The 56,415-nt window shown below is 67.7% G+C and carries 55 protein-coding genes, 1 tRNA gene and 4 pseudogenes; 29 read left to right on the top strand and 31 right to left on the bottom strand.

Annotated elements, in window-relative coordinates:
* Nucleotides 1-11: 11 nt before the first annotated feature.
* Nucleotides 12-158 (top strand): annotated as a pseudogene (locus ON19_RS42105) (transcriptional regulator); the annotation flags it as partial.
* Between the two features lie 216 nt (nt 159-374).
* On the opposite strand, the gene ON19_RS42100 reads toward ON19_RS42105, so the two are convergent.
* The 6 genes from ON19_RS42100 to ON19_RS22335 form a co-directional block, all read right to left on the bottom strand.
* Nucleotides 375-1,457, bottom strand: a complete 1,083-nt coding sequence (locus ON19_RS42100) for a hypothetical protein (protein ID WP_157229790.1) — start codon at nt 1,455-1,457, stop codon at nt 375-377.
* Between the two features lie 37 nt (nt 1,458-1,494).
* Nucleotides 1,495-1,974, bottom strand: coding sequence for a hypothetical protein (locus ON19_RS22355; RefSeq protein ID WP_043696180.1), 480 nt, complete (start codon nt 1,972-1,974; stop codon nt 1,495-1,497).
* Between the two features lie 134 nt (nt 1,975-2,108).
* Nucleotides 2,109-2,318 carry a hypothetical protein gene (locus ON19_RS22350; protein ID WP_157229789.1) on the bottom strand — a complete coding sequence of 70 codons (210 nt, stop codon included), beginning with the start codon at nt 2,316-2,318 and terminating at the stop codon, nt 2,109-2,111.
* A 258-nt stretch (nt 2,319-2,576) separates the two neighbouring features.
* Nucleotides 2,577-2,891, bottom strand: coding sequence for a hypothetical protein (locus tag ON19_RS22345; protein WP_043696174.1), 315 nt, complete (start codon nt 2,889-2,891; stop codon nt 2,577-2,579).
* Nucleotides 2,888-3,199 carry a hypothetical protein gene (locus ON19_RS22340; RefSeq protein ID WP_043696171.1) on the bottom strand — a complete coding sequence of 104 codons (312 nt, stop codon included), beginning with the start codon at nt 3,197-3,199 and terminating at the stop codon, nt 2,888-2,890. The genes ON19_RS22345 and ON19_RS22340 overlap by 4 nt, the downstream gene beginning before the upstream one ends.
* A gap of 19 nt (nt 3,200-3,218) precedes the next feature.
* Nucleotides 3,219-3,707: a hypothetical protein gene (locus tag ON19_RS22335; protein WP_043696168.1), complete on the bottom strand. Its 489-nt coding sequence runs from the start codon at nt 3,705-3,707 to the stop codon at nt 3,219-3,221.
* 263 nt (nt 3,708-3,970) lie between these two features.
* Here ON19_RS22335 and ON19_RS40580 point away from each other — a divergent pair, with 263 nt between their 5' ends.
* The 7 genes from ON19_RS40580 to ON19_RS22310 all read left to right on the top strand — a co-directional run bounded on the left by ON19_RS40580 (nt 3,971) and on the right by ON19_RS22310 (nt 10,906).
* A complete protein-coding gene (locus tag ON19_RS40580; protein ID WP_218006464.1) occupies nt 3,971-5,218 on the top strand; it encodes an NsdA family TPR-like regulatory protein in 1,248 nt (415 codons plus the stop codon).
* A 5-nt stretch (nt 5,219-5,223) separates the two neighbouring features.
* Nucleotides 5,224-5,694 (top strand): hypothetical protein, encoded by a 471-nt coding sequence (locus ON19_RS40575; protein WP_218006463.1) that lies wholly within the window; start codon nt 5,224-5,226, stop codon nt 5,692-5,694.
* Nucleotides 5,695-6,234: 540 nt separating this feature from the next.
* The gene (locus ON19_RS22330; protein ID WP_043696165.1) at nt 6,235-6,882 is read left to right on the top strand and encodes a hypothetical protein; all 648 of its coding nucleotides are present in this window, start codon (nt 6,235-6,237) and stop codon (nt 6,880-6,882) included.
* A gap of 103 nt (nt 6,883-6,985) precedes the next feature.
* Complete coding sequence (locus ON19_RS22325) at nt 6,986-8,164, top strand: hypothetical protein (RefSeq protein ID WP_157229788.1); 1,179 nt, start codon at nt 6,986-6,988, stop codon at nt 8,162-8,164.
* Entirely contained in the window at nt 8,154-9,695 is a 1,542-nt protein-coding gene (locus tag ON19_RS22320) for a type IV secretory system conjugative DNA transfer family protein (RefSeq protein ID WP_157229787.1), read from the top strand. The genes ON19_RS22325 and ON19_RS22320 overlap by 11 nt, the downstream gene beginning before the upstream one ends.
* Entirely contained in the window at nt 9,692-10,567 is an 876-nt protein-coding gene (locus ON19_RS22315) for a replication-relaxation family protein (RefSeq protein ID WP_051169175.1), read from the top strand. Before ON19_RS22320 ends, ON19_RS22315 begins: the two co-directional genes overlap by 4 nt.
* A 21-nt stretch (nt 10,568-10,588) precedes the next feature.
* Entirely contained in the window at nt 10,589-10,906 is a 318-nt protein-coding gene (locus ON19_RS22310; RefSeq protein ID WP_157229786.1) for a hypothetical protein, read from the top strand.
* 10 nt (nt 10,907-10,916) lie between these two features.
* Here ON19_RS22310 and ON19_RS22305 read toward each other — a convergent pair whose 3' ends face one another.
* Complete coding sequence (locus tag ON19_RS22305) at nt 10,917-12,647, bottom strand: recombinase family protein (protein ID WP_083899546.1); 1,731 nt, start codon at nt 12,645-12,647, stop codon at nt 10,917-10,919.
* Between the two features lie 44 nt (nt 12,648-12,691).
* On the opposite strand from ON19_RS22305, the gene ON19_RS22300 reads away from it, so the two are divergent.
* The gene (locus ON19_RS22300; RefSeq protein WP_051169173.1) at nt 12,692-13,444 is read left to right on the top strand and encodes a helix-turn-helix transcriptional regulator; all 753 of its coding nucleotides are present in this window, start codon (nt 12,692-12,694) and stop codon (nt 13,442-13,444) included.
* A 26-nt stretch (nt 13,445-13,470) separates the two neighbouring features.
* Here ON19_RS22300 and ON19_RS22295 read toward each other — a convergent pair whose 3' ends face one another.
* Nucleotides 13,471-14,379, bottom strand: a complete 909-nt coding sequence (locus tag ON19_RS22295) for an EamA family transporter (RefSeq protein ID WP_051169172.1) — start codon at nt 14,377-14,379, stop codon at nt 13,471-13,473.
* Between the two features lie 219 nt (nt 14,380-14,598).
* Between ON19_RS22295 and ON19_RS22290 the strand changes: the two genes are divergently transcribed.
* Together ON19_RS22290 and ON19_RS22285 are read left to right on the top strand one after the other, a co-directional pair.
* Nucleotides 14,599-14,997, top strand: coding sequence for a hypothetical protein (locus ON19_RS22290; RefSeq protein WP_043696155.1), 399 nt, complete (start codon nt 14,599-14,601; stop codon nt 14,995-14,997).
* Between the two features lie 76 nt (nt 14,998-15,073).
* The gene (locus tag ON19_RS22285) at nt 15,074-15,979 is read left to right on the top strand and encodes a universal stress protein (protein WP_051169171.1); all 906 of its coding nucleotides are present in this window, start codon (nt 15,074-15,076) and stop codon (nt 15,977-15,979) included.
* 3 nt (nt 15,980-15,982) lie between these two features.
* On the opposite strand, the gene ON19_RS22280 is transcribed toward ON19_RS22285, so the two are convergent.
* Complete coding sequence (locus ON19_RS22280) at nt 15,983-16,438, bottom strand: hypothetical protein (protein ID WP_043696418.1); 456 nt, start codon at nt 16,436-16,438, stop codon at nt 15,983-15,985.
* Nucleotides 16,439-16,591: 153 nt separating this feature from the next.
* Here ON19_RS22280 and ON19_RS22275 point away from each other — a divergent pair, with 153 nt between their 5' ends.
* A complete protein-coding gene (locus ON19_RS22275) occupies nt 16,592-17,554 on the top strand; it encodes a GlxA family transcriptional regulator (RefSeq protein ID WP_043696152.1) in 963 nt (320 codons plus the stop codon).
* A 108-nt stretch (nt 17,555-17,662) separates the two neighbouring features.
* Complete coding sequence (locus ON19_RS22270) at nt 17,663-18,325, top strand: dihydrofolate reductase family protein (protein ID WP_227954650.1); 663 nt, start codon at nt 17,663-17,665, stop codon at nt 18,323-18,325.
* Here the strand turns inward: ON19_RS22270 and ON19_RS22265 are convergent.
* Entirely contained in the window at nt 18,297-18,737 is a 441-nt protein-coding gene (locus ON19_RS22265) for a MarR family winged helix-turn-helix transcriptional regulator (RefSeq protein ID WP_051169170.1), read from the bottom strand. The two genes, ON19_RS22270 and ON19_RS22265, sit on opposite strands and share 29 nt — an antisense overlap.
* 83 nt (nt 18,738-18,820) lie before the next feature.
* Between ON19_RS22265 and ON19_RS22260 the strand changes: the two genes are divergently transcribed.
* Nucleotides 18,821-20,014 carry an MFS transporter gene (locus ON19_RS22260; protein ID WP_043696150.1) on the top strand — a complete coding sequence of 398 codons (1,194 nt, stop codon included), beginning with the start codon at nt 18,821-18,823 and terminating at the stop codon, nt 20,012-20,014.
* Here ON19_RS22260 and ON19_RS22255 read toward each other — a convergent pair.
* The 3 genes and pseudogenes from ON19_RS22255 to ON19_RS44720 all read right to left on the bottom strand — a co-directional run.
* Nucleotides 20,011-20,931 (bottom strand): hypothetical protein, encoded by a 921-nt coding sequence (locus ON19_RS22255; RefSeq protein WP_043696147.1) that lies wholly within the window; start codon nt 20,929-20,931, stop codon nt 20,011-20,013. The two genes, ON19_RS22260 and ON19_RS22255, sit on opposite strands and share 4 nt — an antisense overlap.
* 70 nt (nt 20,932-21,001) lie before the next feature.
* On the bottom strand, nt 21,002-21,178 hold the full coding sequence (locus ON19_RS42930) for a hypothetical protein (RefSeq protein WP_169334202.1): 177 nt from the start codon (nt 21,176-21,178) through the stop codon (nt 21,002-21,004).
* A gap of 31 nt (nt 21,179-21,209) precedes the next feature.
* Nucleotides 21,210-21,560, bottom strand: a pseudogene (locus ON19_RS44720) (ester cyclase); the annotation flags it as partial.
* Between the two features lie 93 nt (nt 21,561-21,653).
* Between ON19_RS44720 and ON19_RS22240 the strand changes: the two are divergent.
* Complete coding sequence (locus ON19_RS22240) at nt 21,654-22,445, top strand: DJ-1/PfpI family protein (protein WP_083899545.1); 792 nt, start codon at nt 21,654-21,656, stop codon at nt 22,443-22,445.
* On the opposite strand, the gene ON19_RS22235 is transcribed toward ON19_RS22240, so the two are convergent.
* From ON19_RS22235 to ON19_RS22225, 3 genes are all read right to left on the bottom strand, one after another.
* Nucleotides 22,426-22,956, bottom strand: a complete 531-nt coding sequence (locus ON19_RS22235; protein WP_255218403.1) for a thioredoxin family protein — start codon at nt 22,954-22,956, stop codon at nt 22,426-22,428. The genes ON19_RS22240 and ON19_RS22235 overlap by 20 nt on opposite strands.
* A 122-nt stretch (nt 22,957-23,078) precedes the next feature.
* A complete protein-coding gene (locus tag ON19_RS22230) occupies nt 23,079-24,017 on the bottom strand; it encodes a serine/threonine dehydratase (RefSeq protein WP_043696134.1) in 939 nt (312 codons plus the stop codon).
* A 30-nt stretch (nt 24,018-24,047) separates the two neighbouring features.
* The gene (locus ON19_RS22225) at nt 24,048-25,445 is read right to left on the bottom strand and encodes a bifunctional lysylphosphatidylglycerol flippase/synthetase MprF (protein ID WP_227954651.1); all 1,398 of its coding nucleotides are present in this window, start codon (nt 25,443-25,445) and stop codon (nt 24,048-24,050) included.
* Between the two features lie 511 nt (nt 25,446-25,956).
* On the opposite strand from ON19_RS22225, the gene ON19_RS22220 reads away from it, so the two are divergent.
* Both ON19_RS22220 and ON19_RS22215 read left to right on the top strand, forming a co-directional pair.
* Entirely contained in the window at nt 25,957-26,451 is a 495-nt protein-coding gene (locus ON19_RS22220) for a hypothetical protein (protein ID WP_157229784.1), read from the top strand.
* Between the two features lie 192 nt (nt 26,452-26,643).
* The gene (locus tag ON19_RS22215) at nt 26,644-27,438 is read left to right on the top strand and encodes a helix-turn-helix transcriptional regulator (RefSeq protein WP_043696129.1); all 795 of its coding nucleotides are present in this window, start codon (nt 26,644-26,646) and stop codon (nt 27,436-27,438) included.
* Here the strand turns inward: ON19_RS22215 and ON19_RS22210 are convergent.
* The 3 genes from ON19_RS22210 to ON19_RS22200 all read right to left on the bottom strand — a co-directional run bounded on the left by ON19_RS22210 (nt 27,366) and on the right by ON19_RS22200 (nt 29,646).
* On the bottom strand, nt 27,366-27,770 hold the full coding sequence (locus ON19_RS22210) for a VOC family protein (protein WP_043696126.1): 405 nt from the start codon (nt 27,768-27,770) through the stop codon (nt 27,366-27,368). The two genes, ON19_RS22215 and ON19_RS22210, sit on opposite strands and share 73 nt — an antisense overlap.
* 54 nt (nt 27,771-27,824) lie before the next feature.
* Nucleotides 27,825-28,238 (bottom strand): arsenate reductase ArsC, encoded by a 414-nt coding sequence (locus ON19_RS22205; RefSeq protein ID WP_043696123.1) that lies wholly within the window; start codon nt 28,236-28,238, stop codon nt 27,825-27,827.
* 496 nt (nt 28,239-28,734) lie between these two features.
* Nucleotides 28,735-29,646: an oxygenase MpaB family protein gene (locus ON19_RS22200; protein WP_051169169.1), complete on the bottom strand. Its 912-nt coding sequence runs from the start codon at nt 29,644-29,646 to the stop codon at nt 28,735-28,737.
* Nucleotides 29,647-29,755: 109 nt separating this feature from the next.
* Between ON19_RS22200 and ON19_RS22195 the strand changes: the two genes are divergently transcribed.
* A complete protein-coding gene (locus ON19_RS22195) occupies nt 29,756-30,502 on the top strand; it encodes an SIR2 family NAD-dependent protein deacylase (RefSeq protein WP_043696120.1) in 747 nt (248 codons plus the stop codon).
* A 28-nt stretch (nt 30,503-30,530) separates the two neighbouring features.
* On the opposite strand, the gene ON19_RS22190 is transcribed toward ON19_RS22195, so the two are convergent.
* Both ON19_RS22190 and ON19_RS22185 read right to left on the bottom strand, forming a co-directional pair.
* Nucleotides 30,531-31,829 (bottom strand): D-arabinono-1,4-lactone oxidase, encoded by a 1,299-nt coding sequence (locus ON19_RS22190; protein ID WP_043696117.1) that lies wholly within the window; start codon nt 31,827-31,829, stop codon nt 30,531-30,533.
* 53 nt (nt 31,830-31,882) lie between these two features.
* Nucleotides 31,883-32,563, bottom strand: coding sequence for a TetR/AcrR family transcriptional regulator (locus ON19_RS22185; RefSeq protein WP_043696114.1), 681 nt, complete (start codon nt 32,561-32,563; stop codon nt 31,883-31,885).
* 117 nt (nt 32,564-32,680) lie between these two features.
* On the opposite strand from ON19_RS22185, the gene ON19_RS22180 reads away from it, so the two are divergent.
* From ON19_RS22180 to ON19_RS22150, 7 genes and pseudogenes are all read left to right on the top strand, one after another.
* Nucleotides 32,681-34,180: an MFS transporter gene (locus ON19_RS22180; RefSeq protein WP_043696111.1), complete on the top strand. Its 1,500-nt coding sequence runs from the start codon at nt 32,681-32,683 to the stop codon at nt 34,178-34,180.
* 750 nt (nt 34,181-34,930) lie between these two features.
* Complete coding sequence (locus ON19_RS22175) at nt 34,931-35,293, top strand: DUF190 domain-containing protein (RefSeq protein WP_051169193.1); 363 nt, start codon at nt 34,931-34,933, stop codon at nt 35,291-35,293.
* Nucleotides 35,290-35,589 carry a hypothetical protein gene (locus tag ON19_RS22170; RefSeq protein ID WP_157229783.1) on the top strand — a complete coding sequence of 100 codons (300 nt, stop codon included), beginning with the start codon at nt 35,290-35,292 and terminating at the stop codon, nt 35,587-35,589. Before ON19_RS22175 ends, ON19_RS22170 begins: the two co-directional genes overlap by 4 nt.
* Before the next feature lie 47 nt (nt 35,590-35,636).
* Nucleotides 35,637-37,280, top strand: a complete 1,644-nt coding sequence (gene pgm / locus ON19_RS22165; protein WP_043696400.1) for a phosphoglucomutase (alpha-D-glucose-1,6-bisphosphate-dependent) — start codon at nt 35,637-35,639, stop codon at nt 37,278-37,280.
* Nucleotides 37,270-38,457: pseudogene (locus tag ON19_RS22160) on the top strand (MFS transporter); the annotation flags it as partial. The gene pgm and the pseudogene ON19_RS22160, both read left to right, overlap by 11 nt.
* Before the next feature lie 1,024 nt (nt 38,458-39,481).
* Nucleotides 39,482-40,219: a DsbA family protein gene (locus tag ON19_RS22155; protein WP_043696109.1), complete on the top strand. Its 738-nt coding sequence runs from the start codon at nt 39,482-39,484 to the stop codon at nt 40,217-40,219.
* A 654-nt stretch (nt 40,220-40,873) separates the two neighbouring features.
* A tRNA-Ala gene (locus tag ON19_RS22150) sits at nt 40,874-40,946 on the top strand.
* A gap of 392 nt (nt 40,947-41,338) precedes the next feature.
* On the opposite strand, the gene ON19_RS42090 is transcribed toward ON19_RS22150, so the two are convergent.
* From ON19_RS42090 to ON19_RS22130, 5 genes are all read right to left on the bottom strand, one after another.
* The gene (locus ON19_RS42090; RefSeq protein ID WP_157229782.1) at nt 41,339-41,743 is read right to left on the bottom strand and encodes a hypothetical protein; all 405 of its coding nucleotides are present in this window, start codon (nt 41,741-41,743) and stop codon (nt 41,339-41,341) included.
* 1,262 nt (nt 41,744-43,005) lie between these two features.
* On the bottom strand, nt 43,006-43,689 hold the full coding sequence (locus ON19_RS22145; RefSeq protein ID WP_043696106.1) for a type 1 glutamine amidotransferase domain-containing protein: 684 nt from the start codon (nt 43,687-43,689) through the stop codon (nt 43,006-43,008).
* 73 nt (nt 43,690-43,762) lie between these two features.
* A complete protein-coding gene (locus ON19_RS22140; RefSeq protein WP_043696103.1) occupies nt 43,763-45,349 on the bottom strand; it encodes a succinic semialdehyde dehydrogenase in 1,587 nt (528 codons plus the stop codon).
* Between the two features lie 11 nt (nt 45,350-45,360).
* Nucleotides 45,361-46,275, bottom strand: a complete 915-nt coding sequence (locus tag ON19_RS22135) for an acetoacetate decarboxylase family protein (protein ID WP_043696102.1) — start codon at nt 46,273-46,275, stop codon at nt 45,361-45,363.
* A gap of 94 nt (nt 46,276-46,369) precedes the next feature.
* Nucleotides 46,370-46,948 carry a TetR/AcrR family transcriptional regulator gene (locus tag ON19_RS22130; protein WP_043696099.1) on the bottom strand — a complete coding sequence of 193 codons (579 nt, stop codon included), beginning with the start codon at nt 46,946-46,948 and terminating at the stop codon, nt 46,370-46,372.
* Between the two features lie 61 nt (nt 46,949-47,009).
* Between ON19_RS22130 and ON19_RS22125 the strand changes: the two genes are divergently transcribed.
* On the top strand, nt 47,010-48,293 hold the full coding sequence (locus ON19_RS22125) for an oxidoreductase (protein ID WP_051169166.1): 1,284 nt from the start codon (nt 47,010-47,012) through the stop codon (nt 48,291-48,293).
* A 439-nt stretch (nt 48,294-48,732) separates the two neighbouring features.
* The gene (locus tag ON19_RS42085; RefSeq protein ID WP_157229781.1) at nt 48,733-49,173 is read left to right on the top strand and encodes a hypothetical protein; all 441 of its coding nucleotides are present in this window, start codon (nt 48,733-48,735) and stop codon (nt 49,171-49,173) included.
* Between the two features lie 594 nt (nt 49,174-49,767).
* Here ON19_RS42085 and ON19_RS22120 read toward each other — a convergent pair.
* The 3 genes from ON19_RS22120 to ON19_RS22110 all read right to left on the bottom strand — a co-directional run bounded on the left by ON19_RS22120 (nt 49,768) and on the right by ON19_RS22110 (nt 52,538).
* Entirely contained in the window at nt 49,768-50,085 is a 318-nt protein-coding gene (locus tag ON19_RS22120; protein WP_043696096.1) for a hypothetical protein, read from the bottom strand.
* A gap of 390 nt (nt 50,086-50,475) precedes the next feature.
* Complete coding sequence (locus ON19_RS22115; protein ID WP_043696094.1) at nt 50,476-51,732, bottom strand: PP2C family protein-serine/threonine phosphatase; 1,257 nt, start codon at nt 51,730-51,732, stop codon at nt 50,476-50,478.
* A complete protein-coding gene (locus ON19_RS22110) occupies nt 51,729-52,538 on the bottom strand; it encodes an alpha/beta fold hydrolase (RefSeq protein ID WP_043696091.1) in 810 nt (269 codons plus the stop codon). Before ON19_RS22110 ends, ON19_RS22115 begins: the two co-directional genes overlap by 4 nt.
* A gap of 192 nt (nt 52,539-52,730) precedes the next feature.
* Here ON19_RS22110 and ON19_RS43915 point away from each other — a divergent pair.
* Together ON19_RS43915 and ON19_RS22105 are read left to right on the top strand one after the other, a co-directional pair.
* Nucleotides 52,731-52,904, top strand: a pseudogene (locus tag ON19_RS43915) (MmyB family transcriptional regulator); the annotation flags it as partial.
* 198 nt (nt 52,905-53,102) lie between these two features.
* Nucleotides 53,103-53,918, top strand: a complete 816-nt coding sequence (locus ON19_RS22105; protein WP_043696088.1) for a DUF1206 domain-containing protein — start codon at nt 53,103-53,105, stop codon at nt 53,916-53,918.
* A gap of 10 nt (nt 53,919-53,928) precedes the next feature.
* Here ON19_RS22105 and ON19_RS22100 read toward each other — a convergent pair whose 3' ends face one another.
* Nucleotides 53,929-54,819 carry a class I SAM-dependent methyltransferase gene (locus tag ON19_RS22100; RefSeq protein WP_043696085.1) on the bottom strand — a complete coding sequence of 297 codons (891 nt, stop codon included), beginning with the start codon at nt 54,817-54,819 and terminating at the stop codon, nt 53,929-53,931.
* Between the two features lie 63 nt (nt 54,820-54,882).
* Nucleotides 54,883-56,247, bottom strand: coding sequence for a flavin monoamine oxidase family protein (locus ON19_RS22095; RefSeq protein WP_043696391.1), 1,365 nt, complete (start codon nt 56,245-56,247; stop codon nt 54,883-54,885).
* Between the last annotated feature and the right edge of the window lie 168 nt (nt 56,248-56,415).

Raw genomic sequence — 56,415 nt, 5'->3', positions numbered from 1 at the left:
AGGCTCGGACCATGAACTCCGACAATCGACTGGGCGCGTTTCTGCGTGCGCGCCGCGAGCTGGTCCGACCGGAGGATTTCGGGATGTCCGGTGGCGGTCAGCGGCGGGTCGCCGGACTGCGCCGGGAGGAGATCGCTTTGCTCGCGGGGGTCACATCTCGGTTACGCACTCCTTAAAGGCGCGCGCCTTGGGCCGATCCGGTTGGGGCTTGGAGGTCGGGCGGGATGCCTGGCGGACCGGCAGGGTTGGGTGGCAAGCCCCCGGAGGACGAGCGGACGCTAAGGGCTGGCACTGCTGCCGCACAACCCAGCGTGCGACCCGAACCATCCCCAACCAGCGGGCGACCGCACTGTGAGCCGATCGAGCGCGGATGGCTATTGTTCGCGGGATAGTCCGCGTGAGCGTTCCTGTCCTTGTCCGGTGCCGCCACGAACAACGCTCGGCGCAGAACCAGGCGGCTGTCTCACCGCTGCTAGTGGGTGCTGCGCCTGCCCAAGCCAGAGAACTTTTTCCACCTCCGACAGACGCCCTTTCTCGTCCAACTCCTTGAACGCCGCGTTCCGCGCCTTGTTCAGCTCCTGCAAGGAAGCCTCGCGTTCCTTCTCGGATGCCGCGCGTGCCTCGGCTGCGGCACGCTCCGCCCTGGCGGCGTCGGCGGCTTCTCGGGCCGTTTGTTCTCCAGCGTCGGCGGCTTCCCGTTGCGGGTACTGGCTGGGTGGCGGGAATTCCCGCGCGACCCGTTCGGCCGCCTCCCGTTCCACCCGCGCCCGCTCAGTTTCCGGCGTCTGGCGTGCTTGCCTGGCCCGCCCGGCCTCTTCTGCTCGGGCCTGCCGGTCGCGTTCGGCCTGCTGCGGAGCATCCGCCCGGCCACGCGCAGCGGCTTCCCGGAACTGCTGCACCTTCCGGAACTTTTCGGCACGCTCTTGTGCCCGCACAATCTCGCGTATCTTCGCCAGCCGTTCCCGCGCTCGGTCGGCTCGGTTCAGTTCGTACGGCCGGATCAGCTCCAATTGCTGAGATGCCAGCGATTGGCCGAGCTGCATTGCGCGGAGTGCGTCGGCGCGAGAAATTATCACGTGCTGAAATTTGTCACCGAAATCACGGGCCATGTCTCGCAGGTCTTCGCGGACTTTGTCCGGAATCGTTTCACCGGCCACTGTTTCCCATCGGGAATGAGTGATCTGGCCGGACTTGAGTCCGTCTCGTTCCTTGCGTAGTTGAGCGCGGGCATCTGCCTCGTTGATGCGACCCGATTTGCGTTCGACCCCTTGGACGCCTCGGCCCTGGGTTCGAGCCGAATCCAAGATTCGCGCGCCTCGATCAGTCACTATCCTGAACTGGCGAACCCAACCTTTTTCCGGGGTCTCTCCCCGCTCGTGCGCTCTGCCTAGTTCGAAGTACAAACCAAGTTCGTACCTGGACAAGCTCTTACGGATGGCGTCGTATTCATCGGGCACGGATGCCCACCCCCGTTACGCAAAGAAATTCAGGTCATTATGTGATAGTGCGCGATTTCCGTGTTTGGCGTACAGCCTCGGAAATGTTGTATTCGATCAATCTGGGGCCGTCGCTGTCGGCCAGGTCTTGCGCGATCGCGACCATGCTGCGGGTATCGTCACCCTGCACAGCTGGGCCGAAATCGGTATAAAGCGGCGGACCCCATTCGGGCCGGTTCGTCCATTGCAGGCCGCCACGCCGCACATAGCATTCGCCCAGGAATCGGATAAACCCGTCCGCAAGTTCGCGGTTTTCGGTAGCAATCAATCCGGGCTCGCCGAACAACCGTTTCGCCGCTTCCATGATCCGGGTCGAAAGTGGCGGCTTCCACCAGGCCGCATCATCCGCCATATCCGGAACCGTGGCCGCGAGAAATTCGCGCACCCCTGATTCCATGCGTTCGGGCGCAACCCAATCAAGGAATGCTTGGGTTTTGTCATCGAATTCGATATCGAAACCGATCTGTTCGTCGTCCACTGGCCGGGCCTTCCCCTCATGTTGGCTGTACGGGTATCGCGGGTTTGAGCAGTCAGTTTCGCGCCCGCACACGTCACCGGGCAAGCGGCGGCCGGGGTGGGTGTCGTAGTCGTCGGATGCCCGGACCGGAGTCATCATCGCTCTACATACAGCCGTTCCCCGGGCAACCTCGGTAAGTGGTCGGGTGCGTCACCGGCGACGGACACGCCGTCTGTGCGGTGCCGGACCCCTTCGTCCTGGACGAAGATCAAAGCGGCAGTGAGGCATGCGACGTAGTGCAGGTGGTAGCCGCGCATCCGCACGACCAGGTGCACATCCGGTTCATTCGGTAGCGGGGATGTCATCACATACCCCGCTTCGTGCTGGGAGTGTGCATAGGCGGACCTTCCGTGAAAGGGAGTCACACGGGTAGCGAATAACCTTGTCGCTCAGTGTGTTTGAGGCGGTGCGGGGGGAAGGCTGGCGGGGGGTTCGGTTGGGCACACCGATGTGCAGTCCCGTCCGCGCAGCCTTCGCCCTTTCGGGTGCCCCGGCACGTGCACGCTTCCCCTGTGGTGCAAAGGGGGCAGGGGAGGCGCGTCCGAGCGGGGCGGTCTGGGTGGTCAGGTGTTGTTGATGTGCTGGCCGATGATCGCGGGGATCAACAGGTCCAGGAAGGTGATGTCGTCGGCGGCGGGAATGTTGTCGATGATCGGATCGAGTACCGGTGCGGCATACAGGCGTCCGGTGTGCGGCCCGGCGGCGGTGCGGGCGCTGCTGATCAGTTCGAAGATGACCATCGCCATCACGCGAATACGGGTGGTGTCGGTCATCCCGTCCCGCACCGCGTCCGTAGTGGCGGTCACGAGGGTGCCGATGACGTCGGTCAGGACGTCGAGTTCGGCGGCGGAGCGTTCGGCGTCCTGGTCATCGGTCATCGCCCGGCCTGTGGCTGCCGTGGTGGTGGTGGCGGCGGGGCGGGCTTGGTGGCGAGGTCGGGATAGCGGGTGGTGTCGAACACGATGCGGATACCGATCCATGGGCATTTCTGGCCGCCGAGTGCGATGTCCATCGGGGAGTCGTGGTCGGTCATGCGGCCGTTGACGACTTTCACCATCTGCCCGAAGCAATTCATGGACGGGCACTTCACCGACAACACTTCGCCGGTCTGCTGGTCGAAGGTGAACAGGCCGCACTGTTCGACGGTGATCCAGGGGTCGCAGCCTGGGCCGCACCCGAATGGCATTGTGGCCGTGCTGCGGTGCTCAGGCATACGCCATCGCCCGTCGCTGTCGCGCGTGCTGGGCGGCGCATCCCCGGATCGCCTCGACCACAAGTCGCCCCGGCGGGCGGTAGGGGTCGCGGGGCGGATGTACCCACGCCCGGAACAAGCCGGGGCGCTGTCCAGGTCCGGGCAAGCTGATGCTGCCTCCGGCACCGAGGATGGACACGTTCAGCCGTGACAGCTCCGCATACAGCCGGACGTCGGTTGGCAGGTCGGGGCGTGTCAGGAACGTCCAACGCTGATAGCGCGGGTGGGTCAAGATCGGTCCCACACGGTGGTCGTGGCGGTGCATCCACGCTTTGACCTCCGCGCCGATGAAGGCGGGCATCATCAACCCGCACACCCGGCCCGCACGCAGCGTGATCCGCCCCAGATGCGGCGGGTGAACCTCGGCGGGCAGATCACACACTCGCCGGTAGAAGTGACACACCGACAACGGTGTGTGCCCAGGTTGTTTCGATGAATCCACGAACGGCTCCCCTGCTCGATGCGTTGGTGTGCACCCGACGCCGAGGCCGAACCGGCGGTCTGCGCATCATCGGGCAAACTGCCGTGCCGGGATGGGGGTACCGGCGACACCCGGCGTCGGGGCTGATGTCTACGGTGTCGTTTCTGGCCCGCTAGATCGACGGCGCATGAGGGGGAAGAACGTGGGAAAGTTGTGGGAACGTTAGCCCTGCACTTTGGTTGAGCTTATGCTCGGAAGAGGTCCAGCAGAGAGGCCAAAGTCCCGTGACCGGACGGAACGACCTATTGGTAGAGGCGCGGTTGCGGGTTGAATCGCCCGGATCGCCTGGCCGTTCGATGACTCGACAAGAACTCGCCGATGCAGTTAACGACCACGTTTTCCGGGCAACCAACAAGCAGGGTGCCGTGGACGAACGGCACGTCGGCAAGTGGGAGCGAGGCGAAACAACATGGCCGCGAGAGCACTACCGAGCGGCACTGCGAGCGGTTCTGAATGTCGCGACGGATGCCGAACTCGGGTTCAGCAGGCACCGAACTTCGTCGGGTGATGACGACGTGAACCGCAAACAGTTCCTCAAGACTGCGGTGGCGATGAGCACCGGTGCTGTCTTGGCTAATTCAGCACCAAGCGATAGCGAACTAGCCGAGGCTATCGCCGGTCCGACCACGCACTACCGACGCATGGAATCTTCGGTGCCCTCCGATCGTCTTCAACCCGCTGTCGAAGCCCATCTGAGCTTGGTTTCGGGCATCGTTCGTGACCGGCTGCGTACGTCCGCAGGATTCCGCGTCTTATCGGAAGTAGCCGGTCTGGCGGCGTGGCTTGCCGCCGACCGTGGGGATGACGCCGCAGCACGACGACGGTACAGGGAAGCCGTCAGCCATGCTGAGCGTACGCACCATCCGCTTCTGGTCTCCTACATGACCGCCAGCCTGGGGCACTATGCCGTAGAGAGCGGCGACGCCCGCGCAGGACTGGGATTACTGCGTACTGCCTCAGCCCAGCTGGGAACGGACGCGCCCGACAGTGCTCAAGCGTGGCTGACGTCGCTGCTGGCGGTAGCGCATGCGGCGACCGGAGACCGCAGAAGCGCGATGGACGCTTTGCGTCGCGCAGAACAGCTGGCGGGTCGTCAACGGGGCGAACCGCAATGGCCATGGGTGTTCGTGTTCGACGAGGCCAAGGCGGCCCGCTATCAAGCGAGCACGCTTGCGCGACTCGGCGACTTCCGCGCGGCACGTGCTGCATTCACGGCGGCCGAGCCGTCGTTGAACGCAGCCAAGCCGCGGGCGCTCGCGCAGGTGGAGCACGCGCATGTGTTGGCACGAGCTGGAGACATCGAGGCCGGATGCGCGATAGCTGCGCAAGCGCTGGCTGTGGGTCTGAGTCACCGAAGCGAACGAATCACCAGGCGAACTCGAGATTTCCGGGCTAGCCTCCCGGCCAAGACTTCGGAGGCGCGACGGCTGGATGATGCGCTGGCCACACTCTATGGACGGGATGAACTATGACAAGGGTGGCTATCACCGGCCATCGAGGACTCCCCCCAGACACGACGGCGCTCATCCATGCTGAGTTGCGGTCGAACGTCTCCGCTCGTGCGGATGGCGAACTGGTGGGTGTGAGCTGCATTGCAGATGGGCCAGACAGCTTGTTCGCAAGCGCCGTGCTCGACGTTGGCGGTTCATTGATCGTCGTGGTGCCAGCTCGGAAGTATCGTGAGAGTTTGCCGCACGAGCATCATGCGCTATATGACGAATTGACTTCTGCGGCAGCGGAAGTGATCGCGCTCGATCGCGATGAGTCCAACTCCGAAGCACACCAGGCCGGGAGCGTGCGAATGCTGGAGGAGGCCGACGAACTGATCGCGGTGTGGGACGGCTTGCCAGCGCGGGGGTACGGCGGTACGGCCGATGTAGTAGCTGTGGCACGAGAACGAGGGATGCCGGTCACAGTGGTGTGGCCCCCAGGTGCACAACGGGACTGAGCTGGTTGGCGACATGCTTCGAGCATGGAGCTAATGTTGGCTAGTACTGGCCGCGACCTTCCTTGTTGGCGCAGCGAAGGACGCCGGACATCGAAATGAAAAAGAGCCCCTGACCAGGGCTCTCTTCTTCTTTGCCCACCGCCCAATCACGTTGGCTACCGGCACGATCGATGCACGGAAAAATTGGGGGTTGACATGGGGGGTGAGTGGGGTAGCCTGGAATGTTCAGCTGTGACGGCTCAACGCATCGACCTCCCCAGAATGTTAGCGGACGGTATGCGATCAGTGTTGGCGCGTCAAGCTGGGGTCACCGGTTGACCGGCCCGACGTGCGATCCTCGAGGATTGTCGGGAGTCGAGTGTCCTGGTGGTGAGTGGTCAGGTTCTTACAGGTGCGTGATGCTCTGCGCGCGGGGCGTTTCGAGCGCCTGCCGGGAGCGCTGGCCGCTGATTCTCTTTTGTCCAACTGTCCCCCGGTAGGCGGCCCGTCGGCGTGCCGTGCTGCGGCGGATGGCTATCCACAGGATTCGGAGAGGTCGTCATGGACGACAACACGAACCCGGCCCCCGGCACCGACGACGCCAATCGGCGTCGCTTGCCGTTGCTTCGGCCGGAGTTGAACTGTGCCCACGGTTTTCAGGAGGATGTCATGTCGGTATCGCCGTACTACAACGCTCCCTTCGGTTCCGGCCACGACCGGGCCGGTTGGCTGCGCCGTGAGATTCCGGGGCTGGGTGCGCGGTGGCTGGATGTGGCCGAAGGGCGGCTGCACGAGCTTGGACAGATCGAGCAAGCCCCGGTGCCGCCGAATGTGGCCGGGTTGCTGGACCCGGATGGCCGGGCGTTGTTGCGGCTGGCGTTGTTGGCTCAGCTGACACCGGAGGATCTCGAGCCGGTGCCGGGTGGCTGTGAGATTCCGTGGTCGGGGTGCCCCGAGCACGGGGACACGCTCAGTCACCGGGGGATCGTGCCGGGCTGGTACTGCGACGCGCAAGGCCACGAACTCTACGGTCAAGACACCACCTTTCACCGGTTGCGGCACTGCCAGCAACCGGCGGTGGCCGTGCTCAGCTGCGACGGGTACGCGGTGGCGGTGTGTGCCGGGCACCTGCACAGCGAGCTAGAGCGTGGTTCCTGCGGCGGTGAGGTGTTCACCGTGACCGCGATCGATCGGGAGGACGCCGCCTGATCGTCGGGTGTGCCGGGCGGTGGGATTCCCACCGCCCGGCACACTCCCAGTCCCACGAATTCGAGAGGGCCTGAAGTTGATTGCGAAACTTCTCACTGGTCATTTGTTCGATCCGCGTGAGGTGTTCGGTGTGCTCGCGCGGGTGGTGATGGTGCGCTGGCAGCTGTTGATCGTGGGTGCGCTGGCTGTGGTACTCGTGTGCTGGGTGGCGCGGCGGTGGGTGCGGCGCTGGCGGGAGCGTGAGGCGGCCGGTGCGGTGTGGTTGCGGATCGAGACTCCCGCGACCGTGGCCGGGGATGCCGGCGTGTTCGCCCGCCGGGTGGCCGGCGTTCTGCACCGCACCCGGCGTTTCGGTGTGCGTGCCCGGCATATCGTGCTGGAAATCCACGCGGACGCTCAGGGCGCGCAGATCGGGGTGTGGGTGCCGCCCGGGGTGGATCGCGCGCAGATGGCGGCGGCGATCACGGGGGCTTGGCCGGGCGCGGTCGTCACCCCCACCGCCGCTCCAAGCCTGGCGTGTGATCGTCGGGTGGTGGCTGTGGAGGTCACCGCCCGTAACGGCGTCTGGGCTCCTTGGATCGAGCCCCGTGCCACCGGCCGCACCACACGGGCGGGGGCGGCGGACCCGCTCGGCGGTGTGCTGGAACGACTGTGCGCACGCGCCGAGGGACAGACGGGGTTCGTGCAACTGGTGCTGGGCACCTACTACCGCCGCACCGCGCCCCGGCTGGTGAGCAAGGCACTGGGTGCGGGACTGTCGGAACTGCTGGCCCTGGCGCGGTTCGCGATCTCCGGCACCCACACCACGCCTGCCCGCACCGGCCCGGCCCCCGCGTTGTCGCCGCTGGCCGCTGCACGGCAACAGGCGCAGCACGCCAAACAAGCGGCGGGACCGCACTTGACGGCGACGCTGCGAGTCGGGGTGAGCAGTGCGGAGCCGTTGCCGCACGGGCGGGCGCTGCTCGCTTCGATCGCGGGTGGATTCGACGCCATCGCCGATTGCGCCGAGAGCGGTGGTCTGGTCACCCACCGCACCCGCGACCGCGTGTATCGGGTGTCGGTGCGGCGGCCCGGCCGCGCGTTCGTCGCCACTGCGGCCGAGGTGGCCGCGTTGTGGCATCTGCCCGCCGACGCCGCTCGCTACGGGCTGCCGGTGGTGCGGGCGCGCTCGCGCACCGCCAGCCCCGGCCTGCGCCTGCCCGGCTGCACCACACCACCCGAACACCGCAAGCCATCGCTTCGATTGTCTCGGCATGACAAGGAGTTCCGACATGGCCACTGATTCCCCGCAAACCCCGGACCCTGTCTCGAACACCCCCGCCGGGTCCGGTCGGCGTCGGCTACAGGTGGCCGCGCCGGATTGGCCGGGCCGGGCGGCACCCAAACCCCTCGGTGTGGACCCGGCCGGGTTTCGGATCGGGGTATCGGTGGAAGCGGCCCGTCACCACATCCACGTACCCGGCATCACCGGCACGGGCAAGTCCACCTGGTTGGCCAACCTCGCCCTGACGGAAGCGGCGGCCGGGCGCGGGCTGGTGGTGCTGGATTGCCAAGGCGACCTTGCCGACAACGTCCTTGCCCGCCTGCCCTCCGACGCCGCCGGGCGGCTGGTGGTCCTGGACCCGGTCGAACGCGCCGCGCCCCCGGCGTGGAACGTGTTGGCCGCACCGTCCGGGGCCGTCGAGGATGCGGAGGGTCGCGAGCACGCGGCCCGGATGGTGATCGAGACGTTCCGGAAGGTGTACGCGCAGTGGTGGGGGCCGCGCATGGACGAAATGTTCGCCGCTGCCTGCCTCACCCTGGCGCGGCGGCCCGGGGCCACCCTCGCTGATGTGGTGCCGATTCTGACCGAGCCCGGCTACCACCGGCCGATCATCGACCGCTACGGCGAGCCGATCGGATTCGAGGGGTTCTGGGCCGGATTCACCGCCCAGTCCCCGGCGCAACGCCAGCAATCGTGTGGTGCGGTGATCTCCCGCTTGCGGGAGGTGCTGTCGCACCGGTTCGCGGCCGACCTGTTCGCCGCGCCCGCCGCCACTTTCGACCTGACCGAAATCCTGGACGGCGGAATTCTCATCGCGCGGTTGCCGAAAGGGGAAATCGGTGAGGGCGGTGTGCAACTGGTGGGGTCGCTGCTGTTGTCGGGGCTGTGGCAGGCCACCACCGGGCGGGCAAAGATTCCGCCGGGGGAACGCGCCGATGCCACGATCATCGTGGACGAATGCCACAATTTCCTGCATCTGCCGATAGGTATCGATCAAGCGTTGGCTGAAGCCCGCGGCTACCGAGTATCGTTCGTTTTAGCCCACCAGAATCTCGGCCAATTACCGCCCGAGATTAGGGGTGCGGTCGACGCCAACGCCCGCAACAAAATAGTGTTCGCCGTGTCACCGGACGACGCCCGCAAACTCGCCCCGCACTTCGAACCGATATTCGATGACACTGATTTGCGTCATCGTGACGGATACGCCGCGTCCGTGCGTATCATCGACCAGGGTGTCATGGTGGAACCATTCAGCGTCGCCACCGAGGCGCTGCCCCCGCCGGTTGTCGGCCGCGCCGAACAGTTGCGAACAGCCGCACGAGCCAATGCCGGACTGTCTCGCCAGCGCCGCGACGCCACGGGCCGCCGCCGCAAACTGACCACCGGGAAACTCGGCACCGGGTTGGCGGATTCGGGTGCGGGGCATGGTTTTTCACTACCCCACTCACCCGCCCATTCGGTACCCCGTTCACCCGCCCAGCTAGAGCGGGCGAGTGACCGGGGTACCCCCGGCGGCGCATCGTCGCAGGCCGCAGGGGGTGCGCTGTGACCGCGCGGCAACCCCGACAGGCTTCTATAGCCTCCCGCCAGGGTCCTTCCATCGCGGACGCGATCACCGCCCAGCGGCAACTCACCCCCCGCGACCTCGCCTTGCTCGGGCTGCTGGCCGCCCATCGCGCTCTCACCGCCCAGCAGATCACCCGCCTGTTGTTCACCGACGCCAACACCGCCCGCAAGCGCCTTGTCCTGCTCACCGGCCGGGGTGTGCTTGCCCGGTTCCGTGCCTGTGTCCGGCCGGGCTCGCAGGAATACCGCTACACCCTCGGCCCGCTCGGCGCGATGATCCACGCCGCCGCCACGGACGCACCCATTCCTACCCCGCGCACCGTGCACGAGAAAACGCTGAAACTGTCCCGCAACCCGCAACTCGACCATTTATTGGGCATCAACGAATTCTTCACCGCCCTGTGCCATCACGCCCGCACCGATCCCGGATGCGAGCTTGTGGAATGGTGGGACGAACGCGAAGCCACCAAAGCATGTGCGGAAATAGCGCACCCGGACGGTTACGGCGTATGGTCCGAACACGGCCGTACCGTGAGATTCTTTCTCGAATACGACACCGGCACCGAAGACTTATCCCGCCTGATCGAAAAATTGCAGGGATACCGCGATCTGCGATCCGGCGATATAACAATTCCCGTCCTGTTCGTGCTGCCCGGACCGAAACGGCAAAACAATTTCCACCGGCTCCTCACGCAACAACCCGCCACCCTCACCGGGCTCACCGTCGCCACCGCCACCCTCGCCGACATCGCCGCCGAACACCCCGCCGCGCCCGTCTGGTGGCTGGCCGGGCACACCACCCGCCACCGCCTCGCCGCCCTGCCCGCCCCGCCCCCGGCCACCCTCGCCGCCTGACACGCCACCAGGGAGACCCCCATGCCCGCCGACCCCCACAGCATCCCGAACCTTGCCGACGCCCGTGCGCGCCGTGCCCGCCGCCACCGCGCCCCCGAATCCGAGCAAGTGACCGTCGATGCCGACGTGGTCGAATTCCGCCGCACGAGCGCACCCAGCGCCGGGCGTATGTGGGTGGGGCCGACCAGTGAGCAGACCCGCCGCCTGGTCGCCGAGAGCCGAATCCGGCAAGGGCTCCCACCCAGCATCGACAACCCGGCCGTGATCGAATCTTTGGCGTTGTTCCTGCGCAACGCGCTGGACACCCTCGACCGGGACGACCGACGCAACGCCGCATGATGTGATGCGGCTACAACTGTCGCCACACGATCTGCACCGAGGAGGTGTCGAACCGCCACACCTTGCCGTTCTGGTCTTCCCACTTCGCGGCGTAGATCTTCGCCGGTTCGACGATGACCTTCTCGACCAGCCGCGCGGTCGCCTCGTGCCGCCACCGCGAACCCTTCGTATCCCACGCCTTACGCAACTCCCCCGGCGTGGACCCGATATCGGCCAGTACCGCCAACGCTTGCGCACTGCGAAGCGAATCTTGTTCGGCGCGAAGAGTTTTCAATGCCTGTTTCAAACTCGCTATGGTGCGCTCGATCACCCGCAAGTCGTCCTCGTCCCGCGCACCGGTCAACACCTCGGCGCGCCGGTCGGTTTCGGCGTCCAGATTCCCCGCCGTGGTCTCGATGCGCTGTTGCAACTGCGCGATACGCCCGGCATTGTCGTTACCCCGATCCAGCCGCCCCAGGATTTCCGGGTCCTCATACGCCGCGATCACTGCCTGTGCCACGTACATCTCCAACGCGCCCGCGTCCCGGAACACCCGCCCGCACCCACACGCCACCCGTGCGGAATCCTTCGCCCGGCACCCATACCGGCGTTGGGTGATCGTGCCGTTCTTACGTTTGCGCTCGAGCAGCGAACCCACCAACCAGCTACCGCAACCCTGCCCGGCCCGCTCGCTGCCCTCGGGCCACTTTCCGCCGCACTCGGCCAGCCCGGTCAGCCAATACTCACCATTACGCGCACGCGGGCGATCGGGATTCTTCGCCCGGCTGTGCGCCTTGATCGCCGCCCGCATCGCGTCATGCTCGGCGCGAGTGAACACAGCAGGCCACTGCCCGCGATGCCGCGTGCCCGTGCGCTCATGCACCCGAATACCGCTGCCCTCGGGGTTGTCCAAGCATTCGCACCGCTGCCCGTTCGCGTCGGTGTGCTCGCCCAAGTCGTAGGCCACATACGCCTCCAACAGCAGCAGATGCGAGAGCTTGCCCACCCGCCACGACCCGCCCTCGGACGTCGTAATGCCCCGCGCGTTCCAGTCGGTGACGATCGTTGTCTGGCTTTCGCCGTTGATGATCCGGTCGCGCCCTTCACGCAAAACCGCCACCTCGTCTTCCCGCAACGCATAACGGTCCAGGATGTCATCACCGGTAATCGGATGCGTGCCAACAACTTTCCCGTACCCGAACCGCCGCGAACCGCCCTGCATCACCCCTTTTGCGGCTTCCTCGCTCATCCGGTCCAAAAGATTCTCGGTGTTGGTTTCCCGGTACTCGGCCGCTTCGGCGACCTTCACCATGAAATTCTTGCGACCCGCCCCCGTGGTCAGGTCGTACTCGGTGTCCTTCACGAACACATACCGCACACCGTCATCACGCCCCAGCTTCATCAACTCGTTGCCCAGGTCGTAATCACGAGTCAACCGCGCCACATCACGCGCAAGGACCATTTTCGACGGACCAGCGGTCACCAACCGCAGTGCCTCCCGCAACCCCGGCCGCTCGGCATCCGCACCCGACAGATCGTTATCACACAAGATCCGCGCCAGCGCCAACCCCTTACGGGCCGCGTACGCGACCTCGTTCTTCGCCTGAAGCTGCACCCCCTCCGCGCGGTCCTTCTCGTCGCGGGAGATGCGGACATAGCCGTACACCCATTCCGAAGGGTCTACATCGGCCACCCCAGCGGCCAAGGCAGCGTTGATCTCTGCAAGCCAAGCGGGTTCCTTGCTGGTCATCGTTCGCGTCATGACACCAGCCTAGGTAAGGAGTGTATAGGTGACATCTCGCCGGGGTGAGCGCCGACTATTACGTGCGCCTGGAACAGGGGCGTGACCGGCATCCCTCCGAACAGGTCATCGCCGCGCTGGCGCGAGTGTTCGCACTGGACGAGGAGGGCACGGCGCATCTTCGGGAGCTGGCGCGGCCCACGGTCAAGCGATCGCGGGCGCCGCGACGGCCCGAACGGGCGGCGCCGGGGCTGGTACGGCTGATGAACGCGTGGCCGAACACGCCCGCGCTGGTGCTCGGCAGATACCTGGACGTTCTGGCGGCGAATTCGCTGGCGGCTGCGGTCAACTCGTGCTCGGTTCCGGGCGTCAATCAGGTGCGGATGGTCTTCCTAGACCCCGAGGCGCGCGAGCTCTACGCCGACTGGCCGACCATCGCGGCCGACACCGTCGCGAGCCTGCGGGCGACCGCGGGCGCCGACCTGGACGATCCGCGCTTGACCGAATTGGTCGGGGAGCTGTCGCTGAAGAGCGAGGAGTTCCGGCAGTTGTGGGCACGCCACGACGTGCGAGCGAAGACCGGGGGAGTCAAACATTTCCGTAACCCCATGGTCGGCGATCTGGCGCTGTCCTACGAGACGTTCAGCGTCAACGGCGCGCCGGGCCAGATACTGATCGCCTACCACCCGGAACCGGGGTCACCCTCCGAGCGCTCGCTCGCCCTGCTCGGCAGCTTGATCGCGGAGGACCCCGAGACGGCGCGTGAGGAACACCGCGACGCCGGGCAGCCGGGCGAGTCCCGGCAGCAGGCACGCTGAGGACGAGTCCGCGCCCGGCCGCCGGTTCAATCCTTCGCTTCGGTCCGCGTCGCCCCCGCCGACGCCGCGACCACGCACGCCACGCCCGCCCACTGCCCGAGGTTCATGACCTGGCCGAGGACGACCAAGCCCGCGATCGCCGCGACTGCGGGCTCCAGGCTCATCAGCACGCCGAAGACGCGAGGCGGGATCCGTCGCAGCGCTTCCAGTTCCACCGAATACGGCAGGACCGACGACAGCATCGCCACCGCGAATCCGGTGGCGAGCACGGCGGGCTGCCACAGCGCGGCGCCCGCGTCGACGATGCCGATCGGCAGCGTGATCAGCCCGCCGAAGGCCATGGCGAGCGCCAGCCCGCCGCCGCCACTGGTCTGCTCGCCGAGCGCGGCGCTCAGCAGGATGTAACCCGCCCAGCACGCCGCCGCGGCCAGCGCGAACAGCACGCCGGCCCAGTCCACGTCGCCGTCGGCTCGGGTCAGCAGCAGCACCCCGGCTCCGGCGAGCACCGCCCACAGCGGGTCGATCCAGCGCCGCGATCCGGCGAGCGCGACGGTCAGCGGTCCCAGGAATTCGATGGTCACCGCCATGCCGAGCGGAATCCGGTCGATCGCCTCGTAGAACGAGAGGTTCATCAGGGCGAGCACCGCGCCGTACCCGAGCACGACCGGTAGCGCACCCCGCGCCACCCGCAGCGACGAGCGCCAGATCACCAGCAGGACGATGCCGGCGAAGACCAGCCGCAGCATGACCGCCCCGGCCGCGCCGGTCGTCGAGAAGAGTTGTTTCGCCACCGCCGCGCCCACCTGCACGCTGACGATCCCCGCCAGCACCAGTGCCGTCGGCGGTACGCCGCCGAGCCCCTGGGCGGCGACCGAACGCCAGGCCGACACCGCCCTCGCTCCGCGCACCCTCCGCTCGAAGTCGATCGCCACCACGCCGTACCTCCGTCGTTCTCGCCGAACACCTCCGGACACACAACCATCCAGCGCCGACACGACCCGATCAGGCGGCACCGGATGTGCCGATGCGATCGAGTTTCGGCGGTTCGCGCCCCGCCGAGGCCGTGCGGGAGTGAGGATCTAGTTTGTCGCGCCGGTGCGCGTGGCCGGCGCCCGTTCGACGAAGAGCGAATCACGACCGACAGGACCACCCGAATGCGCAGACGAGTTGGTGCGATAACGGCGGCGATCGGAGCCATCGTGGCGGTCACGATGGCCGACCCGCCGTCGGCCGGAGCCACGGTGACCCAGGTCGGGATGTATCCCGGCGTCAATTTCGGATTGGCGACGAACTACGGGACGGGCTGTCTCTACACCGCGCGGGCCACCGTGACCGACGTGGTCACGCCGGTCGTGTTCTACGACAACGGGATTCCGTTCGGTGTGGTCCGGCCTTCCGGCGGTGTCGCACTGATCGACTGGGTGCCCGCCACGGCGGGACCGCACACGATCAGTGCGGTGCAGGAGCCGGACCCGCCCTACGTGGCGAGTATCGACCTCCGGGTCGGTGAAGGCGTCCATCTGGGCTATGCGTGCGCCGTTCTCGGCGGTTGAGGCCGACATCGTCGGTCCGCGGCGCCGGTAGCTTCGGGTGCCGAGCTCGATTCTTTCGTCCGGAAAGGAAGTGAGCATGCGAAGCAACGGACCGATCGTCGTCGGTGTGGACGGGTCCGCCGGTTCCGCGGCGGCGGTCGCGTGGGGAGCGCAGGCCGCCGCGCAGCACCGGGCGCCGCTGCGTCTGGTGCACGTTCTCGACCCGGCCGCCGATTACGGGCCCGGCGTGACCGAGCCGCTCACCAGCACCGACTACGCGCGACTGGAGGGGCACGGCCGCTGGGTGCTGGACACCGCGCGCGAGGAGGCGCTCATCGCGGTCCGCGCTTTGCACGACATCGAGGTCCGCGCCGAGCTGGTGCACGAGCCGGTCGGCCCTGCGCTGCTGGACCGCACCGGCCCGGCGCGGATGATGGTCGTCGGCACCCGGGAACGCGGCACCGTGCGGCGTGCTCTGCTGGGGTCGGTCAGTGCGGCGCTGGCGCGGCGGGCGCGCTGCCCGGTGGTCGTGGTCCGGGAGGGGGCGCCGCTCACCGAGGAGGCCAGGAAGCAACTGGTCATCGTCGGTGTGGACGGCACCGAGGTCAGCGAACCCGCCATCGAAGCGGCGCTGATCGAGGCCTCGGCGCGGAGTGTGCCCCTGCTTGCGCTGCACGGGTGGACCGGCGTCGAGGTGCCTTCGGCGAGCGCCGAACACGAGGCCGACGCCGAGAAGCAGATCGTGCTCGCGGAAAGCCTTGCCGGATGGCAAGAGCGTTTCCCCGAGGTGGAGATCCGGCGCGAGATCGTGACCGACCGGCCCGAGCGCTGTCTGCTCGAACGCTCCGAGCAGGCCCAATTGCTCGTGGTCGGCAGCCGGGGCCGCGGCGGCTTCGCAGGCATGTTGTTCGGCTCGACCAGCCAGGCGCTGCTGCTGTCGGTGGCCTGCCCGATCATGATCGTCCACGGCCGCACGATGGCGGTCCGCACCCTGCCCGACTGAGTCTCACGCTCCGGTCGTGGAGCCCGGCCGGACGATCATCAGGACGGTGACCACCGCCCACAGCAGGTTGAACACCCCGGCGTCCATGGCGAGGCGGCGGATCAGCGTGGGAGTAGCCCCGGTGATGTCGGCCAGGACCTTCTGCTGACCCGGCAGCACGAGCATCGCGAGCACGCCCGCGGCGGCGGCGGTCAGCCCGATCGACACCACCAGCCAGGTGTCACCGAGTACGCCGAGGCTGAGCGCGGTGAGCAGACCGAAGGCCGGAACGACGAGGCCGAGCAGGGCGTAGACCCGGCAGATGCGATGCAACGTACCGAGGACGGCGGGGCTGTGCCCGGTCCCGGGGTCGGCGAGGGCGCGGCGGGTGGTGGCGGGAAACATGCTGGCCGCCACCGTTACGGGGCCTACGGCGATGATCGCGGCGAGCACGTGGACCGAGAGCAGGAACTTCGTCACGGCGGTCGACACTAGCCAGGATGACGTGCCGGAGGAATTGGCGAAAGTGCCACATACCGATCAATTCTCGCCAAATATGGTGAACTGCGAAAATTCCGCAAAATCCAGGTGATCAGCGTTGGCCGGAATCGAACGGCCTACTACGCTATTGCCATGCACACCGTGGTCGTACTCGCCCTGGACCACGTGATCGCGTTCGATCTGGCCACGCCGGTGGAGGTATTCGGCCGCACGCGGCTGCCCGACGGCAGGCCGGCATACCGCGTGCTGGTCTGCGCGTGCGCGCCCACGGTCGACGCGGGCGTGTTCACGCTGCTGGCGCCGCGCGGGCTCGAGGCGCTGGCCGAGGCGGACACGATCGTCGTGCCGGGCTGCGCCGACCCGGGCCTGCCGGTGCCGGACGAAGTGATCGACGCCCTGCGCCGGGCGGCGGCCGCGGGCACCCGCATCGCGTCGATCTGCTCCGGCGCCTTCATCCTGGCCGCGACCGGATTGCTGGACGGCCATCGTGCCACCACGCACTGGCTCGCCGCCGCGGCGCTCGCGGCCGACCACCCGTCCATCGACGTGGACCCCGACGTGCTGTACGTGGACAACGGCTCGCTGCTCACCTCGGCGGGCGCGGCGGCGGGAATCGACATGTGCCTGCACATGATCCGCAAGGACTACGGCTCGGCGGTCGCGGCCGACGCGGCCAGGAAATCGGTTGTCCCGCTGGAGCGGGAAGGAGGACAGGCGCAGTTCATCGTGCACGACCAGCCGCCGACGCCGCGCGGCTCGGCGCTGGAGCCGGTGCTGCGGTGGATCCAGGACAACTGCGCGCGGGATCTGTCCCTCGACGACATCGCCGCCCACGCCGGGATGAGCACCCGCACGCTCAACCGCCGCTTTCGTGAGCACACCGGAACCACGCCGTTGCAGTGGTTGCTGCGCGCGCGTATCCGGCAGGCCCAGCATCTGCTCGAAGCCACCAGCCATCCCGTCGACCGGATCGCGGGCCAGGTCGGGTTCGGTTCGCCGACCGCGTTCCGCGATCGCTTCAAACGGGTGGTCGGAACGAGTCCGCACAGCTATCGGGCGGCCTTCCACGGTTCGGGTGTGCACCGAGCCGGATAGCGACGCCTTCGGGCGGAGCCGAATCGCGCACGCCCACCGATGAGTTCTCGCGCGCCGCCCCGTCGGATCAAGCGACAGCAACCGCCACATGATCCAGGAGCAACGCACATGAGGAAAATCACCGCAGGTCTGTTCGTCGCCCTCGACGGCGTCATCGAGGACCCGCAGGACTGGCACTTCCCGTACTTCGACGACGCCATGGGCGCGGCGGTCGATGCCCAGCTCGGCGCCGCCGACACCCTGCTGCTGGGCCGCAAGACCTATGACAGCTTCGCGGGTGCGTGGCCGGAGCGCGAAGCGGCGGGCGATGCGGACGCGGCGTTCGCGAAGAAATTGGGCGACGCGCGCAAGATCGTGGTGACGCGCCAGGATCTCGACTTCACCTGGCGCAATTCCGAAGTGCTGCGCGGCGACCTGCTCGAAGCGGTGACGGCGCTGAAGAAGGAACCGGGCGGGGACATCGGCATGAGCGGCTCGGTCTCGGTCGTCCGTCAGCTGCAGGCCGCCGGGCTGTTGGACGAGCTGCACCTGCTGGTGCACCCGATCGCGGTCGGCAAGGGCGAGCGCCTGTTCCAGGACGGCGCGCCCACGGTCGCGCTGCGGCTGCTGTCCTCGGAGACCTTCGACACCGGCGTGCGCACCTGGTCTACACCCGCGACGAGGCGGCGCCCGCTGGGGGCTACGAGGACGCGAAAGCCCATCTGTCGCAAAGTGTTCGGTAGGCGCGTAGGGCGGGCCTCGATCAGCTCTCGGTATCGGCGGCCATGGTGAGCAAGAGATCGCGCAGGGCCTCTTGCTGAGCGTCGGTCAGTGCGATCAGCGGTGAGTTCGCGCCGAGCAATTCGAGCGCCTCGTCCCGCCGCCGCTGACCGGCCGGTGTCAGCACGATCTGTTTCGCGCGCCGGTCGGTGGGATGCGGCTCGCGGCGGACCAGGCCCTGCTGCTCGAGCCGGTCCAGCACGAAGGTCGCGTTGGACGGCTCGCACGACATTCGCGCCGCCAGCTCCCTGGCGGTGATCGCCTCGGAGAGTTCGCGCAGGGCGATCACTTGCGAAGGGGTGAGGTCGAGTTGCTCGGCGACGCGGCGGACGTGCACGTCGAGCCGGTGGGTGAACTGGTGCACCAGCTTGCACACGTCGCGGTCGAGTTCGGTGTCCACCACGGGGTCCGGCTGCCGTGTCATTGCACCGAGTCTAGCGTCTTCGGTTCGAACTGTGATAGTTCTAGTTCAAATCATTACAGTTAGAACTATCTGGAAGGTGTGTGATGCGGTCCGCGGTGTTCTCTCTCATGCTCGTCGTATTCAGCCTGACCACCGGCGAATTCGTGATCGCGGGCATCCTGCCCGAGGTCGCGGACGGCTTGGCCGTCTCGGTGGCCGCGGCCGGCGCGCTGGTGACGGCGTATGCGGTCGGCATGATCGTCGGCGGTCCGGTGGTCACCGTGCTGACCGCGCGGGTGGCGCGCAAGCCGTTGGTCATCGGGTTGGTGCTGGTATCGACAGTGGCGAACGCGGGTTCGGCGGTTGCGCCGAATTACGTGGTGCTGCTGGTGATGCGCGGTGCGGCGGGTTCCGTCGTCGCCACCTTCTTCGCGGTCGCGATCGCCACGGCCGTGTCGACCGCTCGGCCTGGATCCGAAGCCGTGGCGGTGGCGCGGGTGGCCCTCGGGATGAATCTGGGCATCGTCCTCGGAACGCCGCTCGGCGCGGCCATCGGCCAGAGCCTGGGCTGGCGAGCGACTTTCGCGTCCGTGGCGCTGTGCGCCACGCTGGCGCTTCCCCTGGTGCTGCGCTTCATGCCGGACTCGCCGGGGTCGGCCGCCGGTTCGATCGGGCGGGAACTGCGCGTGTTCACCGATCGTGATGTGCTCTGGGCGCTGGCGCTCACCGCCGTCGGAAATATCGGCGTGGTCATGGTCTTCACCTACATCACGCCGCTGCTCACCGAAGTCGCCGGCTTTCCCGCGCGGGCGGTGCCGATCCTGCTGCTGGTCTACGGCTTCGGCGCGGTGGTCGGCAACCAGCTCGGCGGCAAGCTCGCCGATCGGGCGCTGCTGCCCTCGGTGACCACGCTGCTCGCGGCGCTCGGCATTGTGCTGGTCCTGCTCTGGACGGCGGATGACGCCTGGATCCTCGTCGCGCCGCTGATCTTCGCACTCGGTGCGCTGGCCTTCGCGATCATCCCGGGTATGCAGACCCGGGTGATCGCCGCGGCCACGGCGGCGCCGACCCTGGCCGTCGCGGTGAACGCGTCGGGATTCCAGCTCGCCGCGGCGGGCGCGGGCCGGATCGGCGGCTGGGTCCTCGGCGACGGGACGGGTCTGCGGTCGCTCTACCTGGTCGGCGCGGCACTCACCGGCCTGGGCGTCGTTGTCGCGGTGTACCTGCTCCGGCGTGACCGCCGGGTCGGTGCCGGCCGTCGAACAATCGCGCTCGCAAAGGAATTCGAGAGCAGCTAGTGGCCGAGTGCTTTCGCGACGATGCCGCCGGTGACCGCTTTGATCAGATAGCTGGTGGAGTCGTGCGGCGACGCGCCGTTGTCGAAGTACTGCGCGGTGACCGGAACGACGGCGCCGCCGGGACAGGGCGGGAAGAACGGCGTGAGGTCCAGGTGCGCCGCCACGAGATCGTCCTCGTCCACCAGGTTGTGCCAGCCCGTCACCGATTTCGGCACGGTGCTCGGCTGCGGGCGCAGCCGGTCGTAGACAACCGTGCGCAGGCCGAGCGGCGAGCCCATGGTCAGCAAGGTCACCGGATGGTCGGTGCGGTGCAGCGCCTCGTAGGCCACCACGCTGCCGAGCGAATGCGCGACGACCAGGCGGGTGTCTGGACCGACCTGGTCGAGCACCTGCCGCTGGGCGTACTCGCGCACCTCGTCGTCGGTGAAGTAGCGGGCGACCTGGGACAGGGCGCGGATGACGAACTTCTGCGCCAACCCGAAACCGAACGGCGCGAACCACCGCAACCGCATCAGCGCGTTGAGCGCGGGCCGCAGGCTTGCCTGCGGCCCCTGCGCCACCGCGTCCGGTGGCGGGGCGGTGCCGAGGCGGCGTGCGGTCGCCCGGTCACGCTCGTCGCCCGCGTGGACCGCGGCGGTCGCCAGCCATTCGGCGGCGAGCTGTTCCATCAGGTCGAGTTGCGCGTCATCGAGTTCGGTCCCTGTGCCCTGCGCGCCCTCGACCAGGAACTTGTTGCCGTAGAAGGCCATACGGGTCGACAAGTCACCGGGGGAACCATTGCGCCACAGGCGATCCGCGAGCTCGGGGGCGCCGTGGTTGCGTACCCCGCCCGCGAGTCCGGGCAACCAGCGCGCCTCCAACGTGTCGGCCGATTCCTGTTCCTGCGCGATGCCGTGTACGAGGACGATCGTCGCCACCGTTCCACCCCTTTCGATCCCCGATGTCGGGAACAGTGTCCCTCACCGCGGCCGGTTCGGCAGCACCGGATCATCGTCCGGAACGGTTCCTCGCGCGGATCGCTTTGCCGAGTGGGGCAACCGAATTGGCGAGCCCGAACAGCACTCGCTCGGCGATCGAGTGCTGCGGGGGCAGGACGGCGAGCTGCCGGGCGAGGTCGAGCCCGTTGACGATCGCGGTGTTCGACTCGATCAGCCCCTCGCGCACGACGAACACGTCCGAGCAGGTCGAGCCGTCTTCCGTTCGGCGCCAATCCGATCAGCGTCGCGGTGCCGTCGAACCGGCCCCGCATCCGCCAGTGCACCACGGCACGCTCGTCCTGCGCGGTGACCGAGAGGATGTGCACCGTCAGGTCGGGGACCGCGGCATGCACGTCGCGGAAGAAGGCCACGATCTCGTCCGGAGCGCGCAGATCGGCGACGCCGACGAACACGTCGAGCGCGCCGGGCCGCCAGCAGTCCGCGACGGTCTGCCAGTCCTGCTCGCCGATCGCCTCGACATAGCGACGCGCGACCGAGCTCGGGTCGCTTGGGTTGGTCACCGGTAGTCCTTTCCTCGGAACACAGCGGAGTTGCTCCGCTGCGCACATCATGGCGCTCCCGGCGGCGATTGACACCGGTTCGGCACAATGAAACGCTGGTTCTCTTCTCTTCTCACAGAGTTTCGGCGAACGGGGTCGACGATGACCGGATCCGAAGGGCGCGTACCGGGCAAGGCGGTGCGGATCGCGATCGTGACCTACCCGGGGATGACCGCGCTCGACGCGATCGGGCCGTACGAGGTGTTGCGCTTCGCGCCGGGCGCCCGGATCCGCTTCGTCTGGCACGAGCCGGGGCCGATCACGACCGACAGCGGAGTACTGCTGCTGGGCGCCACGCATTCGTTCGACGAGACGCCCGCGCCGGACATCCTGCTCGTGCCCGGCGGTCCCGGCTCGGCGGCGGCCGCGGTCGACGACGCGCTGCTGGCCTGGCTGCGCAACGCGCACCGGGGCACCCGCTGGACGACGTCGGTGTGCACGGGTTCGCTGGTGCTGGCCGCCGCCGGTCTGTTGAACGGACGGCCCGCCACGACGCACTGGCTGGCGCAGTCCGCGTTGCGCGGGCTCGGGGCCGACGCCAGACCGGACGAACGGATCGTGCGCGACGGAAGGATCGTCACGGCCGCGGGGGTCTCCGCGGGCATCGACCTGGCGTTGTGGCTGGTGGGGGAGACCTTCGGCGCGGAGCAAGCCGAAACGGCTCAGCTGATCATCGAATACGACCCGCAGCCGCCGTACGACGCGGGCCACGTCGGCAAGGCGTCGCGCGCGGTCCGGCTCGCCGCCACCGCCCAGCAGGCCCGTACCGTGATCGAGCCGGACAACCTCGGGGAGTTCGCCAAGTTGTCGGCCGCCGTGCCGCAGCTGGCATGGCGCGCCGCGGTTCGCCGGGTGCGCGAACGGGGGAAGGGACTCAGGCGTCTCGCCACTTGATCGAGCAACCCATGCTCGGCCGGTGCGGTTCCGGGGCCGGCTCGCCCGCGAGCACGGCTTCGACGGCCGTGCGCAAGTCGTTTCCGGTCAGTGGTTTCCCGTTTCCGGGCGTCGATTCGTCGAAGGCGCCACGGTAGGCGAGTTCGAGGTTCGCGTCGTAGAGGAAGAAGTCGGGGGTGCAGGCGGCGCGGAAAGCCCGGCCCACGTCCTGGGCCTCGTCGACGAGGTAGGGAAAGGTCCACCCCGCGCGGATCGCCTGGTCGCGCAGACGCAACGGCGCGTCGTCGGGGTAGGCGGACGCGTCGTTGGTGCAGATCGCCACGGTCGGCATGGACGGCAGCGAGTCGACCAGTTCGCCGAGCGCCGCCTCGATGTGCTTGACGTAGGGGCAGTGGTTGCAGGCGAAGACGACCAACAGACCCGGCCCGTCGGCGAAGTCGTCCCGGGAGTAGATCCGCTGGTCGAGATCGGGAAGGGAAAAGTCGGGTAGCGGGGTGCCGATGGGAACCATGTGTGAGGTATGCGCCATGGTGTGCCTTCCGTCGGGATCGAAGACGACAGCGAGCCTAACGCCGTGTCGTCCGATTCGTCGGAAATACGCGGACGAACCGTCACACGGCGTGGCGGCCGGTCCTACCTGGCCAGATCCGACGGATCGGTGTTCGCTCCGCAGAGCACCACGCACACCCGCTCGCCCGGCGCGGGCCGGAACGCGGGCTTCTCGGCGAGTACCGCCGCAAGGGCGGTGGCCGCACCGTGCTCGACGGCGAGTCGGCGTTCCTCCCACAGACCGCGGCGCGCGGCGACGATCGCGGCGTCGTCGACGAGCACCGAGTCCACCTCGTAGCGCCGTGCGGCCGTCAGCGCCATCTCCGCGGCCCGCCGGGCGCCGAGTGAGTCGGCGGCGACCGAGTCGACCTCGACGTCGACGACTTCTCCGGCCGCGATCGCCGCGTGCAGCGCGCGGCAACGAACGGGCTCCACGGCGACGGTCCGGACGCCGTAGTGGGCGGCGGCGGTGGCGACACCCGAGAACAATCCGCCTCCACCGACGGCGACCACGACGGTGTCGAGATCCGGAATCCGCTCGTGGATCTCCGTCATCAAGGTGCCCGCGCCCGCGGCGATGAGGGGGTTGTCATAGGCGTGCGAGAGCAGGGCGCCGGTGGCGTCGGCGAAATCGCGGCTGGCCGCCAGCGCGTCGGCGTATTGGGTGCCCACCAGACGGACGTCGGCGCCGTAGGAGGCGAGGCGGTCTACTTTGACGCGCGGCGCCGTGGTCGGCAGGAACACCGTGGCGGGAACGCCCTGACTGCGAGCCGCCCACGCACAGGCCAGTCCGGCGTTGCCGCCCGAGGCGATCGTCACGCCCACCGGCGCAAGCGTGCCGTTCTCCCGGTGCGTGAGCAGGAAATTGAGCGCGCCGCGAGCTTTGAAGCTTCCGGTGTGCTGAAGGAACTCCAGCGCGAACCACAGCTCGCCCGCATGGTCGGCCTGCGCCATCGCGACCGGTCGGACCAGCCCGGCCACCCGTTCCGCCGCGGCCTTGACGTCGCTGTGGGTCAGTTCCATGAATCTCCTCGGGGCACGGTCGGTCGACGCTCAATACTCGCGGCGGTGCGGCGCGAACTCGAGGGTGAGCAGCGCCGCGGCGGCGACGAGCACCTCGCGCCAGCGGACCAGCACGTAGCGCTCATCCGACAGCGCGTGGAACTTGCGCAGGAAACGGTAGAGCGATTCCAGCCGGATCAGCGGATCACCCAGATGGGCCAGCAGGTAGAGGCCCGCCCGCGTCGTGCGGGATTTCCGCTTCTCGGCGAACAGTTCCGGGAACGGGGCGAAAGCCAGCGAGATCCGGCGGATGTCGTGCTCGGCGGCGTACTCGACCAGATCGACGATCATGCGTTCGTCCAGGCCGTTGGGCGCGTCCTTGCGCCGCCACGGCACGTCGAGACTCAGTTCCCGCCCCCGCCCGGAGGTGCCGTAGCGCTGGAAGCCCGCGGGGCTGCCGTTCTCCTGGTTGGCGATGACCACCAGCATGTTCGGGTTCCGCCCGTCCAGCAGATGGTCCAGGATCATCGAGAAACCGCGGGACTGCCTGCCGTGTTGCCATTCGTCGACGATGGCCAGCAGTTCCCGCCGCCGCGCCTCGGTGAGCGCGGATTCGGCCACCACCTCGGTGCTGACGCCGAAGTTCTTGGTGCGGCTCACGGCCTGGCGCAGGTTGCGGAACTTGCGGCCGACCAGGTTGAACTCGTGCACGTCGAGCACCACGTCGCGCCCGATCGGAACCGCGTGCAACCCGCGGTGCTCGAGCGCTCGCAGCCGCCACAGCTCGGCCAGTTCCGGGCTCGCGCCCAGCACAGCGACGCGCCAGCCGTGGTCGACCGCGAATTCGGAGAACGCCGTGATCAGCTCCGGGAACGCGGCGCGGTCGCCGATCGGATCGCCCGCCACGACGGCGACGCCGAAGCGGGTGCGATAGCCGATGGCGGCGGTCGAGGACGAGTCGAAGAAGTAGGTCTTGGCGGAATGCAGGGCGAACGGCGCCAGCGGGTCGCCCTCGGTGCGGCGCACCAGTTCGGCCACGCGATACAACTGTTCGGGCTGCGGTTTGCTCGGCAACGGTCGCACCAGGACGAAGCCGGTGGCGGCGAGCAGGACGAAGCCCGCGCCGGGATGCTCGGCGCGGTAGGCGAGGTGGGCGACGACCACGACCAGCACCGTCGCCGTGACGTGCGGAAGGGTGATCGGCCGCCGCAGATGCAGCCCGCGGGCGATGAACACGCCGGACAGCGCGAGGGCGACGAGCCAGCCGTGGTCGACGCCGTCCTGGGAGGTGGCATCGGATTCGTAGGCCAGCACCACCGCGATGATGAGCGCCGCGATGATCAGCGCGGTGCGCGTCGCGGGCGTGGTGGTGAAGGCGGCTTCCCGGTAGCCGCTGAGCCTGGCGGCGCGCAACGTGCGCGAGCCCGAGGTTCCCGGTCCGTCAGCCACGAGCCGGACCTGATCCGCTCACGCGTTCCGCTGCCCACGACACTTTCGCCATGGTGGCCCTCCAGATGATCGCCTACGGACACACTATCCGGACCCGTCGGTTCGAGGGGTAATGCCTTTCCGAATCGGCCGCTGACCGGGGCTGCGCGAAGCCGTTCACGTCCTCGATCGCCTTCTGCCGGGTGAGCGCCGCGCGCAGTGGACCGCGCGCCGCGAAGAACGCGTCGCGCGCGACCGTTCGGCCGACCACGGGCGCAGGCCGGAGGCGTCCATGAAGAAGAGCACGCCAGGATTGCCCGGAGATGATCTGTGATCCGGTCGAGGGATCGGTAATTGAACCTTATTTCTTTCTCTGTGGGGCTCTTTCGGGCAATTGCGGTCGGATTGCCGATTTCTCGGCGTGTATCCAAGATTTTCTTCTCCCTCGTTGTCATGCTCAGTGCCTGGCTGATCCGAACCAATCGCCTGGTGAGTGGGCACGACGAGAGGTCTGACTGTGAAAATGAGCTGGATGGCGATCCCCGCGCTGGTCGCCGCCACCGTGGCCGGGTGTTCCGACGACCCGTCCGCGAGCGGGGAATCGACATCTACGAGTGCCGCCGCGGCCCCGAGTGCTCCGGTGACGATGAGCGAGGCGCGTGACGAGGCGGCGGCGGACAGCGGCATCCGGATTTTGCTGGGCGAAGCGAAGAAAGTCCCCGTACCCGCCGATGCGGTGCTCGATATCAAGGCGCCCGCGGCGTGGGGGCCGGCCGCGAACGCCATTCGCTGCGCGGTGACCGATAGTTCCGGGCGGAACGAAGATCTGCGCTCGTCGGATGCGAAGAAGACCGAGACGATCGGCGGAGCGGAATGGGTGACGGTGTGGACGTTTTCCTCCGCGCCGAACAGTGACGTCACCGTCGCGTGCAAAGATCCGGAATCGAAGATCGCTGCGGCTCACCGCGATCCCTACCTGCGGGTGGTGCCGCGCGAAATCGTCCCGATCGCACCGCCGCAGCGCTGACCCTCCGTCCATCGGCGGGTGCCCGGCCTGCTCGGGCGCGCACCGCGACCAGCCGGTAGACCCGGGACGCCCGCACGCTTGCGACACCATCAGGCGGGTGAGCTGGTTGCGCACCGGATCCGTCGGCCGACGGTCGGGATCAGTGACCACGGCGCGCGCGGCCTGTCGGTAAGCCGGAGTAGCGTCGGCGGCGTGAACGAGGTCGCCGCCTATCACGAGCGGCCATCGCGGTACGAGGGCGCCGTGCTGTGGACCAAGACCGTCGATGGCCGTGGCCCGGCGCTGCCGGTGCTGCCCGACGGGTGCATGGATCTGATCTGGATGGCCGGTCGGCTGATCGTCGCGGGGCCGGACACCCGCGCCCACCACCCCGGGGTGTCGCCGGGCGGTCGGTACATCGGCGTCCGATTCTTCCCGGGCACCGCGCCCGCGTTGCTCGGCGTCTCCGCACGCGAGTTACGCGATCAACGGGTCGATCTCACCCAGCTGTGGCCGTCTGCGACGGTCCGGTCGCTGGTCGGACGGCTGGCGGACGCCGACGATCCGGCGGCAGCGCTCGAAGCAATCGTGCTGCGGCGCGCGGCCGACGCCGAACCGGCCGATCCGCTCCTGCGGCGGGTGGTCGGCGCGCTGGAGGCCGGTCGGCCGGTGGTGGCGGTCGCCGAGGCGGCGGGGCTCGGCGAGCGCACCCTGCACCGGCGCTGCGTGGACGCTTTCGGTTACGGCCCCAAGACTCTGGCCAGAGTGCTGCGCATGCAACGCGCACTGGCCGCGGCACGCGGCGGCGTGCCGCTCGCCGACACCGCGACGCTGGCGGGGTTCGCCGACCAAGCGCACCTGTCCCGCGAGGTGCGCGCACTGGCGGGAGTCTCGATGGGGGAACTGCTCGCCCGGTCCGAGCGTGCTCTCGCCGGCTATTCGGCGCCGGTGGGCAGCGCGGCGTACAGGTCGACGCCGTTGCCGTCGGGGTCGAGCACAACGGCGTAGCGCTGCCCCCAGAAGGCGTCCCACGGCTTCAACTCGCCGTGGTACCCCGCCTCCACGAGTTCGGTGTACACGGCGTCTACTTCGGCGGGATCGGCGCACCGGAAGGCGATCCCGAGGCGGCCCGCGGCAGTCGGCGGCGTCCACCCGGTGTGGAAAGACGCGATGACGGCTTCGGTGTCGAGCGTGAGCCGCAAACCGCTGGGCAGGGCCGCCTCGGCGTGCCCTTCCTGTTCGGAGGCCGCCGGGAAGTCGAGCCCGAGACGGCGATAGAAGGCCACCGAGGCGGCCATGTCACTGACGACGATGCCGATGACGTCGAGTTGTGGTGTCATATCCGCAGCGTAGGCAGTGCCACGCCGAGCCGTCTTGAACGAATCGGACAGTGCTCAGCGTGCCGGCGCCGGGACGAGTTCGGCGATCAGGTTCTCCACCAGGATGCGGATGCGGTCGCGAATGGTACGCACCACGTCGATGGTCTGGTCCGCTGGATCCGGCAGCATCCAGTCGCGGTAGCTGATGCCGGGGAAGAACGGGCAGGCATCGCCCGCGCCCATGGTGACCACCACGTCGGAGATGCCGATCGCGTCCATGGTGAGCGGTTTGGGGGTGCGGCCGGAGATGTCGATGCCGATTTCGGCCATGGCGTCCACCACGATGGTGTTGAGTGTCTCGGCGGGCGCGCTGCCCGCCGACCGCACGTCGAACCGGTCACCCGCGAGGGCGGTGAGGAACCCGGCGGCCATTTGCGAGCGGCCCGCGTTGTGCACGCAGACGAACAGCACACTGGGCTTGTGGGACATGGAGAGCGCCTTTCGATGTGCAAGGTGGAGCATGAGTGTGCCTGCGGTCCGGCTGCGGTGAGCCGAAACGCTGTCGTAGCGTACGAGATACGTATACCAGCGCGCCGTGGATCGTTACGGCGCGCCGTGCCCTCGCGTGTCCGCGCGGACGAGCAGCGCAGGTCAGCGGCTCGAATCCGTTGCGGCACAGCTCTTGCGGTCCCTGCGGGCGCAGCGGCGCCGGAGTGGACTGGACAGTAGTTCCGCAGTGCCTGCCCACCGGGACGTACGGGAACGCTTCGTCGGAAGCGTGCCGTCGGGACCGGCAGAGCAATTGCCATTTGCGAAAGTCCGGCACATGCGAGGCAATGCGCGAAGGACGTCCGGTGTGTGCTTCACGTTCGGCCTTCAAACAGCGCAACCCCGGTCGACGCGGGTCGACCGGGGTGTGGCGGGAGTTCAGCGCGATAGATGACCTGGCGGGACTTCCGCCGGGCAGCGGCTCGCGCCGGATGGGTCAGATCGGACGCAGGTCGATCATCTTGCGCAGCCGCTGCCGGTCGCGTTCGAGGCGGCGTGCTTCGTAGGCGATCGGGAAATAGCGCAACCGCTCCGGCAACAGCGGGACCAGTCGCGCGATGAGCCAGCCGAGCACGCGGAGCTTGCGTTCGTCGGCCGCGGTCCAGGTCAGTCCCAGCTTCTGCCGGGCGACCTCGGGCGTGGTGCCGACCGTCACGAAGTGCTGGAGCCGGCCGATCGGCGCCACCGCCGCTTTCCAGGCCGGATGCAGGGCACGCGGCAGCTGCTTCGGCGCAGCCACGGAGCGGATCACCCGCAGGTAATCACGCGCGGTGTCGGTGGCGACCAGATGGTTCGCGACGGTGTCGTCGAAGAACTTCTCGAACTCGGCGTAGTTCGCGGGGATTTCCTTGGGCGCCACCGAGAAATTGCGCAACAGCTGCAGTGTCTCCTGGAAGTACGCCTCCTTGTCCGCCTCGGTGAGCGGGCGCTTGGCGAAGTACTTGGCGCTCTCGGTGAAGGCGAACGTTCCGGTGTGCAGCACCCAGGCCCACGGGGCGCTGGACAGCGCGGTGTGCCGGACGCCGTTGGCGTCGGTGGTGTTCAGCGACGCGTGCAGCTCGCGCAGCCGGTCGGCCTCGGCGAGCGCCTCCTCGCCGCCGTAGACCCACATCATCACCGACGCCAGGCTGCGCATGGCGCGGCCCATCGGGTCGGTGCGGAAGGTGGAGTACTCGTCCACCACCGCGGAGATGGTCGGCTCCATGGTCTGCAGAAGGAAGGCCGAACCCGCGGTGAGGGAGAAGGTGACCAGTCCGGTCTGGTCCCACATCTGCGTGCCCGGTTCGATCGGGCGGCGGGGCGGCAGCGTTCGCGCGCCGGTGGTTTCGCGTGCGACGGACGCGGTCATCGTGATCTCCCTTGATCGGCCGAAGTTATACAATGAGATGATAACCCTAACAATCTCTCATCGTCTATCTGTCGCGGCGGACTCGTCGCCGCCCCTAGGCTGTGCAGATATGACGACCGAGTGGCGCAGTCGTACCGGCCGGATCGGAGTGCTCACGGGCGCGGGCATCTCCACCGATTCCGGCATTCCCGATTTCCGCGGCCCGCGCGGCGTGTGGACGAAAGACCCGATCGCCGAACTGCTGTCGACGTATCAGAGCTATGTGGCCGATGCCGCCCTGCGGGAACGCGCCTGGCTCGCGCGGCGGGACAATCCGGCTTGGCAGGCCGTGCCGAACGCCGCGCACAACGCCCTCGCCGACCTGGAGCGGGCCGGGCGGGCGGTCACCATCATCACGCAGAACATCGACCGGCTCCATCAGCGGGCGGGGTCGTCGCCGGAACGGGTGATCGAGATCCACGGCAACATGTTCGAAGTGGTCTGCATCGAATGCGACTACCAGACCTCGATGGCGGCCACTTTGGAGCGGGTGGCCGCGGGCGAACCCGACCCGCCGTGCCCCGGCTGCGGCGGCATCCTCAAGGCGGCCACCGTCATGTTCGGCCAGCAGATGGACCGCCGCACCATGACCAAGGCCGCGCTCACCGCGGAGACGAGCGACATCTTCCTGGCCGTCGGAACGTCGTTGCAGGTGGAGCCGGCCGCGTCGATGTGCTCTATCGCGGTGGGCAACGGCGCCGACCTGGTCATCGTGAACGCCGAGCCGACTCCGTACGACGCCATGGCCACCGAGATCGTTCGCGAACCCATCGGCACGGCGGTGCCCCGCCTGGTCGCGGAACTGCTCGCCGGGTGACCGGTGCGGCGTCGCGGGTGGATCGAGCTCAGCCGACCGGGCCGAGTACCCGGTCCAGGTAGGGGTTGGCGAAACGCCCTTTCGGGTCGAAGCGACGCCGCACCTCGGCGAACCGATCCCAGTCGGGATAGCGCTCGCGCAGCGTTGCGGCGGTCTGGAAGTGGCGCTTGCCCCAGTGCGGTCGCCCCTGGTAGCGGTCGAAGACCGATTCGCAGGCGCGGAAGTACGGCTCGAAGTCCATGCCGCGGTATTGGTGCACCGCGATGTAGCAGGTCTCGCGGCCGCCCGCCGGAGAGAGGAACGCGTCGTCGGGCGCGACCCACCGCACCTCGATGGGCATCGGGGTGTCGAAGCGAGCGGTCAGTTCCTTGATCTCGCGGATCGCGTCGACGGAGTGCTCGCGCGGGATGGCGTACTCCATCTCGGTGAAGCGGATCAGGCGTGGCGAGGCGAACACCCGGTAGGAGCGGTCCACTTGACGCCGGTAGCTACCCGCGTAGGCGGCGCTGCGCTGGATGAGGGGGACCATGCGCGGCTGTCTGCGGCTCACTCGGCACAGCGCGTCGAACAGGTGATTGGACATGAGGATGTCGGCGAACCAGTCCACCGCCTTGCCGCGCGGCTGCTCCCGCAGGGCCACGCGGTTGTTGCGCTTGGTCATGGCCAGTGCGCTGTGCGCGAACATGTAGAACTCGAAGTGCTCGTTGCCGTCGACGAACGAATCCAGGTCGGCGAGCACCTCCTCCACCGGGATCGGTCGTTCGATGCCCTCCAGGACGAAAGACGGCACCATCCGCAGCGTCATGGCGGTGACGACACCCAGGGCGCCGATGCCGACCCGCGCCGCCCGCCAGCCGTCGGGATCGGTTTGCTCGTTCAGTTCGACCCGGCTTCCGTCGGCCAGCAGCAGTTCGACCGAGTGCACCGCGGCGGAGAGGTTCTGCAAGGCCGCGCCGGTGCCGTGGGTGGCGGTGGCGGTGGCGCCCGCGACGGTCTGCACGTCGATATCGCCCAGGTTGGGAAAGGCGAGGCCGTGCTCGTGCAGGGCCGTGCTGGCGGCGTTCAGGCTGATGCCTGCCTCCACCCGGACCAGGCCGCTCGCCCGGTCGACGTCGAGCACACGGTTCAGCTTCGCCAGGCTCAGCAGCGTGCCGTCGGTCAGGACGGCGTCGGTGAACGAATGCCCGGTGCCCGCGACGCGGACGGTGCGGCCGGCGGCTTCGGCATCGGCCAGCAGGTCGGCCACTTCCTCGACGGAGCGCGGTGTGGCGAGGATCGCAGGCGCGCACTGCTGATCGCCGGCCCAGTTCACCCACGAATTGGTCATGTGACCAATTTACGGGAGCGAACGTGACGCGCGCTACTTACGGTTCGATTTCGCTACCGTTTGCGCCAGCCGCAGGTCAGGTGCTGCTTGGCGTGCTCGACCTCGTCGTCGGTCAGCGGCGGGACGACCAGATGCTGGCGCGGTGTGCCGTCGCCGCGCACGCCGTTCAGCATGATGGCCATATACCGCTGCCACACATCGGGATTGACCGGCTTGGCGAACTCGGCGAGGCCGTCGACCATGTGCACGAGCGCGAAGAAGTCCGAGGGCTCGATGCCGTCGGCGAGGACGCCCGCGTCGCGCGCTCGGGCGCAGATGGCGGTCACGGTGGGCTTGATGCGATCGCGCACGACCGTGAACCGGTCGGTCTCGCCGTCCTCGAGTTCGAGCATCACTTCGCTGAACCCTCGATTGGTGGCCATGTGCCGACACGCGTAGTCGAAGAACTCGACGAGTCCGAACCAGGGATCGGGGTGCCGGTAGGCGGCGTCGGCCGCGTCGGCGAAATCGTTCAGGTTCTGGTCGAAGACCTCGACGATCAGTTCCTTCTTGTTCGCGAAGCGGCGGTAGACCGTCCCGACGCCCACACCCGCGCGCTCGGCCACGTCGTCGAGGGTGATCTCGAGTCCGTGATCGGCGAACAGTTCCCGGGCCGCGGCGATGATCCGCTGCTGGTTACGCGCGGCATCGGCCCGCAGGCGCCGGGGTGGGGAGGCGACCGTGGCGTGATTCACATCTTCATTCTATCAAGTTCCGGGATTAAACGGAGGCGTTGTCTCCGTTATCGTGATAGCTTCTTGGATTAACCGGAGGCACTGCCTCCGGATCCTAGCTCGAGACAAAGGGGACAAATGACTACCGCGATCGACCGTGGGGCCCCGGCCCCCCAGCAAGCGGGAAGCGGCAGGCGCGGCTCGCACGCGCTGCGCTGGTGGGTGCTCGCCGTCCTCGGCGTCGCCCAGCTCATGGTCGTGCTCGACGCGACCGTCGTGAACATCGCGCTGCCCGCGGCGCAGCAGGACCTCGGCTTCAGCGACGGCGACCGCTCCTGGGTGGTCACCGGCTACGCGCTGGCGTTCGGCAGCCTGCTGCTGCTGGGCGGGCGCCTCAGCGACCTGTTCGGCAGGCGCAATACCTTTATCGTCGGTTTGGTCGGCTTCGCGGTCGCCTCCGCCGTCGGTGGCGCGGCCACCAGCTTCGAGATGCTCGTCGCGTCCCGGGTCGGGCAGGGCGTCTTCGGCGCGCTGCTGGCGCCCGCCGCCCTCTCGCTGCTCACCGTGACCTTCATCGAGCCGTCCGAGCGGGCGAAGGCGTTCGGCATCTTCGGCGCCGTCGCGGGCACCGGTGGCGCGATCGGCCTGCTGCTCGGCGGTGCGCTCACCGAATGGGCGTCGTGGCGCTGGGTGATGTTCGTGAACTTGGCCTTCGCGGCCGTCGCCCTGGTCGGTGCGGTGCTGCTGCTGGCCAAGCACGCGAGCACCGAGCGGCCCAAACTCGACATCCCCGGCACGGTCGTGGTCACCGCGGGCCTGTTCGGCATCGTCTACGGGTTCTCGCACGCGGAATCGGACGGGTGGACCAACGGCGTCACCCTCGCGTTCCTGCTCGGCGGCGCGGCGCTGATCGCGGTGTTCGCCTGGCTGGAGACCCGGGTCGCGCACCCGCTGCTCCCGATGCGGATCGTGCTCGACCGGATGCGCGGCACTTCCTACCTGACGGTCTTCGTCATGGGCATCGGGATGTTCGCGATCTTCCTGTTCCTCACCTACTACATGCAGCTGACCCTGGGCTACTCGCCGATCATGACCGGCGTGGCGTTCCTGCCGATGGTCGCGGCCATGGTGGCCTCCTCGACCACCGCCCCGTCGCTGCTGCTGCCGAAGCTCGGGCCGAAGATCGTGGTCAGCGGCGGCTTCCTGATCGCGGCGGCGGGTATGGCCTGGCTGACCCGGATCGGCTTGGACACCGGCTACGCCACCCACATCCTGCCCGCCCTGATCCTGCTCGGCCTCGGCCTCGGCGGCGCGATGGCGATCGCCTTCCAGGGCGCGACCTCGGGCGTGCAGCACGAGGACGCGGGTGTGGCCTCGGCCATGATCAACACCAGCCAGCAGGTCGGCGGGTCGATCGGCACGGCGCTGCTGAGCACCATCGCGGCCTCCGCGGCGACCGACTACCTGTCCACCCGCAGGCCGGACCCGCTCACCATCGCGCAGTCCGCGATCGAGAGCTACACGACCAGTTTCTGGTGGGCCACGGCGATCTTCGTGGCGGGCGGCCTCCTCACCGCGGTGCTCATGCCGAGCACGACGCCGGTGCCCGCCGAGGGAGAGCCGGTACTCGCTCACTGACCCGAGCACGGCACCGCCGACCCGGTTTGCGAACCCAGCGGCCGCCGTTCCCGCGCCTCGTCGCGGGAACGGCGGCCGTCGTCGTATCACCCGCCGCGCAATTCCGTTCGCCCGCCCGGAACCACCCACTCGCCGAGCCTGCGACGTAGGTCGCCGGACCTGTGGCTGTGCGATTGCCAACGGCCGTGCGCTCGATGGTCGAGTCTCGGCGCGAGGCGAATCTCCGTACTGTGCGCGGTGGCCCGAATTCGGGTTGGGTGCGATGCGGCCCGGCATCGGGCGTGACCTGCGGTCGGGTCAACCGCGCACCGCAAAGCGCTCCCCGATCACCATTTTTGGTGCAAGATACGACGAAGTCGGATGTGGCGGGCTGTGCTGAACGCTGTCGGCATCGCGCTCGATCCGGTCTCGTGCAGACGTGCACGGTCCCCTGTCCGACCGACGCGGTAAAAGTCATGGGATGCTTTGCAATCGGAATCTCGATGATTCCGGCCGCCGCGGTATGGGTAGCCAAGGGACTGCTGCATACCCTTCTCGGCTCGGCGTACCCGGCGGTCGCACCACCCTCTCCACCCCACCCGCGAGGTTCGTAGACTCCTCGGACCGGGCGCGGCGCTCCCCGCGCTCGTCCGCCTCGGGGAGTGGCGGTGGCGTGGCCGGGACGTCGGGGCCCGGCGCGGGCATGGCACGGTGGACACCTGGTTCGGCTCGGCGATCGACGGGAACGGCACGACGGAAGGGGGTCAGGCGATGAGTGGTTCGCAAGCGGGTGCTGCCACGGCGGGCCGATGGCGGCCCGCCGCACGGCTCACCGTGCTGCTCGACGAGGACGACAAGTGGCGGCACACGCCCCTCTATCACGAGGTCGTGCGCAGGGCCAGGGACACCGGGCTGGCCGGCGCCAGCGTGTGGCGCGGCATCGAGGGTTACGGCGCGTCCGCGCAGGTCCACACCACCCGACTACTGGATGTCGCCGTCCATCTTCCGCTGATGCTGGTGCTGGTCGACGAGCCGGAACGCCTGCGCGCCTTCGTCGAGCGGAATGCCGAACTGTTCACCTCGGTCAACGTCACGTTGGCGCAGGTGGACCAGTGGCAGGAAGGTGAGCGATGAGAAGACCGCGTGTCCGGCGCGACGCCGGCGCCGGATCCCCCGTAGGGCGAGCGGCGCCAGGCGATTTCGCCTCGCCGATGCCACCGCGCACGGCGGCCGTTACCATTGTCGGTTCGGCGCGGCTCGGCGATCTGAGCGGCGCGTCGGCGGGCGATCGGCCGCTCGCCGCCGCGGGAGCAGGCTTCCGCACCGTGCCGACCACGTTCAGCATGTGCGGCAACGAGAGGTTCCGGCGGGTGGCCGACGTGAACGACGTGGCCGTGGGGTCGGCGGTGACCGGGTGGTCGGGGACATGATCCTGATGACGAGCCGGGCGCAGCCGATACGGAAGGGAGACCCGAGCATGGCCCACGATCGAGCCGGGCGTCCCGCACGTCCCACCGACCTGGAAGACATCGCGCACCTGGTGACGGCGTACTACAGCCGCGTTCCGGATGCGCGGGAACCGGCTCAGCGGGTGGCGTTCGGAACGTCGGGACATCGCGGCTCCAGCCTGGACGGCGCCTTCAACGAGGCGCACATCCTCGCGATCACCCAGGCGATCGTGGAATACCGCGCGACCCGGGGCATCACCGGTCCGGTCTACCTGGCCAGGGACACCCATGCCCTGTCCGAGCCGGCTTGGACCACCGCGCTCGAGGTGCTCGCCGCCAACGACGTGACCGCGGTGATCGACGCCCGCGACCGCTACACCCCCACGCCCGCGCTGAGTCACGCTGTGCTGCGCCACAATCGGGGCGGCACCAAGCACCAGGCCGACGGCATCGTGGTCACCCCGTCGCACAATCCGCCCCGCGACGGCGGCTTCAAATACAACCCGCCGCACGGCGGCCCGGCCGACAACACGGCCACCGACGCTATCGCCGCCCGTGCGAACGAACTGCTGCGCGACGGGCTCACCGAGGTCAAGCGCACCAGGCTGCAGCGCGCGCTGGCCAGCGGCGTGGAACGCTACGACTACCTCGACCACTACATCGACGACCTGCCCAACGTGCTGAACCTGGACGCCATCCGCGGCGCGGGCATCCGGCTCGGCGCCGATCCGATGGGCGGCGCCAGCGTCGACTACTGGGAGGAGATCGGCCAGCGCTACGATCTCGAGCTCGAAGTGGTCAATCCGTTCGTGGATCCCACCTGGCGGTTCATGACACTCGACAGCGACGGCAAGATCCGGATGGACCCGTCCTCCCGCTATGCGATGGCATCACTGATCGCGATCAAGGACGACTACGACATCTCCACCGGCAACGACGCCGACGCCGACCGGCACGGCATCGTCACGCCCGACGGCGGGCTGATGAATCCGAATCACTTCCTGGCGGTGGCCATCGAATACCTGGTCGCCAACCGGATGGGGTGGGACGCGCTGACCAAGATCGGCAAGACCGCGGTGACCTCGTCCATGATCGACCGGGTGGTCTCCGTGCTCGGCCGCGACGTGCACGAGGTGCCCGTCGGCTTCAAGTTCTTCGTGCCCGGATTGTTCAGCGGCAGCCTGGCATTCGGCGGCGAGGAGAGCGCGGGAGCGTCGTTCCTGCGGATGGACGGCACCGTCTGGACCACCGACAAGGACGGCATCCTGCTCGCGCTGCTCGCCGCCGAGATCGCCGCGGTCACCGGGCAGAGCCCGTCGGCGCGCTACGTCGAACTCGAACGCCGCTACGGCAGCCCCGCCTACGCGCGGATCGACGCGGCCGCCACCGGGGAACAGAAAGAGCTGCTCGCGAAGTTGACACCGGACATGATCACCACGAAGGAGGTCGCCGGAGAGCCGGTCACCGCCGTGCTCACCAGGGCGCGCGGCAACGGGGCGCCGCTGGGCGGCCTCAAGGTGACCACGGAGAACGCGTGGTTCGCCGCCCGCCCCTCCGGCACCGAGGACAAGTACAAGATCTACGCGGAGTCGTTCCACGGCGCCGAGCACCTCGTCGAGGTGCAGGCGGCCGCGGAGGAATTGGTGGGACAGGCGCTGTCCGGTGACCGGTAGATCCAAGCCCCTGCCCACCGAGATCTGGGTGCTGGTCGGGGGCGCGTTCGTCATCGCCATCGGATTCGGCTTGGTCGCCCCGGTGCTGCCGCAGTTCGCGCGCGGCTTCGGCGTCGGCGTGGCGGCCGCCTCGGCGATCGTCTCCGCGTTCGCCCTGATGCGTTTGCTGTTCGCGCCGGTGAGCGGCCGGCTGGTGCAGCGACTGGGGGAGCGCTCGGTCTATCTCGGCGGGCTGCTGATCGTCGCGCTGTCCACCGGCGCCAGCGCGCTGGCCCAGAGCTATTGGCAGCTCATGGTGTTGCGCTCGCTCGGCGGCATCGGATCCACCATGTTCACCGTGTCGTCTCTGGCGCTGGTCATCCGGATGTCGCCGCCCGAACAGCGCGGCCGGGTCTCCGGGTTGTGGTCGACCAGCTTCCTGGTCGGCTCGGTGAGCGGGCCGCTGGTGGGCGGCGGGCTGTCCGGGCTCGGGCTGCGCTGGCCGTTCGTGATCTACGCGATCGCATTGCTCGTCGTCAGCGTCGTGGTGTACCTGAGTCTGCGGAATTCGGAACTGGCCGCGCCGGAACCGGTCGGCGGTGTGCGCATGATGTCGTTCCGGGAGGGCTGGGCGCGGCCGGAGTACCGGGCGGTGCTGCTGTCGAACTTCGCCAACGGCGCGGCCGTGTTCGGTGTCCGGATGGCGCTGGTGCCGCTGCTCGTCGTCGAGGTGCTGCACCAATCGCCGGGCATGGCGGGTGTCGCGCTGACGGTGTTCGCCGCGGGCAACGTCGCGGTGCTGTTCGCCGCGGGCCGCTTGTCCGACCGGTGGGGGCGGAAACCGTTCGTGATCGTCGGATCACTGGTGTGTGCGGCGGGAACCGCGGGGCTCGGCCTGGCGACCGACCTGCCCTGGCTGCTCGCCACCTCGTTCGTAGCCGGGCTCGGCTCCGGCATGTTCACGCCCACCCAGCAGGCCGCCGTCGCCGACATCATCGGGCCGCGGGCGCGCGGCGGGCCGGTTCTGGCAGGTTTCCAGATGGCCGCCGACCTCGGCACCGTCATCGGGCCGGTCGCCGTGGGCGCCCTGGCCCAGCAGGTGTCCTACGGGCTCGCGCTCGGCGTGACCGGCGCCTTGCTCGCTGTCGCGGCGATCGTCTGGGCCGTCGTTCCCGAACCGCTGCGGCGGGTTCCCGTACATGCGGAGGCTCCATCCGAACGTTTCGCCGGTGCGGACGACACCGAGCGGGTACCGGCTCGGATCGACCGTGCGGTGAGCGAGGTGTCCGCCGCGCCTGTGGCCGACAGTCCGGTGCCGGTTGTGGCCGAATCCGGTGCGGTGGCGGGTGATCGTCACGGGGGCACGGAGGGTTCGCGTGCGGTGACTGATCAGCAGGAATCGGTGGCGGGTGGTGCCGTCGGAGCAGTGGGAGCGTCCGACGGGCTGACGGGCCGTCCCTCGCCTGTGGCAGGTGATCGCTGCGGTACGGCTGCCGATTCCAGGCAGATCAAGCCCGTGCCGGGCACCGCCGCAGTCGTCGACTCGGACGAAGAGGGATCCTCCAGCCCCGCCGGGCGGCCGATGTCCCGCCGCAAACCCAGGCGTCCGGAGCGACGTAGCCGCCGTACGCGCTGAATCGGCGGCGATGGGTGTTGGGGGCGGTCGCGTTCGTGGACCGGAGCGACGTAGCCGCCGTACGCGCTGAATCGACCGTGATGGGTGTCGGAGGCGGTCGCGTTCGCGCGACCAGAGGGACGTAGCCGCCGTACGCGCTGAATCGACCGTGATGGGTGTTGGGGGCGGTCGCGTTCGTGGACCGGAGCGACGTAGCCGCCGTACGCGCTGAATCGACCGCGATGGGTGTCGGGGGCGGTCGCGTTCGCGCGACCAGAGGGATGTAGCCACCGCACGCGCTGAATCACCCGTGGTGGGTGTCGGGGGCGGTCGCGTTCGCGCGACCAGAGGGATGTAGCCACCGCACGCGCTGAATCACCCGTGGTGGGCGCCAGGGGCGGTCTCGTTCGGTCGGCGTCATCGATCCGGTGGCGAGTGAAGTGCCCTCCGTGCTTCTGCCCTACTGCTCGCAGACTCCGTAAGCCGTCCGAACGAGCCCGGCTTCGGTGGCTGATATGGCGTCCTGTCGGAGAACCGGGACGGCCGCCGGATCGCGGATGCGTGGCCCGGCGGCGGGCCGGGTGGCTGGTTGCGGCAAAGTGTCGATGTGAGCGAATCGCGTTCGAAGTACACACCGCGGCCGATGTCCAGTGCGACCACCTATGCGCTGGGTGCGGTCGCTCTCGCGCTGATCGTGCTGATCGTCATCGCGGCGATCCGATGGGGTCGAGACGAAGCGGCCGTCCGCAATGACGGCTACGGTTCGGTGCGCGACCCGGCGGTGCACTCGGTGCTCGAACAGAACGGCTCGATTCTGCTCGGCCGCCCGGACGCGAAGAAGACCATCGACATCTTCGAGGACCCGCTGTGCCCCGGCTGCGGCAGCCTGGAGCGCATCTACGGCCAGGAGATCGCGCAGAAGATCGATGCGGGCACGTTGGCGGTGCGCTATCGCCTGGTGAATTTCCTGGACGGCCGTTCGCGGAGCAAGGACTACTCGACCCGCGCCGTCGCGGCGAACCAGTGTGTGGCCGAGGCGGGTTCGGGCCCGGTCTACTCCAAGTTCCACACCGAACTCTTCACCACCAAGCGTCCCGGCGAAGGTGGTGCCGACCTGAGCAACGAGGAGCTCGCCGCGATCGCCGGGGACGTCGGAGCCGCCGAATCCGTGCGGCAATGCATCGCGAACGGCGCCAAGATCGACTTCGCCCGCACCACCGCCATGGCGCAGACAGCGGCGCTCGGCGCGGCGCTGGGCGGCTCCGCGGCCACCCCGGCCGTCTTCGACGGCACGACCAGAGTCGACACCAATGACGAGAACTGGGTGGTCTCGCTCACCGATTGATCAGTGCCCCCACAGCCGAGTGCGGAGATGCTGCTCGATTCAGCCCCCGCGATGTGATTCGGCTCCCTGCCGCCCAGCCGCCCCAGCGAACGGAAGGGCCGGGTACGCCGACTCCACCAGATCGACGCCCCGGCCCACTCGACGGTGCGATCCGACATCCCCAGCCCCCGAGATCGCCGCCCGCCGAGTTTTTCGGTTGGCCTGGGGCCGGGCAACGGCTCCACCTGCCGCCGCCCGGCCCGCGCACTCGACAACGCGATCCGGCCCCCTGTCCCTAGACCGCGCCTCGAGATGTCTCACCGCTCCCTGCCGCGAAACCCCTTCGGCATCTGAGGATTCCGCCGTCGGTCCGGCCGGTCGGACGTACTGCCGACCAGCCCAGCCGCACTCGGCACCCGCGCCGACGCACGCCCCACGCCCACCCGCCGGACACTCTGAACGGACAAACCAGCAACCCCATCTGCTCTGCCCGTTCCGAGCATCCAACCGGCTACCGCCAGCGTCCTCACAATCGAACCGCCTTCGAACACATGTTCGATACTAACCGCATCAACCCTCGCCTGTCACCCCCGAATCGAGGCGATTTGGTTGCCGACACACCGTTGGTGTAACTTCATTCAGGCGCGACGGGGAAGTCCGGAGCGCAACCGACCAGGGGCTATGGCGCAGCTGGTAGCGCACCACACTGGCAGTGTGGGGGTCAGGGGTTCGAGTCCCCTTAGCTCCACAGAAAACGCAGGTCAGGACCGGTATTGCACCGGTCCTGACCTGTTTCATTTGGCCCAACCCCACGAAAACCCCATGGTTTGGTATTTCGTTTCGGCTGTGGGCATCAGCCTGTGTAGGTTCTGCCGCCTACTCGTGAGATCCGGGCGGGTTGGCGAGAGTGTTGAGGGTGCCTTCGTACCATGCGTGAACGGCCAGCCAGATGTATGGGGGCTGCCCTTCCGCGTCCACCACTCGCTAACACTAGTGAGGTGGACTGCACTTGACGAACATGGGGCAATGGGAGCAGCAGCGACTCACCTTCCCATGCTTCACCCCACGCCCCCGGCGCCGCTCCGATAGATCCATCGCCTGGCAGGTCCAGTTCCAGTTCTACGACAGCGACCGCGTGCGTCACCGCGCCGCGGAAACGTTCGATGACTTCGAAGCCGCGGAACGCTGGGCCGGGCGGGTGAATACGCCGGCATCGCCACGCGCACCAGTGGCATCTCTGACCCGACCTTCTGGTAACGAGTTAGAGGGTGTGCGGAACATCATGACCGGCGCGACTTCGAGGACTTCTGGATGCCGGAGGGCTCGCCTGATGTCTTCGGCCGAATCGTTGGCCTCAGGCGCTTGGAATCGACCGACGAGGAGTATCCGACTTCCGATGGCTCGAAGGTGAACGGGAATGCTTTCGGTGGGGATGTCCCTATAGATAGCATCGCCGAATGTCCGCTCGAGAACAACCTTGGTGAACCCGCCGTTCAGGTGCATGGTGACCAGGGCCGGCTCGCTGAACGGTCGTCCATCCTTCACGTGTCCCCCTCCTCAGCCAGTTCGATCCAGGAGCCAATGATCAGCCGTCCACGGCGTGTCCGCAAGCTCGCATGACAAGTCATGGAAACCGGATTGTGCTGTGCCTGCCCGATCCCCGCCCCCTCTGGCGGCTAGTAGATGGGGGCAACGAAGCGTGGTCGTGGCGGGAAAAGCGATCGAACTGCGGATGGGCGAACTGGCTGCGGAGTTCCAGCAGAGTGGTGATCGCTCATTTTTCCTCATCCCCTGCGTTCCGATGCGCGCGACTCAACCGGACATGGCAGGAATGGCAAAGACTTCTCGAGTTTATGTGCTAGCACCATAGTCGTAGTTACTGCCTCGAGGAATTCGAGCGGACGTCCGAGCTTTCGATATACCCGCGTTCATCTCGCTGTGAGAAACACGCAGGTCTAAGTGGCATAGGAATTGGGGCTATGCCACTCACCGCTGCCGTATCTACCCTCGAGCGGGACGTAAACAATCAATCACCAGGAGCTCGACATGTTCACACCCAGATTCACTTTGCGAGGCCTCGTAGTCGCATCTGCCCTGGGGGCAGCAATAATCTGCGAGAGCACCGTTGCCTCAGCGGAGATCCCGCTCACCCCAGCACAAGAACCCTCAACGAGCCATCCGGTAGACCTGAACTGCGGCAACCCTTCCTACCCCACCCATATCCTCCCATGCTTGATCACCGGCTCCGCCTCACTATCGGCTAGGTAGCGCCGACCCGAGTCGGTCAAGATACAGATCCGCCAAGTCGATACCGCCGAGCGGCCGGGCTCGGCGGGCACCGATCTGCCGCAGGTCCATCCCCAGGGATCTATGGATGGAGGGACTGCTGCACGACCAGGTGACAGGTTGACCTGCCTCACGAACCGCACACGCGACCAGCCTGGTACGGACTCACGATTCTCTACCACGGTGAATTCTTCGATGACGTGCCGGTCGAGCGCTTCCACGCCGCCTTGCAGGCCGAGGGCTGCAGCGAGTTCGATCGGCCCGGATCAACCTGCTCGCTCAATATCCTGCCGCTGTTCCAAGAGCCAGGTCCGCTGTTCCCGGCCTTCACTGGCAAGCTGGCATACGCCCCCCGGCGACTACCCGCGGGCCGAAGCGCTGCACCACGCCAGACCGGCGAAACCGCCTTGGCCTCACGCTGTTTCGCTGTATGGGTCGGCCGCAGGCTCGGGCATGCTCCTGAGCGGGAGTTGCCGGGGTGGGAGTCGGTGGCCGAGTTCTCGAAAAATCGTGCGGACGAATCACAGGAGGTCGGCGACCTTCTTCGCCGTCTCCTTGGCCGAGCCGGGGTTCTGCCCGGTCACGAGGTTCCCGTCCACCACGGCGTAGGAGACGAACGGCAGCTTGGCCTTCTCGTAGCGGGCGCCGCGCTTCTTTATTTCGTCCTCCACGTTGTAGGGCACGAGCTTGTCGACCCGGGCGAGGACTTCCTCCTGCCAAGCGAACCCGGTGAGCTTGCGCCCGGCGACGAGGTACGTGCCGTCGGAGAGCTTGGTGTTGAGCAGTCCGCAGTAACCGTGGCAGACCGAGGCGACAATGCCGCCACGTTCATAGATCTCCCGGGTGATGCGCTGCAGGCCCGCGCTGTCGGGGAAGTCGTACATCACCGCATGCCCGCCGGTGAAGTAGACGGCGTCGTAGTCGGCCGAGTCTATTTCCTCGGGTGCGGCGGTGTTCTCCAGCAGCGCCATGCGTGCCGGGTCGCCCCGCCATGCCTTGGCGGTCTTGCCGTAGCTGGGGAATTTCAGCGAGCGCGGTTCCAGGGGGCAGGGGCCGCCCGCCGGGCTGACGAGGGTCTGCTCGAATCCGTGCTCTTCGAAAACCTGCCAGGCGTGGGTGAGCTCGGACAACCACAATCCGGTCGGGTGAGACGGGTCGTCGTAGTGGCCGACGTTGGTGACGACGTTCAAGATGCGCTTGGTCATACGTGATCTTCCTCCGTGCGTCGTTGGTTCTACTTCTTCACGTGGTTTCATCGCTGGTGCGCACTCGGTCGACTCAGTGTGTACCCACTCGTCGCAATGTCTCGAGTGCGAGGGTGAGGATTCGGGACCACCGGTCATGGCCGACACCGCGCGGTGGGCTGAAGCCTTGCAGGCGCTGGTGCGCGACGGTCTGGGGCTCGGTGTACTTCAGCAGCCCGTCGGCGCCGTGGCGGCGGCCGAGACCGGAGTCGCCCATGCCACCCATCGGCGCGTCGATGCTGCCCCACGCGGCGGCGAAGGCCTCGTTGACGTTGACGGTTCCGGCGTGCAGCCGCGCCGCGACTGCCCGGCCCCGGGCACCGTTGCGGGACCAGACGCTGGCGTTGAGCCCGTACGGGGTGGCGTTCGCCATCGCGATCGCCTCCTGCACGTCGCGGTAGGGGTAGATCGACACCACCGGACCGAACGTCTCGTGGGCGAACAGCGTCATCTCGGGGGTGACGTCGGCCAGGATCGTCGGCTCGTGGAACAAAGGCCCCAGATCCGGACGCGCATGGCCGCCCGCGAGGATGGTCGCACCCTTGGCGACGGCATCGGCCACGTGCGCGGTGACCGTCTCGAGCTGCGCGGGGTTGGTCAGCGAACCCATGTCGACGGAGAAGTCGTACGCGGCGCCCAAGCGCAACTTGCGCGTGCGCTCGACGAAAGCCGCGACGAACTCGTCGCGGATCTCCTCGGCGACGTACAGCCGTTCGATCGACACGCACAACTGACCCGCCGACGGGAAGCACGCGGCGACCGCTCCGTCGGCCGCCCGGTCGATATCGGCGTCCGCGAGGACGACCATGGCGTTCTTCCCGCCGAGCTCCAGGGAGGCCCCGATCAGTCGCTCGCCGGCATCGCGGGCGATCCGGCGTCCGCTGGCGGTGGACCCGGTGAACATCATGTAGTCGGCGCCCGCCATGAGCGCGTCACCGATCGAGCTGCCGCGGCCGATCACCATCTGCCACACGTCCGCTGGTAGCCCTGCTTCACGCATCAGGTCCAGGGCCCACAGCGCGGTCAGGGCGGTCTGGGTGTCGGGTTTCTGAACCACCGCGTTGCCCGCCATCAGGGCCGGGATCGCGTCGCCGGCCGCCATGCTGAGCGGGTAGTTCCACGGCGAGATCACCGTGACGACGCCCTTCGGGTGGCGCAGCTCGGTGGTGTGGGTCAGCACCGGGATGGCGCCGCGTCGACGCTTCGGAGCGAGCAGACCGGCGGCGGTGCGCGCGTAGTAGCGGGCGGTGATGGCGATGTCGGTGACCTCGAGGAAAGCGTCGCGACGAGTCTTGCCGCTCTCGGCCTGCATCAGGTCGAGCGCCTCGTCCTGGCGCTCGAGCACGAGGTCGTGGAAGCGCAACAGGATTCGCTTGCGCTCGCGGACCGGGACCGACGCCCAGCCGGCCTGGGCGAGCCGGGCGCGCATGAATGCGTCATCGACGTCCGCGGGCGTCGAGACGGGGAGCTCGGCGAGCGGCCGACCGGTGTACGGGGCCGTCGTGGTCGTGTGTGCGGCATTCGGGGCCGCCGCGACCAGCGAGGTCAGCTGTCGGATCAGCGAGGAGGTGAGGCTGACGGGAAGGCCGGGACCGCGAATCGCGGTGTGATCGATGGTCATCGCAGTGCTCCTCAGAGATTCCGGACGGACGTGGGGACCGGCATGTGCAGGGCGTTCTGCCCCTCGGTCACGACGTCGAACCGGATGGTCCTGATCGGCTTCAGGGAAAGGATGTCGTCGGAGACACGGCCGGTGCCGAGCCGCAGGTCGATAGCTCGGGGCAGCCGCGCGGTACCGGCTGAGAGGACGTTGGTTTGGCTCAGCGTCGAATGCCACGCCCCGCCGATCGTGGTGTACGAGGTCAGGCTCGAGACCCGTTCGCCCGAGGCATGCGCTGTCTGGGCAGGAGTGCGCGCGGAGAAGGTCACGTCCGTGCCACCGTCGCCGTTCGCGACACGCGCCGTGGCGCGGTCCGCGTCGATGTCGACGTCGATGTCGGTGACCCACTTCGGGAAGCCGTAACCGTCGTGGCCGCGCACCTGGGCGATGTCGCTGTTGACGGGAAGCGAGAGGACATAGGAGTGCAGGTGGTCGTTCTTCAGGCCGGAGAGCAGGTCGAGCAAACCCATTCCGCCGTGGCGCGCGGGCTTGACGGCGATACCGACCGCCGCCTCGGTGTAGAAGTCGATGTCGCAGACGTCGTAGCGGAAGAACATCACCGAGACGAGACCGACGCCGGGCGCGAGCTCCAGTGGAGCCAACTGGCGCGGAAGCCGGGATCGGATCGCCCGCGACGGCGCGATCATCGTCAGGCGTGCCGTGGAAATGCGGTAGTAGAAGTTCGGTGACCAGGTCGGGCCGATCGGCGAGTCGACCCTAGCCTTCGGCAGCCGCCGGAAGAAGTCCACGCTGCTCACCCGCGGGTCGGCCGCGACGACGTCCAGATCGGTAGCCATCCGGTAGCGGTCGTACAGGCCACCCTTCGGGACCTCGACCGAGTGGCCGCCCAGATCGACGGTGACCGCTCGTGGCGTAGTCGGCGTCATAACCATCTCCTCAATGTTGACATTGCTAACATCGCCGACTCTAAAGGCGTATGTAAGCGCTGTCAACATGTGCTGAAGCTGGGTGAGGAGCCGCCTATGGCGCGTGCGTGGTGAGGATCGCGGCGAAAGCGGCGCGCACGCGCTCGGCCACCTCGCGACTGGACTCCGTCCGCAGCTTGCCGTCCAGGTGCAGGCAGGCCAGCCCGTGGGCCAGGCCCCATCCCGCCGAGGCCAGCGCTTCGTGGTCACCATTCGGGAAGACCTGTGTCATCGCGAATCGCAGCAGTTCGTGGATCTCCTCCGCTGCCCGAACTCGGTCGTCGTCTTCTTTGTCGCAGGGGTTTCCGAACATCAGGCGGAACAACGCCGGTCGGCGCAGGGCGAACTCGACATAGGTGACCGCGAACTCGCCGAGCTCCATCGGGGCCGTGGGCAGCTCGCGCCCGTCGATCAGGTCCGCCTTCAAGTCGCGCAAGCCCTGCGCGGCCAGTGCCGACTCCAGCGCGTCGCGGTCGGCGAAGTGTCGGTAGGGCGCGGTCGGCGAGACGCCCGCCTCGCGCGCGACGGCGCGCAGCGAGAAGGTCTCGCCGGCTTCGAGCATGCGCATCGCGGCGGTCAGGAGCGAGGCCCGTAGGTCGCCGTGATGGTAACCACTCTTCGGTGAAGTTGACACTGCTTACATCCCCTCCTAGGCTCATGTTAGCAATGTAAACATACCGCAGGTAGGAGCAGCGATGCCATCGACAGCCCCCAGCCCCACCAGGGTCGACGGTTCGGCGCAGAGTTCGCCGGTCTTCGCGCCGTTCACGCTCCCGAATGGCTCGATGATCCCGAACCGTTTGGCGAAGGCCGCCATGGAGGAGAACATGGCCGCATCCGGTCAACTCCCCGACGAGTCCCTGTTCCGGCTCTATCGGCGCTGGAGCGGAGGCGGAGCCGGCCTGATCATCACCGGCAACGTCATGGTCCACGCCGAGGCGCTCACCGGGCCGGGCGGCGTCGTCCTCGACGCGGACTCGCCGCTGGAACCGTTCCGTCAGTGGGCTGTTGCCGCGAAGAGCGGTGGCGCGCGGGTGTGGATGCAGATCAACCATCCGGGCAGGCAGGTGCGCGCGGAAATGCCCGGCGTCGCCTGGGCACCATCGGCGATCCGTGTCGATGTCGGTAAGAACAGCAAGCGGTTCGCAGATCCGGTCGAGATGAGCGCGCAGCAGATCGAGGAGACCGTGGCGCGCTTCGCCGAGACGGCTCGCCGAGCCGCGGCGGCCGGGTTCGACGGCGTCGAGATCCACGCCGCGCACGGCTACCTGTTGTCGCAGTTCCTCTCGCCGCTGGCCAATCGGCGCACCGATCAGTGGGGCGGCAGCCTGGAGAACAGGGCCCGGCTGCTGCTCGACATCGTTCGTGCGGTGCGGGCGGCGGTCGCTCCGGCGTTCGCCGTTGCGGTCAAGCTCAACTCGGCCGACTTCCAGCGCGGCGGCTTCGATGCCGACGACGCCGCGACCGTGATCGCGATGCTGGCCCCGCTCGGCGTCGACGTCGTCGAACTCTCCGGGGGCAGCTACGAGGCGCCCGCCATGACCGGGCAGGCCAGTGACCAGCGGACCCGATCTCGTGAGGCGTACTTCCTCTCCCTCGCCGAAGAGCTGGCGACGACCAGTCCGCTGCCGCTGATGCTGACCGGGGGTGTAGTCCGGCTACCGGTGGCCGAGGAGATCCTGGCCGGCGGCATCGATCTCGTCGGCATGGGCAGCGCGCTGGCCGTCGATCCCGACCTGCCGAACCGGTGGCGCCAGGACACCGGCGCCAAGGTCGAGCTGGCACCCGTGCAAATCGAAGACAAGGCCGTCGCGTCGGCCGCGAGCATGGCCCGTGTGCGGCAACAGCTTCGCCGCCTCGGCGCCGACCGGCGCACGCGCCCCGGAATCAACCCCAAGGTCGCTCTCCTCAAGGAGACCTTGCTCCAGCGGCGCGCACTACGCCGCTACCGCACCTGGCTGAACAGCCGTGCCGCGTGAACTGGCAGCGAGCATCGCGCGCGTCACCGAACCGGGCCACATCCGCCGAAAACGACACGGCCGCCGCAATTTCTCAGAACGAGAGCGTTGCGACGAGCGTGTGAACCTAAGTGCCGAGTTGGGGCGCATTCGGGGTCGGTCAGGTGGACTTGCTGATGGGGCGGATCGCCGTCGTGACGTGACCAGCGCGTATGGGCCGCAGGTTGGCGGATTACGTCACTGGAAATCGGGTACGTATCCGCCGCAGTCTTTTGAACCGCGTGATGGTTTCCAGAGAACCAGATACCGGCAGGGCCGGAACTGATGGGGAAGCCGCCAATCTATTCGTATGCAGCCGATCGCGAGCAAGACCGAGCCACGAGAGGGGAAAGCCATGATACCCGTTTCAATCGATAGAATGGTAAGCCCGAGGCACGTCACTTTTCGCGCACCTGCGATCATGCCCGATAATTCGGTAGTAGATAATGCGGTGGTAGATATTTACGCCGGCTGGTTTCGGGTGGATTTTGCAGTCGGCGACGAGGACGACCCTGATTTTGATGACATCAAGACATTTCTTCCTCTGGACGGCAGCCGGAATGTGCGGAGATATGTCGGGAGTGAGAAATTCGCGTTCGCCGTGTCGGCAGCGCCGTCAGGCTACTCATGCACTGCGGACGCTGACGATGACCCCTCGACCACGGCGCTGAATTCAGCGTCCGTGGCGCTGGAAACGCAATCAATTGCCATGATCGCCGGAACTCCGTCGATGTTAGTGCTGCGGGCGAAAATAGCAGCTCAACGGTCTACCATTTTCACTTTCACATATAATGTAACAGTTGCGGGGCCTCACACAGATGTCGTTGACGTGACCCTACCGGCTGGCACCAAACCCTCGTAACCTCTTTCCATAGGCGCCGCCGTTCGGCTCGACCGGCTGCGAGGCTGGCGGGTCGGCATCGAGCGACGGCGTGAAAGATCCGTTGCTGTCGCCGCGCCACTCGGCGAGGAACGCTGCCCAGATCTGAGCAGCCTCTCGGAAGGCGGGCCGCACAGTGGCGGTTCGGGGTTCGCTTGGGTGCAAACCGCAGGTCGCGAGCGATTGTCGAAAGTTGTCCTCGAACTGCAGTTCAGGTTCATAAACGCAGCAGATAAGGGTTCGAGTCCCCTCAGCTCTAGTCGAACAAAAGGGCAGGTCCGGAAACTTTCGAGACCTGCCCTTCGTGGTTGTTGTACCTCTCGGAAGCTTGGTTGACGACAGTTCAGATCACGGTGTCGTCGGCTGAGCCGAACGGGGGGTCCATCGCATCCAGCGCGTCGCGCTTCGCTGCGTCGATCGCATTCAGGTAGATCCCGGTCGTCACGTGCCACTCCAGGCCGCGAGCTTCACCACGGCGCGGTCCCACCGCCGGCCCACCGCCCACAACGCGTGGACGCGGTGCTCCTCGGCCGCCTCGAAGTAGACGCGGGCGCGGCTTCTTCTGTTGTGCGCGGGTCAGGCGCAGGCGCGATTCAGTTCGTCGGTGTAGGGGGCGAGTTCTGTGACGTTGTCATCGATCAGCGCTTGGGCGTAGGCCGTGATGGCGTCCCTTTCGGCTCCTTGGGTGAAATCGGCCAGACCGGTCAGCCGCTCGGACAGGGCTGTCGCCGTCGCTGGGTCCAGAGTGCCGCCGCTTGTATCGATCGCGATGTTGATCAGCTCGATAGCCTTGGCGCAGCTGGGGGACGAAGCGTGCGCGGGTGTGGCCGGAAGGAAGAGTAGAGCGGCGGCGGCCGCAGAGAGCACCGCGGCGATGGACAACGACTTGATCATGGTTCCCCTAGGGTGTGGGTAAAGGACTCTCGCGCACGCAGAGGCGGCAACCAGCCCTTCAGGTGCGCGAGCGTTTCATATTATGCCCACCTCCCTCCTGAGAGAGGTGTGTGGACCGAGTCCACCGCCCCGGCCGGACCCACTTGGTGTAGCCGGGCTGCTCGAGCAGGTCATCGAGGTAGTGCGGTAGCTCGCCGCATCCTGTGCCATGGCTCGGACGCGAATGTCACAAGCGCGCGGTGCATTTCGTCTCCTCGATGAGGCGGGCTACCCCGCGAGCCGAAGTAAGGATCGCGAAATGCTCGATAGGAAGGAACTCACCGCGAGCGGGGGAGTCGGCGGCGCACTGCGGGCCGCAGGGACGCCTCGGTTAGGCCGAATCGCAGCCGCTCAGCGCGCAGTGTCGGGTGGAGGCAGCGCGTGGATGGCCAGAACGGCCGTGTCGTCTTCCAACCCGGATCCGAAGGAGCCGAGCAGTTCTCGGAGCGCTTCGACGGTGCGGGAGGCCGTGACCGGAGCGAGGGCGCGCACGAATTCGACGAGGGCTCGGTCGCTGTAGCGACCACCGTTCGCGGTGGTGCGAGCTTCGGTGAGTCCGTCGGTGTAGAGAAGCAGTGTTTCCCCGGCCTCGAGCCGGACGCTTCTGGTGACGATCTGGGCGTGCGGGATCGCCCCGATGAGTTGACCGCCCCGGGTGTGCAACTCCTGCACATTGCCGTCGGGATGTAAGAGCAGTGCCGGGGGGTGCCCGCCGCCGGCGAGGGTGATGTCGCAGCCTCCGCGGTGGGGAGTGGGTGTGATCAGTCCGAAGATGATCGTGCAGAACCGTCGGTTGTGGTCGTGGTCCCGCTCGATGAGGGTGGTGTTGAGCGTGTCGAGTACTGCGGCCGGATCGCGGGTGTAGGCGGTGGCGGTGCGCAGTGTGTAGCGGGCCACTGAAGTGAGTACCGCGGCGGGGGCGCCTTTGCCGCAGACGTCGCCGAGGAACATTCCCCAGGTGTCGCCGTCGATGGGGAACAGATCGTAGAAGTCGCCGCCGACCTCGTCGGCTGAGGCGATGTGGTAGTGCGCGGCGACCTCGAGGCCGGGGACCTCGGGCAGTTGGGGTGGTAGCAGTGTGGCCTGCAGAGTCGCGTTCAGGCGTTGGAGGCGCTCGCGTTCCTGCTCGGCTTCGCGCCGTGCCCGTAGCAGTTCGGTCTCGTAGGCGCGGCGTTCGCGGGCGTCGAAGACTGTGGTGCGGATCAGTAGCGGCTGTCCCTGGCTGCCGGTTTTGACCTGGGAGGTCACCAGCACGGGTAGTCGGCGACCGTCGGTGGTCTTCATTTCCAAGGCGATGCCGCGGACTTCGCCCTGCATGCGGAGCAGGGGAGCGAAGTGGGTCTCGTGATAGAGCCGGCCACCCACGGTGAGCAGCTCGGAGAATCGTTTGCGGCCGACCAGTTCTTCGCGCCGGTAACCCAGCCAGTCGAGCAGCGTGGCATTCACCTTGGCGATGCGGCCGTCGAGCGAGGTGGAGAGGTATCCGCAGGGTGCGTGCTCGTACAGGTCCTCGACGCTGTCTTCGAGGAGTGCGGCGAACGCCGCGTGGTCGTCCGGCTCGGCTCCGAGGCCACAGCCGGCGTCGCGGTCGTCCGCTGCGCTCGTCATCCGGTCCCGCGGGCGAAGGCGGCGATGGCGGCGGCGGTCTCCGCCGGAGCGCTGAGCTGGGGGCAGTGGCCGGTCGCCGTGAGGGTCACCAGTCTGCTGCCGGGGATCTGCTCGTGGACGAAGGCTCCGACCTCGAGTGGGGCGATAGCGTCATCGGAGCATTGCAGAACCAGCGTGGGCACGCCCACCGCGCCGAGGTCGGCCCGGTTGTCGGAGAGGAACGTGACGCGGGCGAAGACGCGCGCTATCTCCGGGTCGGTGCGGCAGAAACTGTTGGTGAGTTCCTCGGCCAGCTCCGGGCGGTCCGGGTTGCCCATGATGACCGGCGCCATCGCACCCGACCAGCCCAGATAGTTCGCATCGAGTGCCTCGAGGAGTTCCTCGATGTCGGCGGCGCTGAAACCGCCCCGGTATCCGGTGGAGGGATCGTCGATGAAGCACGGCGAGGGCGCCAGCAGCACCAGTCCGGCGAACGCGGCGGGCTCGCGCGCGGCGGCGAGCACTCCCATCGTCGCGCTCACCGAGTGTCCGACGAAGACGACTGGGCCCAGCTCCAGTTCGCGAAGAACCGCCAGCACGTCCTCGACGTAGCCGTCCATGCTGGAGTACCGCTGCGGGGTCCACGCCGACAGATCCGAGCGGCCCGCGCCCACGTGATCGAACAGCACGACGGTGAAATCCCGCTCCAGGGTCGGCACCACCAGCCGCCACATCTGCTGGTCGCATCCGAATCCGTGGGCGAGTACCACCACCGGCGCACCGGTCTTGCCGCTCACGCTCACATGGTTCCGGCTCAGTAACTCCACATAGACACCCTCGCAGAAATCGGGCGCGAATGCCCGCCCCCGACCGTTCCGGCTGCTGAGGGCACGGGTCCGCTGCGGCCCCCGATCAGGGGCGGACCAGAACCTCGAGGGCTTCGCGGGTGTCCATGGCTCGGTAACCATCGGCGATGGCGTCGAGCCCGATTTCCCGGTCGAACACCTTGCCCGGTTCCCCACCCGGCCGTCGGACGGCTCGACCTCGAGTTCGAAGCCATGGAGTTCCCCGCCCACCCCGGTCTCACCCTCGTCGTCTACACCGCACCCGCCGACTCGCCCGCCGCCGACGGTCTCAAACTCCTCGCCACCTGGGCAGCTACCCGCGACCACCCGGCCCCCATACGCGAGTGAACACCCGAGATGCTCGCCTCCGGGGCCTGCCGCCGTCGCTTTCCGTGACGCCAGGCTGACGACCTAGCGCTGGTCGTCGGCAGTTGCGATCAGCGATCAGCCCGATACCGGGATCGAGCGTGGTTTTCGCGCAGCCGTGGGTATCCGGTCGATGTTCTGCGAGCGGCCCGCGCCGCGTTATCTGTATGGAGAAGCAGCATGGCTCACACGAATTTTTCCGACACCGCAGGGCGGATCGCCCAGAACGGCGTCTTCGAGCGATTCGCCCGCGCGGGCTTCGTCATGTCCGGCATCGTGCATCTGCTGATCGGCTACATCGCCATCCGCCTCGCACTCGGTGGCGGGGGCGGCAACGCCGATCAGTCCGGCGCCATGGCGGAACTGGCCGACAAACCGGGCGGTGCCGTCACGCTCTGGGTGGCTGTGGTCGCCTTCCTGCTGTTGGCGCTGTGGCGGCTGGTGGAGGCGATCCTGGGCAGTTCGTCCAAGCCCTATTCCGACAGCAAGAAGTCCGAAGCGTTCGACCGCGTGAAAGCGTTTTCGCTGTTCGCGGTCTATCTCGCGTTGGCATTCACCGCATTCCGTTTCGCACAGGGCAGCGGACAGTCGAGTAGCAGCCAGAGTGTCGGGCTCACCGCACGCCTGATGCAGCACACGGCGGGAACGATCGCGCTCGTCGTGGGTGGACTGATCATCATCGCTGTCGGCGGCTACCACGTGTACAAAGGAGCGAGCCAGAACTTCCTCGACGATCTGCACGGGACCCCGAGCGCCTCCGTGCGGCGGCTGGGCACCGTGGGATATGTCGCGAAAGGACTGGCGGTCGCCGCGGTCGGGTTACTGGTGATCCTCGCCGCGACCCGATCCGATCCGAACAAGTCCGCCGGCCTCGACGGCGCCTTGAAGACGCTCGGCGCGCAACCGTTCGGCGTGGCTCTGCTGCTCGTCGCCGGGCTGGGCATCATCACCTACGGGCTCTACAGTTTCGTCATGGCCCGCAACGCGAAGATGTAGGGCCCACCGGTCAGCGCGCCGCGGTCAGCAGCCTGGGTTGCCGCCAGAGTTCGTCGAGTTCCTCCGGGAGTTCCGGGACGGATCGGCCGTAGGATGCGGCCAGCTCGCTCGAACTGAAGCCACGCACCGACCAGCCGCGCTCGGTCAGCCACTGCGCTGGATCGGCCCGCTCGTCGTCGTAGAACAGCTCGGCCGGGTCGACATCGCCGAACGGGCTGAAGTTGCCGAAATACTTCGACTCGATGCTCGTGAGGCGTTTGACGTCGACGCCGGTCACGAAGCTCTCCACGGCGAGCCGGCTGCCCGGTGCGGACAATTCGTCGATGTGCTCGAACAACTTGTCCTGCGCCGCACCCGGAAGGTAGGGCAGGAGCCCCTCGGCCGACCATGCGGTGGGTTCGCCAGGGTCGAACCCCGCGCCGCGGAGGGCTGCGGGCCAGTCCGCACGCAGGTCGACGGCCACCGTGCGCCGATCGGCTTTCGGTCGCGCACCGTTCTCGGTGAGCACCTTCTCCTTGAATTCCAGCACTTTGGGCTGATCGATCTCGAACACCGTGGTACCCGCGGGCCAGTCGAGGCGATACGCCCGCGCATCCAGTCCCGCGGCCACGATCACGGCTTGCCGGACTCCGTCCGCCGCGGCCGCCGAGAAGAACTCGTCGAAGAATCTCGTCCGCACACCCATGAATCCGGGGACCAGCGGTATGTCGGCGAGCGGGGAAGGATCTGCCAGCAGCCCGATGAAATGGGAATGACCCGAGGCCGCGACGAAAAGCGGCGCGTAGTCGTCTTGGATCAGAGGATCGGGAGAGGTCGCTTCCAGCGCCCGGAACGTCGCGACCCCGAGCGCGGTCAGTCCCACGCTACTGACGATGTCCCACATGTCTCCATCAGTTCGCATATCCGCTGCACCTACCGATCGCATCGACAGACTTTGAACCCGACAATCGAGCCGGTGGGCTGCTCAGCCCACCACGGCGGTCTCGTGCTCCAGCACTTCGCTGGCCGCGCGTTCGCCCGAGCGGATGGCCCCGTCGATCCAGCCGCACATGACCGCGGAACTCTCGGTGCCCGCCCAATGGATGCGGCCGCACGGCTCACGCAGCGCATGGCCGAATTGGGTGAGCACCCCGGTGGGCGCGTGGCTGAGCATTCCCCCTCCGGAATAGCGCTCGGCGCTCCAGTTCTGCTCGATGTAGTCGACGGGGGAGCCTGCCTTCCGGCCGAATCGCTCGACGAGCGCGCCGAGAACAGCGCCTCGGCGCTCCGCGTCGTCGAGCCGGCCCACCTGCCGCGCGATGGGGCCCTCGATGATCACGCACAGCACGCCCGGTCGCCCGGTATCCGTGCACGCGTCGATAGTGATCGTCGCCGGTGAGCCAGGGGCGGCCGACTGGCCCGACAGCCCGTCGGCGCGCCAGAACGGTTCGTCGTAGACGACGGAGGTCTTGATGATCGAGCCGCTCGGCATCCGCTGGTGCAGGAACGAGCGATCGACGGGCAACATCGGCTTGTAGGAGATCTTGTCGGCGATCGCCAGCGGAACCGCGACTATCGCGCGCCGGGCGCGCACCGTCAGATCCTCCGCGCGAACCCGCACCCCGTCGGCGTCCTGATGGATGCACCGGACCGGCTGCGAGAGGTGGATCGAATCCCCGAGTTCGGCCGCCATCGGCCGGTAGATCGCGCCCATTCCCCCGACCGGCCGGGCATCCTGGGCTGCGTCCTTGACGCCCAGAACGAAGCTCGGCCCGCCACCCGACGCCATCTGGTACAGCACGAAAAGCAACGAGACTTCCGAAGCCGCGGAGGTGTAGCAGCCGGCTATGGCCGTCTCGAGCAAATCGTGAGCGGGCTTGGAGAGGAGATTGCTTTCCAGCCAGTGCGCCAGACTGACCTGATCCCACTTGTCGGCCTTCTTCGCTGCCCACGGCGCTTCCAGGGGAACCGACTTGCACATATGTCCCAGCTCCAGGAACACCGCACCGAGGTTCATCGCCGCCCAAGGGCTCATGGTCCAGGGAATCGTGCCCGTGTAGCGGTGTTGTTTGCCGTCGACCACCATCATTGCTTCGCCGTCGGTGTACTGCTTGTAACTCGGTACCCCGAATTCGGTCATCAATGCCTGGATCCGGTCCTGACCCGGCCCGATCCAGGCGCCGCCCCGATCGATCCACGACCCGTCCTCCCGCACTTCGGTGAACGTGCGCCCGCCGAGCCGGTCCCTGGCTTCCAGCAGTGCGACGGATCGACCCATTTGTTTCAGCCGCAGCGCGGCCGTCAATCCCGCGAATCCCCCGCCGATTACGCAAAAGTCGACGTCTGTCATAGCGTGCCGTCCTGTCGTGTTGCAGTACCGCGCACGGCCGCCGTGCGACCCGCGCTCGATCGGGCGCACCCTCGACACAGCGGGTGCGGACAACCTTCGATCAGGTCTACGCGTCGAATCTTCAGCAATTCTATAGCGAACACCGTTTCCCGGGCATCTCCTGCCGTT

The organism is Nocardia abscessus NBRC 100374, from assembly GCF_000308455.1.
Classification (GTDB): domain Bacteria; phylum Actinomycetota; class Actinomycetes; order Mycobacteriales; family Mycobacteriaceae; genus Nocardia; species Nocardia abscessus.
Note: the sequence above shows the minus strand (reverse complement) of the source record. Positions and strands in the feature narration are given on the sequence as shown.

Coding starts and splice junctions, on each gene's coding strand:
- ON19_RS22350 (WP_157229789.1), bottom strand. CDS start 2,318: ATGACATCCCCGCTACCGAATGAACCGGATGTGCACCTGGTCGTGCGG.
- ON19_RS22345 (WP_043696174.1), bottom strand. CDS start 2,891: ATGACCGATGACCAGGACGCCGAACGCTCCGCCGCCGAACTCGACGTC.
- ON19_RS22340 (WP_043696171.1), bottom strand. CDS start 3,199: ATGCCATTCGGGTGCGGCCCAGGCTGCGACCCCTGGATCACCGTCGAA.
- ON19_RS22330 (WP_043696165.1), top strand. CDS start 6,235: ATGGACGACAACACGAACCCGGCCCCCGGCACCGACGACGCCAATCGG.
- ON19_RS22320 (WP_157229787.1), top strand. CDS start 8,154: ATGGCCACTGATTCCCCGCAAACCCCGGACCCTGTCTCGAACACCCCC.
- ON19_RS22310 (WP_157229786.1), top strand. CDS start 10,589: ATGCCCGCCGACCCCCACAGCATCCCGAACCTTGCCGACGCCCGTGCG.
- ON19_RS22305 (WP_083899546.1), bottom strand. CDS start 12,647: ATGACGCGAACGATGACCAGCAAGGAACCCGCTTGGCTTGCAGAGATC.
- ON19_RS22290 (WP_043696155.1), top strand. CDS start 14,599: ATGCGCAGACGAGTTGGTGCGATAACGGCGGCGATCGGAGCCATCGTG.
- ON19_RS22285 (WP_051169171.1), top strand. CDS start 15,074: ATGCGAAGCAACGGACCGATCGTCGTCGGTGTGGACGGGTCCGCCGGT.
- ON19_RS22275 (WP_043696152.1), top strand. CDS start 16,592: ATGCACACCGTGGTCGTACTCGCCCTGGACCACGTGATCGCGTTCGAT.
- ON19_RS22270 (WP_227954650.1), top strand. CDS start 17,663: ATGAGGAAAATCACCGCAGGTCTGTTCGTCGCCCTCGACGGCGTCATC.
- ON19_RS22265 (WP_051169170.1), bottom strand. CDS start 18,737: ATGACACGGCAGCCGGACCCCGTGGTGGACACCGAACTCGACCGCGAC.
- ON19_RS22260 (WP_043696150.1), top strand. CDS start 18,821: ATGCGGTCCGCGGTGTTCTCTCTCATGCTCGTCGTATTCAGCCTGACC.
- ON19_RS22240 (WP_083899545.1), top strand. CDS start 21,654: ATGACCGGATCCGAAGGGCGCGTACCGGGCAAGGCGGTGCGGATCGCG.
- ON19_RS22235 (WP_255218403.1), bottom strand. CDS start 22,956: ATGGTTCCCATCGGCACCCCGCTACCCGACTTTTCCCTTCCCGATCTC.
- ON19_RS22230 (WP_043696134.1), bottom strand. CDS start 24,017: ATGGAACTGACCCACAGCGACGTCAAGGCCGCGGCGGAACGGGTGGCC.
- ON19_RS22220 (WP_157229784.1), top strand. CDS start 25,957: ATGGCGATCCCCGCGCTGGTCGCCGCCACCGTGGCCGGGTGTTCCGAC.
- ON19_RS22210 (WP_043696126.1), bottom strand. CDS start 27,770: ATGACACCACAACTCGACGTCATCGGCATCGTCGTCAGTGACATGGCC.
- ON19_RS22205 (WP_043696123.1), bottom strand. CDS start 28,238: ATGTCCCACAAGCCCAGTGTGCTGTTCGTCTGCGTGCACAACGCGGGC.
- ON19_RS22200 (WP_051169169.1), bottom strand. CDS start 29,646: ATGACCGCGTCCGTCGCACGCGAAACCACCGGCGCGCGAACGCTGCCG.
- ON19_RS22195 (WP_043696120.1), top strand. CDS start 29,756: ATGACGACCGAGTGGCGCAGTCGTACCGGCCGGATCGGAGTGCTCACG.
- ON19_RS22190 (WP_043696117.1), bottom strand. CDS start 31,829: ATGACCAATTCGTGGGTGAACTGGGCCGGCGATCAGCAGTGCGCGCCT.
- ON19_RS22180 (WP_043696111.1), top strand. CDS start 32,681: ATGACTACCGCGATCGACCGTGGGGCCCCGGCCCCCCAGCAAGCGGGA.
- ON19_RS22175 (WP_051169193.1), top strand. CDS start 34,931: ATGAGTGGTTCGCAAGCGGGTGCTGCCACGGCGGGCCGATGGCGGCCC.
- ON19_RS22170 (WP_157229783.1), top strand. CDS start 35,290: ATGAGAAGACCGCGTGTCCGGCGCGACGCCGGCGCCGGATCCCCCGTA.
- pgm (WP_043696400.1), top strand. CDS start 35,637: ATGGCCCACGATCGAGCCGGGCGTCCCGCACGTCCCACCGACCTGGAA.
- ON19_RS22145 (WP_043696106.1), bottom strand. CDS start 43,689: ATGACCAAGCGCATCTTGAACGTCGTCACCAACGTCGGCCACTACGAC.
- ON19_RS22140 (WP_043696103.1), bottom strand. CDS start 45,349: ATGACCATCGATCACACCGCGATTCGCGGTCCCGGCCTTCCCGTCAGC.
- ON19_RS22135 (WP_043696102.1), bottom strand. CDS start 46,275: ATGACGCCGACTACGCCACGAGCGGTCACCGTCGATCTGGGCGGCCAC.
- ON19_RS22125 (WP_051169166.1), top strand. CDS start 47,010: ATGCCATCGACAGCCCCCAGCCCCACCAGGGTCGACGGTTCGGCGCAG.
- ON19_RS42085 (WP_157229781.1), top strand. CDS start 48,733: ATGCCCGATAATTCGGTAGTAGATAATGCGGTGGTAGATATTTACGCC.
- ON19_RS22120 (WP_043696096.1), bottom strand. CDS start 50,085: ATGATCAAGTCGTTGTCCATCGCCGCGGTGCTCTCTGCGGCCGCCGCC.
- ON19_RS22115 (WP_043696094.1), bottom strand. CDS start 51,732: ATGACGAGCGCAGCGGACGACCGCGACGCCGGCTGTGGCCTCGGAGCC.
- ON19_RS22105 (WP_043696088.1), top strand. CDS start 53,103: ATGGCTCACACGAATTTTTCCGACACCGCAGGGCGGATCGCCCAGAAC.
- ON19_RS22100 (WP_043696085.1), bottom strand. CDS start 54,819: ATGCGAACTGATGGAGACATGTGGGACATCGTCAGTAGCGTGGGACTG.
- ON19_RS22095 (WP_043696391.1), bottom strand. CDS start 56,247: ATGACAGACGTCGACTTTTGCGTAATCGGCGGGGGATTCGCGGGATTG.